This is a genomic window from Bacillus cereus group sp. N24 (assembly GCF_016483345.1).
Lineage (GTDB): Bacteria > Bacillota > Bacilli > Bacillales > Bacillaceae_G > Bacillus_A > Bacillus_A toyonensis.
In genome coordinates this window covers 56628-114298 of record NZ_JAEHCA010000007.1, presented here as the reverse complement: position 1 = coordinate 114298, position 57671 = coordinate 56628, and the positions used below count along the sequence as shown (strand labels likewise).

Below are 57671 nucleotides of genomic sequence, written 5' to 3'. Positions count from 1 at the left end.
TTACAGAGTATCAAAAAGTCGTATCAAATAGAAATTATAAAAAAGGGGAATTTAACTATGATTTATGGCTACGGACGTGTTAGCACAAATAAACAAGAACTGGATATTCAAATTAAAGCACTAAAAGAAGCAGGTGCTACAAAAATATATAAAGAAAAGATCAGTGGGGCAAAAGCTGACAGAAAAGAACTTAATCAACTATTAGAAGTAATTAAAGCTGGTGACACGCTTGTAGTAACTAAGGCTGACCGTATAGCACGTTCTTTATCACAATTAGAGACAATCGTTACTGAATTAACTAATAGAGGTGTAGCGGTACACATCATCAATATGGGAATGTTTACAGCTGAGACAATGGAGAATCCTATGACAAAACTATTATTCAATGTATTAGGTGCATTTGCTGAATTTGAACGTTCTATGATACTTGAGAGAACTCAAGAAGGCATTAAGGACGCAAGAGAGAAAGGCGTGAAGTTTGGTAGAAAGTCCAAAACTCATAAAATTGAAGGTGCTTTATTACATGCTATTAAAGAAGTTGAAGCTGGTAACATATCACAGCCTGAGGGTGCTGAATTTGCTGGGTGTAGCGTGGCAACATTTAAAAGAAGGCTGAAAGAATACCGAGAAGAACAAGGGGCTAACTAATAGCCTCTTTTATTTGTGCAGAAAAAATAATTTTGAGGCGACTGTATAAAGAGGGAGTGGAAGCGAAAAAAGTGACAATTGCATAGAAAAGCACAACTAATCCATTTTTATGAATGTAGTCGTACCAAGGGCTGAACACTACTTTTCAACATTTCACTGATTGTGCATCCCATAACTGAATTCACACATAAGATTCATGAAATTACGATATATAATACCCCCCCTCAGAAATAATCTGAGAGGGTTAATATACTATTAAGATTATGCTAGTCACTATTTAGCTAGTTTCATAAACTCGTCACTGTGGCTATCCTTGTATTTCATAAACAAGCCATAACAATCTTTTCGACTCTTACCATTTACAATACTTCTAATAGTTGCCTTAGTGACAGGGAACATTGTTTCTAACTGGTAAGGCTGATAACCTTTCACCTTGTTTAGATACAGTATTTTATATACGTCCTTATCTGTCAATTTTACGTTGTTAAATCCAATATCATTCATAAACACCTTTCCTTTCCAAATAATTTAGCCTTTTAATTCGCTTTTCTTATTCAATTATCATAATCTTCTTCATGTGGATTCTCATCAATTGGTTCTAGGTCTATAATTAAACGCTTAACAATTCCTTTTTCATCTGTTTCACCAAGTACAGAAAACCAACCTCCATTACTTTCTGTCTTTATTTGTAGTCCTAAAATATCACAGTCCCCTAATCGAATAGTTTCTGTATCTGTAGCAAACTCCCCTAAATAAATAGTGCCATTCTTAACGTTTGTTTTCATTGTTAGTACCTCCAAGTATTTTTTTGGGGCTTGAATCAGCCCTTACATATAGGTACTTGCAATTTCATTTCATAATAGGACATCAGATTGATAATTTTTTTATAAGATCAATATCATAAGGGGTTTTTGTGTGAAAAGATCATGTTGTGGATTAACCTAACTAATACAAGTTCTTTTATAATTGAAGTTCTTCTAAAACTAAACACTTCATCCTTTGCTGATACCCAGTACTATCTATCATAAAGAACTTCGAATGGTGATTATAAAATACAAAAGGATAGGCGATTATGCCCATCCTCGTCTTTTCTTATATTCTTGGTCAACTTCTTCTATACATTCCTTCGAACAGAACATTGAACCTGTCGGGCTATATTCGTCACAGTAAATCCAAATATAATATCCACCACCCTCAGGTTCTTTAGGAACATATATAACTTTGTCGCAATGTCTACAGCGATAGTGCCAATGCCCTTTGTATTTCTTCTTATATGGATTGTAAGAATATCGTTCTAGTTCCAAGCCATTTCCTCCTATACTTATATCATGTTATTGATTTTTTATTCTACCTCGGCTACGCCTCGTGTTCGGGCAAAGAATGCCCTCACCACTATTTCTAGAAATAATACTATTCTATATAGCTATTAAAGTATGCCCTGAATAATCACGAAGAGGGGTAGCTTAGGCTATCCCTTGTAGTGTTATTCGGGATTGTCTTTTAATACTTATAATATTTTTATATCTTTCTTATAAGGAAATATTCAAGAAACCCAGTGTTATCAAGGGTTACAGCGTTTCTTTACTAAGCAATAAAAGTAGAGAAAGTAATTAAATTTCATTATTGAGATACTGTTCCAACAACGTTCTCATTCGCTTAGATGGAATAAAAACATCTATTGACTTTCCTGTACGAATACGACTGCGGAAAAGCCATTGAAGTAGTTCTGATAATGCAAATAAATCACCATTAAGTTGTACCCCTCGCTTATTAAAAAAGTGTTTTATCAAAGGATTTGTATAAATGTTAGCTAAATAGATACATGTCCTTTTATGTTGGAATTGGTTTGTAGCACGTGCATTTACACTTACAAAGTGTTCTTTCAACCCCATAGGTGCTAGGCTATCTTTAAACTCTTTAAAAGTAGTCCACATGACCTCATTTGTAGGTACATTACATTTATTACGGTAGAAGTTATAAGCGTTATCTCTAATGACTTTCTTTGTATCCTTATTTTTAGTTTTCTTTTTTAAATCAGACACACTAAAATAATTATGCTTATTTCCCATCTTGTTCATATCCTTTTTATCTTTAAGTGAAAGATAATAAATGTTAATCAGTTCCTTCAAATGTGAACGGTCTTCATTTTTAAAAGACACATATGGTGCTAACTTATAGTTACTACCTTCCTTTACAACTGATTTATAGACATACTCTTGACCGAATAAATCAAAATAAGCACGTTGAATCTGTCCATCAAACATATAGGTCAGAATAAAAACTTCCTCAAAACGCTTAAATATTTCCACAGGGAAGATCCAATATACTGCACTCGGTTCATTTGCTTTGTCTTCATACATCATTAAGTTCCCTGAATAAGCTAGGTTCCTCAATTTTTCAAAGTACCCTTTTCTATAATCAAGTTGCTTCCAGTGAACAACACCGTTTTGATCTACTCCAATTACCTCGTTTTCTGTTAGCATTTTTAAGTCATCTTTTGAAACATCTACTTGTTCAATAACATCCATAACTTCATCTAGGATTAGCGTGTAATTCTCCATGTCTAACAAATCAATGACTTCACTATTTATATTTCTAAAAAGTGAATGTGTAGAAACAATGTTTTTACCTTCTGAGATGAGACGTTTTATATCTTCTAGCTTTGTTTCTCCTTTACAATCAGCTTGTGGTTGGTGAAAGTTACGATTAACAGAAGTAATTATTCGTTCTACCTCATTTATAAAGGGGGTAATGTAAATAAATTTTTGATACGCTGGTGCGTTCTTCATGAACTGTATTGCCCAACTAGTTTTACCACTACCCATAATTGAATCAATAATGTTAATTTTTGTTTGTACTGGACGTTTTAATAACATACCTAAACTCCTTTTCCTCTATAGTTCTGTAAGATTCGTCTTACATATACTTACTTGCAGGAAAAGAATAAAATAGGACAAATAAATTTGATTAGTGGTTACTTCCTTCTACAAATATCCATATTTAGTGGTAATTAAAATGATTTGAATCTCTTGACTTTAGGTTTTCCTTTTCGCTGAATTAACTAGATTTGTCTAGGAAATATTGGACAGAAGAATGACTACCTTTATAACACTTCAGAAAACAAAGTGCTATAAAAGTAGACGTTCTTTAATACTGAATTGAACTGAGTTTGCTGAGGTTTCCATCGTATCACCTTGTTTGAACGCTAGATTTTCATCTGCAACGAACTTTTAACATGTCATGCTTGTCCAACATGCTGAAAAAACTTAGGGAAGGAATTTTACTACTGACATAACCTTAATTACTCGTAACCTAATATAATCTTTCTTATTCGTTGCTACCTGTACCGTAGTACACCAAGCAACCAGCCGAACCGTTAATGGTCGTTCTCACCTAGACTTCTAACAACGTAAACAAGGAAACGTTATCTGTTAGGACGCTTAATTTTATGACATTGGCTTAGCTAACCTGTTCAAGTGTTTATCGTGGTGTTAGGTCATTCCCACGTTCGGAAATTGCTGTACACTAGCTAAAAAAGACAATAGGGAACTAGACCTCTTGCATTATATTTTTGAAAAATTTATAATGGAGGTGCTGAATGTACGGAATTTCCGTTATTTAGTTTTGAATTTGAATTTTGGTCACCTATTGCCGTAGGTGGCTTTTTTCCTATTTATATATCTATCGTATTTAAAGGATTAAACTTGTCGTTTTGTTCTTTTAAGTCATTTCCCCACATAGCTGCGTATCTTTCAGTTACTACTATGGACGAATGTCTCATTAACCTTTGAACCGCAAATGTACTCATTCCCGATTGGATACAGCGTTGACAGAATGTATGTCTAAATGTATGACTGGAAAGACGTACATCTTTAAAATTCATAATCTTAGCTAGACGTTTAAAGACGTTTTGTACTGCATTAGGAGTTAGTTGTTTATTAGTACGGTTTGAAAAAACGTATTCTGAAAGTCCTTTTTCTACAAAAATCTGTTCGCAAAATGTTTTGTATGTCGCTAACTCCATAATTACCTTATCGGCAACAGGAATAGATTCTCTTTTACGACTTTTCCCAAATACAGATAAAGTTTGATATTTGAAGTCAATATCAGTCCACTTTAGGGAACATAATTCAGATTGTCTCAACCCTGTACCAAGTAAAACAACGATAATGGAATAGTCACGATATGCGTAAAAGGTTTTTTCACGCTGTTTAATCCTTCTATAGTAGTTAAGCATTTGTTTAATGTGATAATCAGTAAATACATCAATACGTACATCTTCTCGTGCTTTCTGTATTTTCTTAGCAGGATTATTCTTAATGACTTCACATTCAATCATATAATTAAGAAAAGCACGAATACGTTGCAACTTAGAGTTTGTAGTGGTTGCGTTGTTTCCTTTCTTTTGATAATGCAAGATATATCGCTTCATAATACTTGTAGTAATATCCTCGACATTGATAACATCATGTTCTAAACAGAAATTTTCAAACTGTTTCAGAATATCCCGATAGCTTTGTAGCGTTTTCGGTGTAACATTCTTAAACTCTCTATCGTCCAAAAAATCAAGGACAGCAAATTTTAACAACAAAAAACCACCCCGCATTTTTTTGCGAAGTGGTTTTCGTTTAGTCGTACCGGTTTGGTAATGACCATAACATTTTTAATTGTTAAGAAACGTACTCAAACCCTTGATATAACTAACTGTATGACCCCGGAGAGGTTCGAACTCACGACCTCCACCCTGTCAAGGTGGCGCTCTCCCTGCTGAGCTACGGGATCTTCAAAAATGCATATGTAATAGCATCTTTAATAATAATGCTAAAGCAATTATATATAATTAACTGAAATTTTACAATATTTATACAGGAAGTTTTTAAAGATGGATCTTGTACAATCATGCCAGAAGTGAATAAAGGAATAATTAATAAGAAGGAAACTGAATAGAAAGTAGGTTTTAAATGTAGAGGTTATATTATTTACGATATTTATCCAAAGGGTTTTCATCGCTTAAATCAACAAGTAAAGGACATAGGAATAGCAAAGGTAAAGCAGCATTAGCATGATGAAAGGTATCGTTAGAAAGATATTGCCTTCCAAAACAATACGGACAATCTTTTTCAAATGTCATGAGTAACGACCATACATCTTTTATTTTCCACTTCGTCTTACAATATGTACAACGTGCCATAGAGTTCCTCCTCATGTTTAGTTTTTTTAATATATTCCATTTAATTGTACGAAAGCAAAGTGTATTTGATGTGATAAAATGTAAGTTGTGTTGTTTTTATACGGATGTATTTAGTAATGTGTGACAAATTGTATAAGGTGTGATGGCTATGTAGAATAAGAGATTTTCACTTTCAATATTCCAATTGGCCAATATATCCTTTTTACAATTTACTTAAAATCATGTATAACAGAGATACAAGATTATTTTACCCCGCATTAACGGGCAGTAAGATCCCCGCTCAAAATTCAGCGAAAGCAAAGAAGTTAGGTGGGAGATCAACTGCCCGTAAAAGTCCGATTGGTGAAGGCTAATAATCCGTGGGGGATGAAGAAAACCCCCACGGATTAAAGTTTCACTTTATAAATATTCAAGAGTAGAGGGAGAATTATTGTAATGGTAAGAAAAACGTTCAAGATGCGTGTTTCTAGAAATAGAACGATTTCGATTAATGGCTCGATTCTTGATGTAGATGTTACGCATGATGAGTTTTTGCAAGAGCTTGTTGAGTGGGTCGATTCTAAAGGTTGGTCATTTATGGGGATGACGGATGAGATTACGCCTGAGGAAGCAAGTCAGAAGTTAATAGATTCGTTGATTGATGAGAAGGATAAGAAAGAGTAATTCCTTCTTATTTTTATTGTATAATTATGTCCTTTATCGTAAAAGTATGATATAGTAAAAAATAGTGATTTTTCTTCCAATTTAATACAAATTACATATAGATTGGTAGATTCATTTTTTATCTGTAGGAGTAAAGTGAAAAGGGAGAGTCATATGGTAAATTTCAAGAAAATTTTGGTTTTTATTACAGTTATTAGTTTGTTTTTATTGACACCTATGACGTTGTGTGCTGAGACGAATATTGGAGTGAATCCGGGGCAAGTGGCACCACCACCTAAGGAAGGGCCGAATGTTTTTAGTCAGTTTGCAGCTACGATTGATGCGAAAACAGGTGATTTGTTGTATGACAAAAATGCACATCATCGTGCGTATCCAGCTAGTGTGACGAAAGTGTTAACAGCGATTTTGTTAATGGAGCATACGAAGCCAGAGGATCAGTTTACATTTTCGCAATTAGCATTAGATCAAGAGAAGAGTAATTATCAAATTGAGTTTCAACCCGGCGAGACGGTGAATAGAAATACCGCGCTTATGATTTTAATGGTGTTAAGTGCGAATGATGTGTCGTATGCGATTGCGGAGCATATTGGTGGAAGTGTTGAGAATTTTGCTAATATGATGAATGAAAAGGCAAAACAGTTAGGCGCTACAGATAGTCACTTTGTAACACCAAATGGACTGCATGATCCGAACCATTATACGACGCCGTATGATATCGCTATGATTACGAGAGGTGTGCAAAAGTATCCTGAAATTTTGCAAGCGATGAATACGAAAAGAACGACAGTTACTACATCTAGGCAGACGGTGTCTATTTTTAATAAATCTATTTATTTTGAGAACCCATATAGTATCGGCGGTAAGACGGGGTTTACGAATGAGGCACGTAATACGCTCGTTTTATTAAATGAGAAAGATGGAAATCGTATTATAAATGTAGTAATGGCTTCTCAAAGACCTGAAATCTATGAGGATTTAAAGCAGATGGCGGAATATTCTTTTGGGCAATTTACGAAACAAACGGTGCTAGATAAACATAGTTGGCATCAAAAGACAACGTATTTAAATAAAGATATTGATAGCGAACTTGAAAAAAGTGCAGAGCTTATGCTTAAGAAAGATGAAGGGAAAAATGTGAAAACTATTTTTCGGGCCGCTTCATTAGATAAAGACTCTTTGTATCATAAAGGAATCCATCGTGGTGAGGTAGTTGGTGCAGTTGATATCACGAAAAATAATCAAACAATTGCGACGATAAATGTTCTTTCAAAAGAAGATGTTACTTTTGCGATGCCTAAAAAAGATACAATTGAGCCTGAAATAAAAGAGTCAAATGTGAAAGTGATAAGTATTGGTATAGGTGCGATTGTATTAGTTGGAGTCATTTTATATGCTGTGGTGCGCCATAATAGACAAGGAATAAAATCAGAAGAAAAGTAAAAAAAGCATGAGGACTGTGAAGAGATTTTGTCACAGTCTTTTTTATATACGGAAAAGAAGTTTAACTAATAATTGTAAATTTTCTTATTGCAATAACTCAAAGTTCGTTATATCATTTACTTGTGTTCTTGTTAAAGAACGAAAGAAGCATTGCATACTTCAAATAATATAAAACAACGGAGAGGGAGAGAGACGATGAAATTAATTTGGAAGATAATTAGCAACGCGATCTCATTTGTTTTATTTGCATTGATGGTTTTCTTAGCTTTTGTAGTCATTTCTTCAAAAGCGAGCGGTGGGGATCCGACAGTGATGGGATATCAGTTTAAGAGCGTTCTTTCAGGATCGATGGAACCGACGTTTTTAACAGGATCAATCATTGCAATAGAACCAAAGAAAGATGGTTCTAAATATGAAAAAGGTGATGTTATTACCTTTAAAGAGAAAGATCAAAAAATTATCACTCACCGTATTATCGGTGTGAAAGATACAAATGGAAAAGTAATGTATGAAACAAAAGGAGATAACAACAACGGACCAGATTTAGAACCAGTACTTGCAGAAAATGTAGTTGGGAAATATGCAGATATTACAGTTCCGTACGTTGGTTATTTACTGAATTATGCGAATTCAAAAGCGGGAGCAGCATTACTTCTTATTATTCCAGGCGTCTTTTTACTTGGTTATTCCGCGATTTCTATTTTTGGCGCTATTCGTAGCATTGACGGAGAAAAGAAAGATAAAAAAGTAGAACAATCCGTCTAGTTCGTTTGGTTATACTTTCCGTTTAGGAAGTTAACAAATATATATATATATTAAGGGGATATGGACATGACTTTAAAGAAAAAGTTAGGAATGGGTATCACATCAGCAGTACTAGGAGCAGCATTAGTTGGTGGAGGAACATTTGCGTTTTTCAGTGATAAAGAAGTGTCAAACAATACATTTGCGGCTGGTACACTTGATTTAGTATTAAATCCATCAACAGTTGTTAATGTATCGAATTTAAAACCTGGCGATACAATTGAAAAAGAATTTAAACTAGAAAATAAAGGCTCTTTAAATATTAAAAAGGTTCTACTGAAAACAGATTATAATGTAGAAGATGCAAAGAAAGATAATAAAGATGATTTTGGTAAACATATTAAAGTAACATTCTTAAAAAATGTAGATAAGCATGAGACAATTGTGAAACAAACTACATTAGATAAATTGAAAGGTGACACACTTACAGCCGTAGATAATGATTTAGCTGCTTGGTTCTGGGATGAAAAAGGTATTTCTGCAGGTAAATCTGATAAATTCAAAGTGAAATTTGAGTTCGTTGATAATGGAAAAGATCAAAATCAATTCCAAGGCGATAAGTTACAATTAAATTGGACGTTTGATGCACAACAAACAGCAGGTGAAGAAAGATAATAATAAAAAAGGGCTATCATATGGATAGCCCTTTTTCTATTTTTCTAGTATATAGCTATCATTTTATATAGTTCTTTATTATAATAAAGATAATGTTCTGTATAAAGAACGGAATGTTCGATGGGAGAGATTAAGATGCTGAAAAGACCACGTAATTTAAAAAAGATGCTTATATTGCCGTGTATGTGCTCTATTACGTTTTATTTAGGATCTCAAGTTATGACGCATACAGAAGCGGCATTCATTCATGAAACGAAAGTAGAAGCGAGTATTTCTACAGCAATTATATTTCCGAAAACAGTTACTACATTAAAAGAACAGGCTGAGCAACATAAAAAGTTTATTGAGCATGAGTATGGAACAATGAAGGGGAAACTGAAAGTAACTTCTATTGAAGAAATAAAACAGGCAATTTCTGTATGGCAACAAGGTCGTGAGAAAATTGTTTCTGAGAAGGAAGCCTTGCAAAATGTATATACTGAAATAGAAGCTCCTTACAACCAAATACAGGAAGAATTAAAAGTAACTAAAGATGAGTCGATTCAAAAAGTAGCCTTATATGTGAATGAAGGCTTTCAGATTATAAAAGAGAAGCGAGATTATATTGAGAAAGAAGTTAGTTTGAAAGCTATTGATGAGCAAATTCAGGCTCTACAGCAACAATTAAACGTTGCACTTGAAGCGGAAGGACAAAAGAAAGTAGAAGAACAGAAGAAAGTAGAAGAACAAAAGAAAGTAGAAGAACAGAAGAAAGTAGAAGAACAAAAGAAAGTAGAAGAACAGAAGAAAGCAGAAGAACAAAAGAAGGAAGAAGAACAAAAGAAAGTAGAAGAACAGCAAAAGCTAGAAGAGCAGAAGAAAGCAGAGGAACAGAAAAAATAGAAACAGATAAAAGCGGGGTAACTGCTTTAGTGAAACAGCTGGGAAACAAGAATGTGGTGCAAGAGATAACGAGCGAATAAGCAAAACGATTAATGTTTATATGAGTGTGAGGGGACGTTAGCCCTCACCTCTTTGTCTTTCTTTTTTCTTATAATATGAAATGTATTTGCGTGTGAAAAAAGTTATAAATTAGTATAAAGTAGCATATATTATTTTCTGAAAAATCAAAACAATGTTGAGAAATAAAAATAATTGAAAATACTAAAAAATGTTGTTGTATTTACATAAGCTTGTTCGTTATAATGAACTTAAGGTTTTTGAAAAAGAACAAATATTAGCTTCGCTAATATAGTTTTAGTTACACCTCTTATTTTGAAATAAGAGATAAAAATACAAAAAACAGCTAGGGGGAATTGATTGTGAGTCTGAAAAAGAAATTAGGTATGGGAGTTGCATCAGCAGCATTGGGGTTATCTTTAATTGGTGGAGGAACATTTGCATTCTTTAGCGATAAAGAAGTGTCAAATAATACATTTGCAGCTGGGACGTTAGATCTTACATTAAACCCTAAAACGCTTGTAGATATTAAAGATTTAAAACCAGGGGATTCTGTTAAGAAAGAGTTCTTATTAAAGAACGACGGTACGTTAGCAATTAAAGATGTTAAATTAGCGACAAAGTACACTGTTACAGATGCAAAAAAAGATAATGCTGGCGAAGACTTCGGTAAGCATATTAAAGTGAAATTCCTTTGGAACTGGGATAAACAAAGTGAGCCTGTATATGAAACAACTTTAGCAGATTTACAAAATGTGGATCCAGACGTTTTAGCTAAAGACATCTTTGCTCCAGAGTGGGCAGAGAATGGTGGTCTAGCACCGAATTCAGAAGACTATCTATGGGTACAGTTTGAATTCGTAGATGACGGTAAAGATCAAAACAAATTCCAAGGCGATACATTGAACTTAGAATGGACATTCAATGCAAGCCAAACAGAGGGCGAAGAGAAATAATAAATAAAAAAAGCGGGAGATACCCGCTTTTTTTTATAAAGAAAAAAGGAGCGCTAGTCTTATGCGCTCCTTCCTATATATGTTATTTTTGATTTCGCTTCCACTGTGTAAATTCAAGAAATTCACGAAACTGTTCTTTAGAGACACCAGAGTTCATTGCGTCTTTAACGAGCTGTGTCCATTCGGAGTCTAGGCGAGCTTCCTTTTCTGTTTCGTCATGAAGTAAAGTATCAACTGGAATTTGTAGAACTGCTGCGATTTTTTCAAGAAACTGAATGGAAGGGTTTTTTTGTAAATTTCGTTCTATAGAACTAATGTAAGATTTAGCAACACCAGCTTTTTCGGCAAGTTCAGTTAATGAAATACCTTTTTGTAAACGAAGGCGTTTTATACGTTCTCCAATCATGTTTGCGCACCTTTCTATCAATATGTCGTCGTCTTATGATGTCATTATTATAACATAAACTTCGTTAAAAAGAACAAGGCTATTGAGCTTGACTTGATGGCTTCATACGTTGGAAAAAGTGTTCGATATCTTGTAGGGCGATACCAGCATCTAGAGCTTCAAGTATTAAATCAATCCATTCTTGATCCAGTGTGTCCGTCTTATCTTTGTACAATTGTAATTCCTCCCTAATTATCGGTCATAACTGCTGCTACAGAATAAATGATAATAAAACCGAATTTTTTATTTTATGTATCGAATTATCAAATATTGTGTAGGTAAAACAAAGATAAAATCCCCATTAAACTCCCTCGATGGAAATAATTATAAATTGTTCGATAAAAACTTTCAATATTTTCAGAAAACATTGTTGAATTGTGATATATCCGTATACTAACTATGAAATTTTTACAAATATATTAAAAAAATTACATAATATAACTAAATATTGAAAAAATATTGAATTTTTAATAAAATTCAAATTGTAATACATATTATTTATTAGGGGAGGAAATAAGGGATGAACAAGAAACCATTCAAAGTGTTATCATCAATTGCTTTGACAGCTGTATTAGGTCTTTCATTTAGCGCGGGCACTCAGTCTGTGTACGCTGAAACGCCTGGGAATAAAGCAGCTACGAGCCCAGTTGATGACCATTTAATTCCAGAAGAGCGTTTAGCAGATGCATTGAAAAAGCGTGGGGTAATTGATTCGTCAGCTTCAGAGAAAGAAACAAAGAAAGCTGTCGAAAAGTATGTAGAGAACAAAAAGGGTGAAAATCCTGGGAAAGAAGCAACGAATGGGGATCAACTTACGAAAGAAGCATCTGACTTTTTAAAGAAAGTGAAAGATGCGAAAGCAGACACGAAAGAAAAACTAAATCAGCCAGCAACAGGGACACCTGCAGCGACAGGCCCAGTTAAAGGCGGATTAAATGGTAAAGTACCAACTTCTCCAGCAAAACAAAAAGCATATAACGGCGATGTTCGTAAAGATAAGGTACTTGTTTTACTTGTAGAGTACGCTGACTTTAAACATAACAACATTGATAAAGAACCTGGTTATATGTATTCGGAAGACTTTAACAAAGAACACTATGAAAAAATGTTATTCGGTGATGAGCCATTCGCATTAGAGGATGGAAGCAAAATCGAAACGTTTAAACAATATTACGAAGAGCAATCCGGTGGTAGTTACACAGTGGACGGAACAGTTACAAAATGGTTAACAGTTCCTGGTAAAGCTGCTGATTACGGTGCAGATGCTGCTACAGGTCATGATAATAAAGGACCAAAAGGACCACGTGATCTAGTAAAAGATGCATTAAAAGCAGCTGTAGATAGCGGTCTTGATTTATCACAGTTTGATCAGTTCGATCAATACGATGTAAATGGTGATGGAAATCAAAATCAACCGGATGGTTTAATCGATCACTTAATGATTATTCATGCGGGTGTTGGACAAGAAGCTGGCGGTGGTAAATTAGGTGATGATGCAATTTGGTCACATCGCTGGACAGTTGGACCAAAGCCGTTCGCAATTGAAGGTACGCAAGCGAAAGTTCCATATTGGGGCGGAAAGATGGCAGCATTCGACTACACAATTGAACCAGAAGATGGTGCGGTTGGTGTATTCGCGCATGAATATGGTCATGATTTAGGTCTTCCAGATGAGTATGATACAGACTATACGGGTCATGGTGAGCCAATTCAAGCTTGGTCTGTTATGAGTGGCGGTAGCTGGGCTGGTAAAATCGCTGGAACAACGCCAACAAGTTTCTCACCACAAAATAAAGAGTTTTTCCAAAAAACAATCGGTGGTAACTGGGCAAATATCGTAGAAGTAGATTACGAGAAATTAAATAAAGGTATTGGTCTAGCAACATATTTAGACCAAAGTGTTACGAAATCTAACCGACCAGGTATGATTCGTGTTAACTTACCAGATAAAGATGTAAAAACAATTGAGCCAGCATTTGGTAAACAGTATTACTACAGCACAAAAGGTGACAATCTTCACACGAAAATGGAAACACCACTGTTTGATTTAACAAATGCAACGAATGCGAAATTCGATTTCAAATCATTATATGAGATTGAAGCTGAGTATGATTTCCTTGAAGTACACGCTGTAACAGAAGATGGACAACAAACGTTAATTGAAAGACTTGGCGAGAAAGCAAATAGCGGAAATGCAGATTCGACAAATGGAAAATGGATTGATAAATCATATGATTTAAGTCAATTCAAAGGTAAGAAAGTAAAATTAACATTTGAGTACATTACAGATGGTGGTTTAGCATTAAATGGTTTCCTACTTGATAATGCATCATTAACAGTAGATGGTAAAGTTGCATTCTCAGATGATGCAGAAGGTACATCACAATTTAAATTAGATGGTTTCGTTGTTTCTAGCGGAACAGAGAAGAAAAAACATAACTACTATGTAGAGTGGAGAAACCATACTGGATCAGATAGCGCATTGAAATTTGCTCGCGGTCCAGAATATAACTCAGGTATGGTTGTATGGTATGCAGACTCAGCTTACTCAGATAACTGGGTTGGTTTACATCCAGGACACGGTTTCCTTGGTGTAGTTGATTCTCATCCAGAAGCAATTGTAGGAACTTTAAATGGTAAGCCAACAATTGACAGTAGTACACGATTCCAAATCGCTGATGCGGCGTTCTCATTCGACAAAACGCCAGCTTGGCAAGTTGTATCTCCGACGCGTGGAACGTATACGTACAATGGCTTAGCTGGTGTACCGAAGTTTGATGATTCGAAAACGTATATTAATCAACAGATTCCAGATGCAGGACGTATTTTACCGAAGCTTGGTCTTAAGTTTGAAGTAGTAGGACAAGCTGATGATAATTCTGCAGGTGCTGTTCGTTTATACCGTTAATACCGTAAAACTACCGAGAGATTTTCTTTCGGTAGTTTTTTGTGAGCAATGAATTTTATATAAAAGAAAAAATTATATATAATGTAATTTTACGAGTAAAACAGTTCTATATAAATAATGAAAGAATTGGATAAAAATAGTGGGAGAAGGTGAATAGATGAGCATTTCTTCTATTGTAAATAAACAAAAGCAATATTTTTATAATGGATATACGAGAAGTATAGAAACAAGAAAAAATAATTTAAAAAAGCTTTATGATGGGATTCAGCGTTTTGAAGAAGAGATATTTCAAGCATTGAAATTAGATTTAAATAAGTCAGTTCATGAGTCGTTTACAACGGAAGTGGGATATGTATTAAAAGAAATTTCTTTTCAATTGAAACATATGTCATCGTGGAGTAAACCGAAGCGAGTTCGAACAGCATTAACTCATTTCGGATCGAAGGGGAAGGTAGTACCAGAACCGTATGGTGTGACGCTTATTATTGCGCCATGGAACTATCCGTTTCAGTTAGCAATTGCACCTCTAGTAGGGGCGCTGGCAGCTGGGAATACAGTTGTTTTAAAGCCGTCAGAGTTAACGCCTAACGTTTCAAAAGTGCTTACGAGAATGTTAGAGGAATTATTCCAAGAAGAGCTTGTAGCGGTAATAGAAGGCGGTATAGAAGAGAGTACGGCATTGTTAAAGGAAAGGTTTGATTATATTTTCTTTACAGGTAGTGTTGGCGTTGGAAAAGTTGTGATGGAAGCAGCAGCCAAAGAGTTAACGCCGCTTACGTTAGAACTTGGCGGAAAAAGCCCATGTATTGTACATAAAGATGCAAAAATAGATGTGACAGCAAGGCGGATTGTTTGGGGTAAGTTTTTAAATGCAGGGCAGACATGTGTAGCACCGGATTATATGTACGTTCATTCTTCCGTGAAAGAACAGTTAATCGAGGCGTTAAGACATGAAATTACGGAGCAGTATGGAAAAGAGCCACTGAACAATGACAATTACGTAAAAATTGTGAGCGAGCGTCATTTTGAACGATTATGTCGATTCTTACAAGATGGTCAAGTCGTAATTGGCGGGAACTATAAAAAAGATACATTACATATTGAGCCGACAATAGTAACAGATATCACGTGGCAAGATGCTGTTATGGAAGATGAAATTTTTGGTCCGATTTTACCGATTATAGAGTATGACAAAATAGAAGATGTTATTGGCACAATTCAGCAACATCCGAAGCCGTTAGCGCTATATGTATTTTCTGAAAATAAAGAAGTGCAAAAGAAAGTGACGAGTAATATTTCATATGGCGGAGGGTGTATTAATGATGTTGTCTATCATCTTGCAACGCCATATTTACCTTTTGGGGGCGTTGGAAGTAGTGGATTAGGTAGTTATCATGGGGAAGAAAGTTTTCGGACTTTTTCACATTATAAAAGCATTTTAGCCCAATCTACGGCATTCGATATGAAAATTCGTTACTCTTCTACAAAAAGTGCTTTAAAATTCATACGAAAGTTGTTAAAATGATGATGGTGTTTATCAGTAGGCGTAGCCGTATGATAATAGCCCCTTCGCAATGGAAGGGGTTTTTCTGTTCGACATTATGTATCATGAAAAAATGAATCAAACATACTACATAAAGAATAGAAGTGAACGCTTGCTAAATAACCATTTTGTTTGGATCGAAAAAAAAATAGTCTATAAAACATAAATATTTATTCATGAATATAAAAATTAAAATTTAAGGTAGATAGGACGGGAAAATGAAAAAAATTATTAAAGTTGAAGCAGTAGAAAAACATTTTGGAAATCAAGTGATTATCCCACCGCTTTCTTTAGATATTAAAGAAGGAGAGTTTTTAACAATTTTAGGGCCGAGTGGTTGCGGGAAAACGACGTTACTTCGTATGATCGCAGGATTTGAAACTCCAACTAAAGGGAATCTTTTATTAGATGATGAAAAGATTAACGATTTGCCGCCATATAAGCGTCATATGAACTTAGTGTTCCAACATTATGCACTATTCCCGCATATGAATGTGGAGAAAAATATTTGTTTCGGTATGAAAATGCAAAAAGTACCAGCGGCAGAACAGAAAGAACGTGCTGAAGAGGCAATGCGTTTAACGCAGTTACTTGAGTTCCGTAATCGTAAACCTACGAAGCTGTCTGGTGGGCAGCAACAGCGTGTAGCAATTGCGAGAGCGATTGTAAATAACCCACGTGTATTGCTATTGGATGAGCCACTTGGAGCGCTTGACTTTAAGCTAAGAAAAGATTTGCAACGTGAATTGAAAAACTTACAACGCAATTTAGGAATTACGTTCATATACGTAACGCATGATCAAGAAGAAGCGATGAGCATGAGTGACCGTATTGTCGTTATGAATAAAGGACATATTGAACAAATCGGAACACCGAAAGAAATTTATAATAAGCCGAAAACGTTGTTCGTTGCGACATTTATCGGAGAAAATAATATTGTGAAAAACGGGGAAGACTATGTAGCAATTCGCCCTGAAAATGTAAAGGTCCGTTCGGTTGAAGAACCAATTTTAGAAGATTACCATCTTGGACATATTGAAGACATTGAGTTTGTTGGAAATATGGAAAAGCTTTATGTACGTGATGAGAAAACAGCAGAATTATTGATGGCATATCAAACAGCTGAAGAAGCAGCACAGTGGAGCATTGGAGATAATGTATATGTAGGATGGGAGCAAGAGGACGAGGTGACCTTAAATTGAAAAAAGGGAAATTACTCGCACTACCTACAGTCGCGTGGCTGTTAATCTTCTTCTTAGTTCCACTTGTATTCGTATTGGGTTTTGCCTTCATGCAGCGCGGAGCATACGGAACAGTGGAAATGCAATTTACGCTAGATAATATAGTACGTGTGTTTGACCCATTGTATATGGGAACATTATGGGAAACAGTAAAGATTGCTGTTATTACAACAGTACTTTGTTTATTAATTGGTTATCCATTTGCGTATACAATTACAATTGTTGATCGTAAATATCGTTCTATTCTTTTATTATTGGCAACGATACCGTTTTGGATTAACTTCCTTGTTCGTTCATATGCGTGGATTGTTATTTTACGTTCACAAGGTCTTGTGAACACACTGTTATTAAAATTAGGTATTATTAGTGAACCGTTAAATTTATTATATAATACGCCTTCTGTAATACTTGGAATGGTATATTCTTTATTACCATTTATGATTTTACCAGTGTATGCAGCAATTGAGCAGCTGGATAAGCGTAAGCTAGAAGCAGCTTATGATTTAGGTGCAACACCAGTAAAAGCATTTTGGAATGTAACAGTACCAATGACGATGTCAGGAATTGCTACTGGTTCTATTTTAGTATTCGTTTCTTCTATCGGAATGTTTGTTGTATCAGACGTGATGGGTGGATCGAAAGTAGCATTAATCGGAAACGTAATTCAAAACCAATTCTTAGGTGCGCGTGACTGGCCGTTTGGATCTGCGTTATCTATGATTGTTGTTCTATTCTCTGTTCTGTTAATTTACTTATATTATCGTGCAACGAAAGTATATAAATATGATGGGAACGGAGGGGAATAGGCAAAAATGAAAAAGTTTTTAGTTTCTTATTCTTGGTTAATTTTATTGTTCTTGTATTTTCCAATGATGGTTTTAATGGTATATTCCTTCAATGATTCTCGAATTAATGCGGAATGGGAAGGCTTTACATTCCATTGGTATACAGATTTATTTCAAAAACAAGATGTTATTGATGCGTTTGTAAATAGTATGACGATTGCAGTTATAACAACAGTTGTAACAACGATACTTGGTATGTTTTTTGCGATAGCATTACATCGTTACAAATATCGTTTTGAAGGGGCCATTAATGGTCTTGTATATTTACCTATTTTAATTCCTGATATATTAATGGGATTATCTTTACTTATCCTATTTAGTCAATTAGGTATGGAACTTGGACAAACAACAATTATTATCGCACATATTACATTTAGTATTTCATTTGTTGTTGTTATTTTAGCGGCCCGTCTTTCTAGCATGGGACGTGATTTAGAAGAGGCTGCAAATGATTTAGGAGCAACGCCATGGCAAACGTTTCGCCATGTGACGTTTCCGGCAATTGCACCGGGAGTTGTTTCAGCAGCGTTATTAACATTCACATTATCAATTGATGATTTTGTAATTAGTTTCTTCGTATCAGGACCAGGATCAACAACATTGCCATTATACATTTACAGTATGGTTAAGCGCGGAGTATCACCTGAAATTAATGCTCTTTCTACAATTTTAATTGTTGTTATTGTAGGATTAATGGTGCTATCGGAAATCTTCCGTAACAAAGGTGCAGATGGTGAAGAAAACTCTGGAGGACACCTTCCTTTATAATACGAACGATATAAAAAGTACGAGGGGGTAAAAACGATGAAATTAATGAAAAGAATAGCTGGCGCAGCAATTAGCTTTAGCCTTGTTGCTGGTGTACTTGCCGGTTGTGGTGAAAAGAAAGAAGAGTTAAACATTTATAGCTGGGCTGACAATTTTGATGAGCAAGTGCTAAGAGATTTTGAAAAGAAATATAACGTAAAAATTAACTATGATAAGTATGCAAGTAACGAAGAAATGCTTGCGAAATTACAAGCTGGTGGCGCAAAGTATGACTTAATTCAGCCGTCTGATTACATGGTTAAGACAATGGCGAAAATGGATTTATTAGCGCCGTTAGATAAGAAGAATATCCCGAACATCGAAAATATGATTTCTAATTTCAAAACGCCAGCATTTGACCCAGAGAATAAATATTCTTTAGTATACACTTGGGGCGTAACAGGGATTGCATACAATAAAAAGTATGTGAAAGAAGCACCTACAAGCTGGGCTGACTTATGGAACGAGAAATATAAAGGACATGTAACGTTACTAAATGATTCTCGTGAAGTATTAGGAATGGGTCTTAAGAAGCATGGATTCTCAAACAGTACGAAAGACGATGCAGAGTTAAAGACAGCAGCTACTGATTTACAGAAGCTACTTCCAAATTTATTAGCATTTGATACAGATAACATTAAACAAAAGTTCATTACAGAAGATGCTTGGATCGGAACAGTTTGGTCTGGAGATGCAGCATTTATCGCAAAAGATAATAAAGATGTAGAGTACGTTGTACCAAAAGAAGGCGGCACAATTTGGGCCGACACGCTAGCAATTCCAAAAGGTGCAAAAAACAAAGAGCTTGCAGAGAAGTTTATGAACTATTTATTAGATGAGAAAGTAAGTGTGAAAAACTACGAGTCAATTGGGTACAGTAATCCAAATGAAAAAGCTCACCCTCTTCATAGTAAAGAATATCGTGAGAACCATATGATCTTCTTAACGAAAGAAGAATTAGATCGCACAGAATGGCTTGTTGATGTAGACGATAAGTTAAAAGACTATGATCGTTACTGGACAGAGTTAAAAACAAAAGGTAAATAAGTAAGGAAATGCGGTTTCTAAAGTAGAAATCGCATTTTTTCATAGTAGGAGGAAATCGTTTGAAGAAGAAGTTACATCAGTATGAGGTAATGTGTGTTATTTTATTACTTACGGTATTTAGTATTATTGCTTGGCGCGTACATGCAGGTGGCGTTACAGTGATGGATACATATGTCCGCGGATTAGTAAAGGGGTTACAAACGGAGAGCTCACTTACTTTTTTCTCATACTTTACAAAGTTAGGATCAGCAATTGGAATTGTAACTATACTTATTATAAGTTTGCTTGTTTTTTGGCAAAAACGTTATTATGCTGCAATGATCGTGTATCCAATGGGGATTTTGATCACACATCTCGTTAATAAAGGAATAAAAGAAATTGTGAAAAGGGAGCGTCCGTCGTTAAATGAAGCATTAGATGCACTTGGGTATAGCTTCCCTAGTGGGCATGCGATGTTATCTATTATGACATTCGGTTTTCTTACTTATATCATTGCGGCAAATTTGAAGAGTGTAACTGGGAAATATGTTATAACCATTTTGATGGGTATATTAATTGTATCGATTGGATTAAGTAGAGTTATTTTAAATGTACATTATCCAACTGATATTTTAGCAGGTTATTGCGTAGGTGGTATTTTGTTAATTATCGCGATTTATTATCATCGTTTACTTACTAAGAGGCTTCAGCTCAATAAAGAGAGATAAAAAACGTCTGGAAAAACTATCATTATAGTGTTTCCAGACGTTTTTTGTTTGTATGAAGATGTGATACAGTATAAGTGATAATTGAATTATTTAAAGTAGGTGAAAATGTGTGAAGACAAATGTACATAAAGTGGATAAGTGGGGGAAGTTAGGAACTTTTTTGTATCAGTTTCGTTATACAGTAATTGTAGCGCTACTATTGCTTGCGATAGCACTCGGTATTTTTGCTCCAAAGCTACCGGGAGTATTAGGTGGTGATGGTTTTCAAACGGAAGGGGACTATCAAAAGACGAAAGAAATTTTAGATAAAGATTTTAAGAGGTCTCAAGATACGCTCCTACTCGTTTTTGAAAGGAATAAGGATGCTTCACATGAGGATTTTAAAAAGCAAATAGAGAACATTGTAAAGAAGGTTGAAGAGAACGAGAAATATGAATCTTTCCATCATCCAGTGCAAAATAAAGAAATGTTACAAGATAATATCGGTTATGCGACAATATTATTTTCCGGGAAAACAAATAAAGAACGTATGGAAAAGACATTACAGTTCGCTGATACTATTGAGAAGGAAAGTAATACAGCATTAAAAGTAACACCTACAGGATTTCCAAAAATTAATCAAGAGATTAATGAAAGAACGCAAAATGATTTAAAAGTAGCAGAGATGATTGGTTTACCAATTGCATTTTTCGTATTACTATTTTCATTTGGTAGCCTTTTGGCATCTATTTTACCGATTGTAAATGGCGCGCTTAGTGTCATTAGTACGATGGGGATTTTATATTTTATAGGTAGCGACAAAGAGTTATCTATTTTCGTATTAAATGTTGCACCGATGATTGGACTTGCACTATCCATTGATTTTGCACTGTTATTTGTGAATCGTTTTCGAGAGGAAGTTGCGAAGAGAACGGTGAAAGAAGCGATAACGATTACGTATCAAACGGCAGGACGTGCGATCGTATTTTCAGGATTATGCGTATTCGTTGGTTTATCAGGCTTATTTTTCTTTAAAATTGATTATATTCAGTCTGTTGCCATAAGCGGGATGATTGTTGTGATTATGAGTATTTTATTCTCACTTACACTTCTTCCAGCACTATTATCTTTAATTGGAAAACGAATATTAAAAAAGAATCAAGTAGCACATACACCGGCAAAGGCATGGCGTAAATTTGCACAATTTGTAATGAAACATCCAATCATAATGATTATTGCTGTTACAACATTTATTGTTATTTGTTTATTACCGCTACGTACAGCTAATTTGCAGTTTCCTGGTGTTGAAGCGTTACCTGAAAAGAGTGACACTAGAGTTGCTTATGAGAAATATGAAGAAGCATTTAATAAAACGGTCCAAACACATGCTGATGTTACATTAGTAGTAGAGACGAAAAAAAATATAAAAGAAAAAGAGAGTTTACAAAAGATAGAAGAAGTTGTTCAAAAGTTAAAAGATGATGAGAAAGTATATGAGGTAAGAAGTTTATACGATGGGTTAACCGGAATGAAAGCAGATCAAGTTGCTGGTATATTGCAGTCGCCAGAAGCGGCAAAAATAGTTCCTGTATTTGAAGCGTACTCAAAAGGAAATAAGACAATAATAGAAGTCTTTTTGGATACGAAGCCTCGTACAGAAACTGCGAAACAGTGGGTTCGTGATTTCAAAAGTAATTATAAAGAAAATGATGTTACGTACTACCTAGGCGGAATGACGACGTTCCAAAAAGAGTTAGAAGATGAAATTAAAGATAAAGTTGCAATTGGTATGTCAGTTATATTCGGATCAACCTTTGTCATTTTATTATTTGCATTCCGTTCTATACTCATTCCGATTAAGGCAATTATTATGAACGTACTTAGTTTAAGTGCAACAATTGGAATTGTCGTTTGGTTATTTGAGGGTGGTCATTTTGGTTTAGAAGCGAGTCCTGTTTTATTTGTATTACCAATCTTCATTTTCGGCCTTGTATTTGGGCTTAGCATGGATTATGAAGTATTTCTTATTTCACGTATTCATGAGCTTTATGAAGAAACAGGAGATAATGATCAAGCAACGTTAGAAGGGCTCGTTTCAACGAGTAGAATTATAACGTCAGCTGCTTTAATTATGATCGTTGTAACGGGTGCGTTCGCATTTACTGATATTTTACCAGTAAAGCAAATGGGTCTAGGCGTGGCATTAGCGATATTCCTTGATGCAACCGTTATTCGTCTTATGCTTGTACCAAGCTTAATGAAGTTGTTTGGAGACTGGAATTGGTGGCTGCCATTTCGGAAAAAAAGAGAAAAATCATCATAAAAAATACTCATCTTATAGATGAGTATTTTTTTATGAATAGCAAGGCCTACATTTTGCAAATAGTATGTGATAAGAACATTACATATAAGTAGGTGAAGGCAATGTTTCGTTATTTCAAATTTAAGCTAAATGATACAGTACAGTTTTCAGAAAACGATGGGCATATGTATCGCATTGTCGGTTATCGATTAGAAAAAGGATTTTATCCAAAAGATGAATGGACTCATATCATTTATGAACTGCTTAGAGAGTTTGATGGATATACGATGGACGCGGAAGAGGAGGAACTTGTAAAGGTTATTCAAGTAGAGGATGAGTATTACAAAATACAAGAGCTATCGGGCTATCGGTATCCAGTAAAAATGAAGCAAAAGCAGCAAGTTATGAAAGGAGAGAAAATAGACGACTTATTAGATACATACAACGACTATAAACGATTGGCGGATTTCTTCAAAGATTTATCGTATGAGCAAAAAGCTGAAGAAGTATTGCAGGAAATGAAAAGGCTTAGAGCGTGAGGGGCAGTCGATTATAAGGCTGTCCTCTATTTTTGACGATGCATCAAAGTGTGTTTTCCGTTACAATGAGAGAATCAATAGAAATAAGGTGATATAGTATGGAAACAAAGAAGAAGGGCGAATGGTGCGAAATTACTGTACCGGCTAAATGGAATGGTATAAGTATCGAATCGTTATTAAAAGTAGAATGGGAACTACCGAAAAAGTTATTACATCAGCTTCGTATGGAAAAAGGTGTTACTGTTAACGGTGAACAGAGAAGATGGAATGAGCTTTTAAAAGAGGGCGATAAATTCCAAGTTCACATGTTTATGGAGGAAGAGTACGGTGTAGAGCCAGAATATGGTGAGTTACATGTAGTATATGAAGATGATCACGTACTTATCGTAAATAAACCAGAGAAAATGGACACGCACCCTGCCGAAAAAGGTGGAACGGGAACACTTGCAAACCTTGTTGCTTTTCATTTTCAAATGCAAGGTTTAGAGACGAAGGTTCGCCATATTCATCGTTTAGATAAAGATACGACAGGTGGTGTCGTGTTTGCTAAACATAGAATTGCTGGCGCGATTATGGATCGTTTATTAATGGAACGAAAAATAAAAAGAACGTATGCTGCGCTTGTTGAAGGGAAAGTGAAAAAGAAGAAGGGCACAATTGAAGCTGCTATTGGAAGGGATCGACATCATGCTACGAGACGTCGTGTTTCTCCAAAGGGTGATGAAGCTATTACATACTATAAAGTAGAAAAGTATTTTAAAAAGCACAATACAACCTTTGTAACCTTACAATTAGAAACAGGTAGAACGCATCAAATTCGTGTGCATATGAGCCATAATGGTAATCCTCTAGTTGGGGATGTGTTATATGGTGGACAAACAACATATATGTCAGGGCAAGCGTTACATGCAATGAAAATTAATTTCTTGCATCCAATTACGAAAGAAGAGATCAAAATTGATGTACCGTTTCCTGCAAAATTAAACAATACAATGAAAGAATTTCAAAGGGACAATGTGTAAAGTGTAAGTTTTAATTTGAGAAAAGTAAATTTTTGCAGGAATTTCTCTAAAAGAAGCGAAGCCGTAAAGAGAAAAGAGAGGTGAGAATTACTTGGTCAAATATAAATATATACTAGGAATATTTTTCGCTTGTCTTTTATTTACCCTATGCATCTATCCATATTTACCAGAACGTTTGGCAGTACATTGGAACGAAAATGGTGGGCCGAACGAATTTATGAGTAAACAAGTTGTTGTTGCATTTATTCCGGTTCTTATTATTTTTTTACATGGATTTGTGTATATTATTTCACATAATATATATAAGTTTAATGGAGGAGAGCATTTCATTATAGGCGGATTTATAAAGACGATTACTTTATTTATGTTGTTTATTCATATGCTTATTCTCGTTATTAATTTTGGAAGTTTTATATCCTTTCAGACAGGATTAACGATCGGGATTAGTATGTTTCTTTTTATGCTTAGCAAAGATTTTAAAAAGATAAAGGGTAAAGAAAAAGATCCAATTAAATTACAAAAAATTCGTTTAGTGAGTAGACGAATTTTTCAAGTGATGGCATGTGGTATACTGTTTTCCTTGTTTTTGAACTTGAAGTGGGGATTTTATGTATTGCTTAGCGTAATAAGTTGCGGATCTATTTTGTTTATGTCCTACATTTTATATTCATACATAATAGAAAGTTACGAAACTTAAAAAGAGTCTTCTCATTATGAGAAGACTCTTTTTATCTATTTACTTCGTAATAAATTGTTGTGTCCAGTAGTTACCGCTTTCTACATAACCAACACCGATGTGAGTGAAGCCGTTATTTAAGATGTTTGCACGGTGTCCAGCACTGTTCATCCAAGCTTGTACTACCTCTTCAGGTGTACGTTGGCCTTGAGCGATGTTTTCACCTGCAGATGTATAAGAAATACCAAATTTCTTCATCATGTCAAACGGAGACCCGTATGTAGGGCTGTTATGATCAAAGTAGTTATTTTTTTGCATATCTTCAGATTTAACACGCGCTACTTTGCTTAATTCAGTATCGATTTTTAGTGCTGGTAAGCCTTGTTTTGTACGCTCAGCGTTTGTTAATTCAACAACACGTTGTTCGAACTCGCTTAAAGATTTTGCTTCTTCAGCAGGCTTTTGCTCAGCTGGTTTTTGTTCTGTAGGTTTTTGCGTATTGTTGTTTTCAGCAGGCTTTTGAGCTTCTGGCTTTTGTTCAGCAGGCTTTTGCTCAGCTGGTTTTTGTTCAACAGGCTTTTGAGTTTCTGGCTTAGCTGTTGGTTGCTCAGTTACAACATTTTCAGTAGGTTGTTGACCAGGAACGAAGCAATTTGGTTGGAAGTTTCCTTGTTGCCATTGTGCTAATGATTCAACTCCCATAGATTGTAAGAATGCTTGTAACTCTTGTTGGTTCATTTGCTTCATCATCACTTTTGAATGCTGAATATTTTGAACCTTTGTGTTAGATGGTTGTACTGTTGCAGCTTGTGCATCTAAAGAAGATACTCCTAAAGTAAGAGCTGTTGCAGCAGCTACAGATAATAAAACACGCTTTTTCATGATGTGTGTCCCCCTATATAAAGTTTTAATTTGTTTTCACACGATTTGTTTTTGACAGCCTGTCTGACTGACAAATCCATCGTAGCATACAATTTACGAGAAAAAAGATGGAAAAAAATTCATAGACTTAAAATTTACCTAATTTATCCTAAGGAGAGAAAAGGAGAGAAATAAGAGAAACGTAGAGTGTAAAAGGAATTTTTAGCATTTTTATACTTCGTTTTAATAGGAGTTTTTTGGATAAATGTACCTATATTGAAAATGAAGAATCCTATTGTATCAATGGTTTGAACGTTTTTTTAAGGAATATACTGGATTGTTTTTTACAAAACTGTAATGTTTCTGTTGTTCTTTTTTATAATAAAGTAACATATTTTTAATGTTGTAGCAGACAAAAAAGCGGCTATCTCTTTACATAGACGAAGGAGATAGCCGTTTTCCTATTATTACGTATGTTACGAGTTATTACGAGTTAGTTTCAATTGCTTCTAATAATAAATCTACAATGTGAATTCCTCTCATTTTATGAGAAAGACCTTCACGTTCAATACCTAGTTTCATTTGTAATAGGCACCCTGGATTTGCAGTGACAATTGTTGCTGCATCTGTTTCATGTACACGGTCCATTTTATAATCTAGAAATTCCATTGATAATTCTGAGTGTACAATGTTGTATATACCAGCCGAACCACAGCAGCGATCCGCATCTTTCATTTCACGGTATGTTGCGCCTTGAATGGCTTCTAGTAGCATACGAGGTTCAGAAGATGTTCGCATAACGTTACGTAAATGGCAAGAGTCTTGATACGTAATAATTTGCGGCGTGAGTCGTAAGTCAGTTCGTTTATGGAAATCTAGTTCTACTAGAATAGCGGTAATATCTTTAATTTTAGAAACAAACTGCTTTGCACGTTCAGCCCATTCTGGATCATCTTTTAGAAGATAATCATAGTCTACGAGGTAAGCCCCGCAACCACCTGCATTCGTAATAATATAGTCGATGTTTAAGTCTTCGAATGATTTTATATTTCGTTTCGCTAATTCTTTTGCTCCACTCTTTTCACCAGCATGTCCATGTAATGCACCGCAGCAACTTTGTGTTTGCGGGATAACGATATCACAACCGGCTAATTGAAGAAGTTTCATCGTTGCGTTATTTGTTTCTAAAAACATTGTATCCATTAAACAGCCTGTGAAGAATGCAACTTGTTTTTTCTTTGTACTTTCAGCAGATAAAAATGTAGGACGATCTTTCATTGCTTTCATTTTAGGGACTTTTGGTAAAACGAGATCCATCGTTGCAAGTGTTTCAGGGAATAACTTCATAATACCTGTTTTATGAGTTAACGTTTGTAAGCCGGAACGTTGGTAAAATCCGATAAGTCCAGTTAAAGTTCTCATTCGATTTTGATGTGGGAATAATCCTTCAAAAACGATTTTACGAACGGCTTTCACCGGCATAGAGAATTTTTTATTTTGATTAATAATATCACGAGCTTCTTCTAATAAATGTCCATAATTCACACCAGATGGACAAACAGGTTCACAAGCACGACAGCCAAGGCAAACGTTTAAAGTATTTTCAACATCTTCATCTGGCTCGATTAAACCATCAACGACAGCTTTCATTAATGCGATACGTCCGCGCGGCGAATGTGATTCTTTATACCCAGATTGAATGTAAGTAGGGCAAGTAGGTAAGCAGAACCCGCAGCGCATACAGTTTAGTAGCTCATCTTCACTTAATCGTTCTTTAAATTCCTTTTGAATGTTTTCTTTATTTAATGTTGTCATCGCTCAACCACCACTCTTTTACGAGTGTCTTTCGCGAACATCTTTCCAGGATTCATAATGTTATTTGGATCGAAGGCTTGTTTAATCCCTTGCATAGCGGCAATACCTTCTTTACCTAATTTCATTTCTAAATAGGGAGCTTTCATCGCACCAACACCATGTTCACCAGTAATCGTACCACCAAGCTCAATTGCTTTCGCAAATATTTCAGCAAAAGCTTGTTCAGCACGGTGCATTTCTTCTTCATTACGGGCATCTGTCATACAAGTTGGATGTAGGTTTCCATCACCAGCGTGTCCAAACGTACAAATAGGAATATTAAATTTTTTTGCGATGGCATTAATAGCTTCAACCATCGGAGCAATTTGTGAACGAGGTACTGTTGCATCTTCTAATATTGTCGTCGGTTTTAATCTTGCAAGTGCTGATAGTGCGCTACGGCGTGCTGTACGAAGTGCATCTGCTTCCGCTTTATCTTTTGCAACGCGAACATCAACTGCATTCATAGAGTGGCAAACGTTAGCCATTTTTTCAATATCTCGATCGACCACTTCGGGTGGACCATCTTGTTCAATTAATAAAATTGCTTTTACGTCAGTTGGTAAACCGATTTGTGCAAACTCTTCTACAACTTCAATTGTCGGTTGGTCTAAAAACTCAAGTGTCGCTGGAATAATTTTATTTGCAATAATAGAAGAAACAGCACGTGCAGCTTCATTAATATCTTCGTAGAGTGCCAGCATTGTTTTCTTCGTTTCAGGCATAGGAACAAGTTTTAATATCGCTTCTGTTACTACTCCAAGTGTTCCTTCAGAACCGATAAATAGACGAGTTAAATCGTAACCAGCAACATCTTTTGCTAATTTACCGCCAGTACGAATGATATCACCATTTGGTAAGACAAGTTCAAGACCCATTACATAATCACGTGTTACACCATATTTTAACCCACGTAATCCGCCTGAGTTTTCATTAATATTACCGCCGATTGTAGAAATTTTCATCGAGCTTGGATCTGGCGGATAAAATAATCCCTTTTCTTCTACTGCTTTAATAATATCAAGTGTAATGACACCAGCTTGTACGGTAATTGTTAAATTTTCTTCATCAATCTCTAAAATATTGTTCATATGGCGGAAAATAAGGACGATACCGCCTTCTAGTGGACAAGTTCCTGCACAAAGGTTTGTTCCAGAACCACGAACATACACAGGGATTTTGTGAGAGTTACATACTTTTAACACTTCAGCTACTTCATTTGTATTACGAGGAGCAATGACTGCATCAGGCATTGCTTGGAAGTTTGGAGTGGCATCATAACTATAAGTTAAGCGCCCCATATTGGATGTATCTACATTATCTTTGCCAACAATGGATACGAATAAATGAATAATTTGCTTTTCTAACATTGGAAATCCTCCTCAAACTGTTAACGTGTTTAGTCATAATAAAAACGTTGTAACAGTGCTTTCATTATAATGATAAAAAAGTTGGAGGATTCTTTCTATGTATAATCATCTGAAGATTAATCTGTTTTATCGTTCTTTTTTGTATGATTATCTAATAAAAGGAGTGCGAAGTATAAAACATTTAAATCTTTGAATTGTTTCGGATCAAGTCCGGTATGTTCTTCAATTTTTTTTAGTCGGTAATGCAATGTATTAATGTGTATATGTAATTGCTCAGCTGTCTGTTTATAAGATTGGTTATAATCGATAAATAAACGTAAAGTGTGCATGAGCTCAGGAGATTGTACTAAGTTTTCAATGGTACGCTCTAGAAACTGTTCTCGCGTTTCGATAGAAATATCTTGTAAGCACATTTCTAAACGTAAATCTTCATTAAATACAATTTTTTTCGTTTCAAGTGACACAGAAAGCGCTCGTAGTGCTTGTTCGTATGATATGTGCATCGTGCTTGGCGTAACGGTTTGCCCAATCCCGATATATAAAGGGATAGAAAATAAAGTTTCACAGTCATGTTTTAACCGTTTTAAAAATAGGTAAGTTTGTTCTTTAGAGCTCATCGCTGAAAATAAAATAAATCGATCATTTCCCCAGCGAACAAATAGATGTTCTTTTGCTAATAGATTGCGAATATGTTGCCAAACTTTACGCTGGAGCATCGTATCATTTTGATCAATCGAAAACAAAATAAGTTGTTTCTTCTTATATAAATCAACGCCAAGTGTTTTTGCACGATCGAGAAAACTTGAAGACCAGTCTGTATTTTGAAGCCAATCAAAGACAAATGCTTCATAAGAACGGTGTTCAAGTTCTAATTGCTCTAAAAAGTAGTTTTCATGAATTAATAATTCGGTCATCTTCCGTAATATTTCTCCGTATTGTGAAATATTGTCGGGTTCTCCTGTAATTCCAATAACACCAATTACTTCGTCATGAAATAGTAAAGGAAGATTCATCCCGGCTTTTACACCTTGCAACCGTCGTTCATCTTCTTTTGTAATGATGACGGTTTTCTTTTGTTTCGCGCAGCGGAGTGCTCCCTCATGAAATTGACCGATTCTTTTTGCATCTGTACTGGCGATAATAACACCTTGTATATTAATGATAATAATATTTTCTGTAATTAGTCTGCGTACTTCCCGTACAATTTTATTCGCTAAATCAGGAAAAAGCATAATTTGCACACCTCAAATTCTATTTGTTGTACATTATATATGTAAGTTGAATAAGAAAGGAAGATTTCACACTTTCCACACATTTATTTGTTATTTTACAATTATAACGAAATCATTCGAAAATGGAGGGAATCTTTTGAGAAAGTATGTTTTTCTTCTCTGTTTTTTATTTCTATTAGTAGGGTGTCAAGGAAGTTCATATACACCAATTACTGAAGATAAAAGTATTATTATAACAACGAATATAAAAGAAGGCAGTATTAGTTTTATTGATAAAAAAACTAATAAATTAATTACGACATGGGAATTAAATGAACCGATGGCAGGAATTGCACTACTTCCAAACGGCGAGGACATACTTGTATATGGTAAGCAGTTAGAATACATGTATGTATATTCACTAGCAGAAGGAAGGCAAGTGGAAAAATATAAAACTGGAAAAGGCATTGTAAATGTGGTTGTATCAGAAGATAAAAAACAATTGTTTGCCGCCGATCAAAATGCACAAAAGGTAAGGTTCTTTACGATAGAAGGGAAAGAGACAGAAAGTGTTTCAACAGGAAAAGGACCGATAACCCTGGTAGAGTATCATAACCAGTTATCTGTACTAAACTTTTATGATACGAAGCTAACGACAATTGATACAAAGAAAAAAGAGGTTATACAATCCTTTATGATTCCACCAGCATCAACAGGAGCAACGATTAGTCCGGATGGAAAAGAGATATGGATTGGCGGACATGGTGATGGAAATCAAGTGAATGAGAAAGTATTAGTGTATTCTTTACAGAGCGGCGAAATGGTACGTTCTTTACACGCCCCGTTTATGCCTGTGAACATAACGAAAGATAATAAGTACGTATATGCATTAAGCCATGGTTCGAATACGCTTAGAAAATTTGATATTAGTACGTATAAAGAGGTAGCTTCCGTTGAAGTAGGCTCAAATCCATTTGCATTTTTGAAAAGCGGGGCAGAAGGATATGTAGCAAGTTATGATAGTGATGAAGTGTGCGTCATGGATATGAAGAGTATGAAAATAAAACAAACAATTAAAGTCGGAAAAGGACCATTTCAACTCATAGAGAGGGAAGGGAAGGACAATGGGTAAATATAGAGTGCTAGTTGTAGATGATGAAAGTGACATGAGGCAACTTGTCGGAATGTACTTAGATAACTTCGGATACGAGTGGGGAGAAGCTGAAAATGGAAAAGAGGCTCTTAAAAAATTAGAGTCAGATCATTATGATTTCGTTGTATTAGATATTATGATGCCAGAGATGGATGGACTTTCAGTTTGCAAAGAGATTCGAAAAACGTCAGATGTGCCAATTATATTTTTAACGGCAAAAGGTGAAGAGTGGAATAGGGTGAACGGTTTACGCATGGGAGCAGATGATTATATTGTAAAGCCGTTTAGTCCAGGTGAATTAATTGCTCGTATGGAAGCTGTACTAAGACGTTATACAAAGCAAGAACAGCAAGAGGAGATTCAATTTGGTCCCATTCTTATTAATGAAAAAAGTAGGAGGATTGAGGCAGATGGCGATCCGATTTCTCTTACAGTAAAGGAGTTTGATTTACTATATTTCCTTTGCCAACATACAGGACAAGTATTTAGCCGGGAACAATTGCTTGAAAAGGTGTGGGGGTATGATTATGCGGGAAGTACAAGAACAGTAGACACACATGTGAAAACGATGCGTTTGAAACTTGGAGAAAGTGGAAACTACATTCAAACTGTTTGGGGTGTAGGCTATAAATTTGAGGTGTAACGTATGTTTACGATGGTACAAAAGCTTTGGCTTACAGTAGTATGTGCAGTATGTGTAACAGTTTCCTTTCTTTATTTTGTATCTTTATACTCGTATGAAAAGTTATACGTTGATAATTTAAAAGACTCATTAGTAATGGAAGGAAAGCGTCTTGCAACGCAATATGATAAGAATGAAGGAATGTCAACTTTTGAAGAGAAAGTAAGAGCATTTGATCAAATATCTAGTTCAGACGTTCTTTTCGTTTCCAATCCTCGTGATCTAAGCGCATGTTTGCCTTTTGATGTGCATCATCATTCTCTTATAAGTGAAGGGGATAGACAAACACTACTAGATGGTAAAACGGTGACAAAGGTAGGATATGAAGAACATTTTGATCGGAATATTATGGGGGTTGTTATCCCTGTTTTAGATAATAAAAAGTTAGTTGGAATTGTATATTCTTATATTCCTTTAAAAAGTATAAAAGACTTAATATATGATATGGGTCTTATTTTAGCCCCGCTAGCAATTGCTATGATTTTAATTACGATATGGATTGGGAGAAAAATTATTATAGCGATTACGAAGCCGCTTTCGCAAATGGAGCGGGTTGCCAATCATTTCGCTACTGGAGATTTCTCGGAGCGGATTACCATTTCTTCAGAAGATGAAATTGGACGATTAGGAAAAGCATTTAATAAAATGGCGCATTCTTTAGAAACAGAAGATGTAAAGCGTAAGGAATTTTTGGCTAACGTTTCGCATGAACTTAGAACACCGCTTAGTTATATAAAAGGGTATAGTGAGGCTATCTTAGATGGTGTAGCAAAGGGACCGCAGCAAGAAAAAGTGACGCAGCTTATTCATAAAGAAGCGGATCGTATGCAGCGTCTCGTTCATGATTTATTAGATTTAGCGCAACTAGAAGGTGAACATTTTCCTCTAAAGAAGCAACCTATTGTGTTCTCGCAGCTTATTGAAGATGTGTTAGATACGTATGAACTAAAGTTTATAGAAAAAAAACTTCGTATTTCAACGAATTTAAATCCTGAAATTATCGTAATGATTGATGAAGATCGTATGCAACAAGTTCTTCATAACGTGTTAGATAATGCGATACGGTATACAAATCAAAACGGGAATATCATAATAACGCTAGAGCAAATAGACGATTACTGTGAGTTGAAAATAAAGGATACAGGAATAGGTATTGATGCAGAGCATTTAGAGAATCTTGGTGAGCGTTTTTACCGAGTTGATAAAGCGAGAAGTCGCCAACATGGTGGAACAGGTTTAGGGCTTGCGATTGTAAGGCAAATTGTTCATATACATGATGGTGAGTGGAAAATAGAAAGTGAAAAAGGTAAGGGAACAACAGTATTTATTAAGTTAAAAATACAAGATGAAGGAAGCATGTTCTAATGTAAAGGACATGCTTTTTCAATTGAATATAAATGAATATAGGAATAGATATAAATTAATAGCAAATAAATATTAAAAATTTGACTATTTTATGAACAAAACATTTGTACTTCTTACCAATTCGTTCTAAAATAGGTATGGATGCTAAGTTCTTATAAATCGTTTCAATTGTTGTTTGGAAGATACTGAGGTGATTTAACTGGAGTACAAATCTATTAAACCGAAAAAAATTTACGAAGAAGTATCTGAAGCTATTTTAACAATGATTAAAAATGGTACGTTAAAACCTGGTGACAAGCTACTTCCTGTGCATCAATTAGCTGAGCAGTTTCAAGTTGGCAGATCTGCTGTTCGTGAAGCGTTAAGTGCGCTAAGAGCGATGGGCTTAATTGAAATGAAGCAAGGAGAAGGCACATATGTGAAGAACTTTGATTCTTCTTCATTAACAAAATCATTAAACAATAGATTATTAATGAAGAAAGAAGATATTTTGAATTTATTAGAAGTGCGAAAGGTGCTTGAAGTGGGGGCAGTTCGAGCAGCAGCGGCAAAACGTACGGAAGATAATTTGCAAAATATGAAACATTGGTTAGATGAAATGGCAAAGAGCATTGGAGATGAAAAGGCTGGCGAAAAAGCAGATTTTCAGTTCCATATGGGAATTGCAGAGTCTTCGCATAATAGCATTTTGCTTGAACTCATGAATCATGTTTCAGAGATGATTGCTGAAACGATTGGTGAATCAAGACGCATTATTTTATATGGTGAACAAACGACATCAGAACGACTTATAGAAGAGCATCAAGTTATATATGATGCGGTTTTAAAACAAGATGTAGAATTAGCGCAGCAAGCAATGCTAGATCATTTAACAAATGTAGAACATATTGTCACAGGTAGAAACGATATAAATTCGTAATTTAATCTTTAAAAAATCTAATTTTCTGATAAAATAGAGAAAGATTAAGTAAGCGTTTTCTTTAGAAAAGGGAGAGGATAGGCCATGGTTGAGCCTATTTCTTCTCTCTTAAGTCATCTGATGACCATATGTTTGTTGGCGAAGTTGTAAAGAGGGGGAGTAATAATTATGAAAGTTACTTTATTTGTTACTTGTTTAGTCGATATGTTTGAAACAAATGTCGGTAAAGCAACAGTTGAAGTATTGGAGCGTTTAGGTTGTGAAATTGAATTTCCGGAAGCACAAGTTTGTTGTGGTCAGCCTGCTTATAATAGCGGCCATGTAGAAGCAGCAAGAGAAGCGATGAAACATATGATTGAAACTTTCGAAGATGCAGAATATATCGTTACGCCATCTGGCTCTTGTGCGACAATGTTTCATGAGTATCCGCATGTTTTTAAAGATGACCCGAAATGGGCTAAACGTGCACAAAAGGTTGCTGATAAAACATATGAATTTACACAATTTATTGTAGATGTTTTAAAAGTGACAGATGTTGGTGCAAGTTTACCAGGAATAGCTACTATTCATAAGTCTTGTCATATGACACGCCTGCTTGGAGTAAAAGAGGCACCAGGAATTTTATTGTCTAATGTAAAAGGATTAACTGTGAGAGAACTGCCAAACGTGCAAAATTGTTGTGGGTTTGGGGGAACGTTTTCAGTTAAGATGACTCCGATTTCTGAGCAAATGGTAGATGAAAAAGTAGATAGTGTAATGGAAACAGGTGCTGATTATTTAATCGGTGCAGATTGTGGGTGTTTGTTAAACATTGGCGGACGAATTGAGCGTTTAGGAAAAGAAGTAAAAGTAATGCATATTGCTGAGGTACTGAATAGTCGCTCATGAAGGGGGAACATAAGCTATGTCTATGAAAATCAGTGAGAAAAAATTTAATGATCGCGTAGGCGATGGAATTCAAGATTCGTTTATGCGTGGAGCAGTATCTTCTGCACAAACGCGTTTATATACGAATCGATTAAAAGCAGCGGACGAATTGGGAAACTGGGAAGAGTGGCGTGAACTAGGTGAACAAATTCGTCAACATACGTTAGAAAATCTTGATTATTACTTAATGCAGTTAAGTGAAAATGTATCAAAAAGAGGCGGCCATGTGTACTTTGCGAAAACGAAAGAGGAAGCAGCAAAGTATATTCAAGACGTCGCGAAAAAGAAACAAGCGAAAAAAGTAGTGAAATCAAAGTCGATGGTAACAGAAGAAATTAGTATGAACCATGCGCTTGAAGAAATTGGCTGTGAAGTGTTAGAAAGTGACTTAGGAGAGTATATCTTGCAAGTAGATAACGATCCACCTTCACATATTATTGCGCCTGCACTTCATAAAAATAGAACGCAAATTCGCGATGTATTTAAAGAAAAACTTGGCTATGAAAATTCTGATGATCCATATGAGATGACAAAGTTTGTTCGTAAACAACTTCGTGAGAAATTTATGGATGCGGAAATTGGTGTGACGGGTTGTAACTTCGCTGTTGCAAATACGGGATCTCTTTGTTTAGTAACGAACGAAGGTAATGCGGATCTTGTTATGTCAATTCCGAAAACACAAATAGCAGTAATGGGTATGGAACGTATGGTTCCGACAATGGAAGAGTTAGATGTTTTAGTTGGTTTACTATGCCGTAGTGCGGTAGGTCAAAAGTTAACAAGTTATGTAACAGTAGCAGGACCAATTCAAGAAGAGGAAGTTGATGGACCTGAAGAGTTCCATTTAGTTGTTGTTGATAATGGTCGTTCTCAAATTCTTGGATCTGAATTCCGTTCAGTATTGCAATGTATTCGTTGCGCAGCTTGTGTAAATGTATGTCCTGTATATCGTCACGTTGGTGGACATTCATATGGATCGATTTACTCAGGACCAATCGGTGCGGTATTAACACCACTTTTAGGTGGATATGATGATTACAAAGAGCTTCCTTATGCATCTAGTTTATGCGGAGCATGTACAGAGGCTTGTCCAGTAAAAATTCCATTACATGATTTATTATTAAAGCATCGCCAAGTAATCGTTGAACAAGAAGGACGTGCGCCACTTGCAGAAAAATTAGCGATGAAAATGTTTAGTATGGGTGCTTCTTCAGCTGCATTATACAAAATGGGCTCAAAAATGGCACCAGCAGCAATGAGTCCATTCACATCTGGTAACCGTGTATCAAAAGGTGTTGGACCACTTAAAAACTGGACGGATATTCGTGAATTCCCAGCGCCAAGTAAAGAAAGATTCCGTGATTGGTATAAAGATCATAAGAAAGGCGGGAATAAATAATGGCAGGATTAATTCAAAACCGTGATTCCTTTCTAGATAACATTGCAAAAGAACTTGGGCGTGCGCGTAAAAGAGAAGGTGTCGAGCGTCCAGTATGGAAAAGTAATGTGAATATAGAAACGTTAAAAGATTATTCACAAGAAGAATTACTAGAAGTATTTAAAAAGCAATGTACAAACATTCATACAACTGTAGTAGAAACGACAAATGACCGTTTGTATGAAGACCTTCAAAAAGTAATCATGGAAAACGGCGGGGGACCTATTTTATTATCAGCAGATGAACGCTTTGATGCATATGGTTTAACATCTTTATTTAAAGAAGAACTTCCAAAGCGAGACATTGAAGTAAACGTATGGGATCCAGAGAGAAAAGACGAAAATATGCGTATAGCTGAAAAAGCGAATATCGGTATTGCATTTAGTGATTATACATTAGCTGAATCTGGTACAATTGTTGTACAAAGTCATAAAGGGCAAGGACGTTCTTTACACTTTTTACCGACTGTATACTTTGCTATTATTCCACGTGAAACACTTGTGCCTCGTATTACGCAAGCAGTTCAGGATATGAACTCACGTGTAGAAAATGGCGAGACAGCGGCATCTTGTATTAACTTTATTACAGGACCTAGTAACTCTGCTGACATTGAAATGAATCTTGTTGTCGGAGTACACGGACCATTAAAAGCGGTATATTTCATCGTATAAAAGAGGGGAAAGCAGGCCAGAAAATGGCCTGCTTTTTTAGTAGAATAAAGGATAATATGAAGTAGAAGTTCTCTCCTTTTTTTGTTATGTTCTTTTGGAAAGGAGAGGAAGGGATGTTCACTTATATATATGCATTGTTAGTGGGTATGGTGTTTGGTTCTTTTTTTATGCTAATCGCAATAAGGGTTCCTTTAGGCGAGTCTATTATTACACCGCGTTCGCATTGTCATTATTGTAAGTATGTACTAAAGCCAAAAGAACTAATTCCAATCATTTCATTTTGTATACAAAGAGGGCGCTGTACGAATTGTAAGAGGGGAATTCCGATTCTGTACGTAGTATTTGAATTTGTAACCGGTACAATATTTTTTCTTACTGTATATATGATTGGAGTAGAACGAGAGCTTCTCATCATTTTATCGCTTTTTTCGTTACTTCTTATTATTTCCGTTACAGATTATATATATATGTTAATTCCTGATCGTATTTTAATTTCGTTTGCTTTTCTGCTTATTTTAGAATGTATTTTTGTACCGTTAGTTACGTGGATAGATAGTATAGTTGGTAGTGGGGTTATACTCTTTTTGTTATATTGTATGCAAAAGATATATCCAGAAGGGCTTGGTGGAGGTGATATAAAATTACTCTCGCTACTTGGATTTATAGTGGGATTGAAAGGGGTTTTTATTATTTTATTTTTAGCGTCTTATTTTAGTCTTTGTTTTTTCGGGATGGGTATTTTATTAAAGCGTATAGAAGCAAGTAAACCAATTCCATTTGGCCCTTTTATTAGTCTTGGAGCAATATGTTATGTATTAATTGTGTATTCAAAATAGAGGGGGATAGAGAATGAATATATATATGGATGATCAAAGAAGTTGTCCGTTCGGATATGTGCCCGCAACTACAGTAGAAACTGCCTTGCAATTTGTTAGGGAGAATGAGGTAAATATTATTTCTCTCGACTTTAATATGGGATGGCGGCAGAGTAATGGATTTGATTTCGTAAATATTTTTTGTAAAGAGGGATTATATGTTAAGGAAATCCACTTTCACACAAATGATGTCATTGGTATGGATAAGATGAAACAAAGAATAGAGGGTGGAAAAGAACAAGGAGAGATTGAAGCAAGTATTATTGTGAAATATGTGGGGAGCTAAAAACTCCAAAGTCTAACTTTGGAGTTTTTAATGTTTCATATGTGCTTGTAAAGGAATAATCTCTTCTTGTTGAGCTGCTGCGATTACAGTCTCTTCCTGTTTAACATCAGGTGTTTTCTTTGTTAAGTAGTGATATACCATACCGACAAATACGGACCCGCCAATAATGTTACCGATTGTAACTGGAATTAAGTTATGAATAGCGCCTGCAAAAGAAATTGTCTCAGGATGTGGTGATACTAAAGATAAAGCAAACAGTGATAAGTTTGCAATGCTATGCTCATAACCAGATAAAAAGAAAGTGAAAACGAGCATCATCATCATTAATATTTTGGCTGTGTCACCTTTCACTTGAGAAGGTAAGAAGCAGGCAAGACAGACAAGCCAGTTACATAAAATTGCTTTAAAGAATAATTGCATTGTAGGTGTATTCATCTTTCCTTCAACTACTTTATTCATTAAATGACCGTGATCAATCGCTTCGAAAATGCCAGTTGCGTAAAATAGTAAGGCAAAGAATAAAGCACCCGCTAAGTTACCTGCATAACATGCAATCCAGTTGCGAAGTGTATCAGAAATCGTTGTTTCTTTTCTTAAAGTTGCTACTGTGAAGTACATTGTATTTCCAGTAAATAATTCAGCACCACCATATATAATAAGTACGAGGGCAATCCCGAAAAACATGGAAGCAGCTAAATAAGTTGCTGGTGAATCTGCAATGTGAAAAAAGTTACCTAATTTAAAACATAGTACAATAATAAAACCGATATAAATGCCCGCAAGTGCAGCACGAATGAAATATTGCATCGGATTTATATCTAGCATTTTCTTTTTGCTCTTAGCCAGTTTGACAACATAATCTAATCCTTGTTCTAGCATGAGTCATACGCTCCTTTAGTAAATCTTCTATAAATACTCCTTATATGAATAAAGTACATGGATTCGTTCACAGTTTCAATAAGTTTGTGCAATGTTTCACAAAAAGGACATACATAAAATAAGAAAGCGATTACAAAAGGTAGTATAATGGAATTTTTTCTAAAAATAGAGAGGGAATTGAAATAAAAAAGAAAAAGCGCTGTAATTACAGCGCTTTTTCGTCTAAATTCTTTTCTACTTTTACTTCTACTTCTTTCGAGAAGAACCAACCGCCAACTGCGATTCCAACTAATACAATCCAGAATGTAAGTTTCCACGGAGTAGATTCTGGGAATGAATGCGGAATTACATTTAATGCAGGGTGTGCTAATGTATAGATTGCTAACTTCACACCAACCCAACCTACAATTAAGAATGCTGCAGTTTCAAGTCCTGGTTTACGTTTTAATATTTGTACGAAAGCAGTTGCTGCAAATCGCATAATGATTAATCCAATAAGTCCACCTACAAAGATAACAACGAATTGCCCAGTATCAAGACTACCAATTGTACCTAGTCCTGTTTTCGGTAAAGTCATTGCTAATGCAACAGCAGCTAAAATTGAATCAACTGCAAAGGCGATATCAGCAACCTCGACTTTAAATACAGTCCACCAAAAATTCTCTTGTTTTTTCTTTGCTTCTTTTTCTTCTGTGTCTTCATCCGTATTCTTTTTAACATACGTTTTAAATAAGTGATTACCAGCGATAAACATAAGGTAAATAGCACCGATTGCTTGCACTTGCCATACATCGACTAAGAACGAAATCATAAATAACGATCCGAATCGGAAAACAAATGCCCCCGCTAATCCGTAAAATAGTGCTTTTTTACGTTTTTCTTCTGGTAAATGTTTTACCATAATTGCAAGAACAAGCGCGTTATCAGCCGCTAAAATCCCCTCAAGTGCAATCAGGATGAGTAATACCCAACCATACTCCAATAATAATGATACATCCATGTACATTCTCCTCTCATTTCTATAAGTACTAAATAAGTGAAGAATTTCCCCACTATTTAGTTTCCCCATACTCCTGCCTATTAACTTTGGAAGAATTTGGTAATGAATACAAAAAAGACCTCTGCCGTTAATAGGCAAAGGTCTTGCTAGACATATGTAATAAAAATGCCAACAAAGCCGGAAGAACTAAGTTCTACGTAATGACGACTTTGTTTCCAAGAAATATTCTTGGACGCTACTCCCCTTTGGAGATATGCTATTGTACTCTCATTATATGGATAATTTATACGGTTGTCAACCTGTTAAAATATCTTCGTTCGGATATTTTATTTTCCGGTTCTTTTTGCGTGCAAATGAAAAAGCCAATGTTAATGGTCCCATTTTTCCAAAAAACATCATAAAGATAATAATAGCTTTTCCAATTATCGTTAAGTGTGGCGTTAAATTCATACTGAGACCGACTGTTCCAAATGCTGAAAATACTTCGAAAGCACTCATCAATAGAGGAACTCGCTCAGTAATACTTAAAATTAAAATAGCAGCAAAGATAAATGAAATGGAAATAATAGTAATGGTCAATGATTTGACAATGAGCGTATCTTTAATGGATTTTTTAAACACAACAATATCATCTTGTTCTTGTAAAAATTTAAATACGCCAAAAAACATAATTAAAAATGTTGTTAACTTAATTCCACCACCAGTTGAAGCACTACCAGCACCAATAAACATAAGAAGCATCATTAATAAAAGGGAAGGTTTTGTTAATGCAGAAATATCAACGGTATTAAATCCGGCAGTGCGCGTTGAAATTGCTTGGAAATAAGCAGCCATTCCTTCTTCAAATGGGGTAAAACCTCTCATAGAAAGAGAATTATGGAACTCGAATATGAAAATAAAAACGGTAGCAATAATATTGACGATTAGAGTAGAAGAGAGCATGAGTTTTGAATGTAATGTAAGGTTTTTAAAGTTCTTTTTTCTTTTTATATCTATAATCACTGTAAAACCGATTCCACCTAAAATTATGAGAGAAGAAATAACGAGATTGACGAGAATACTATGAGAATGGGACATTAAATTATCGCTCCACACAGAAAAACCAGCGTTGTTAAAGGCAGAGATCGAATGAAAAAAACTATAATAGAACCCTTTAGCAATTCCGTATTTTGGTACCCATTCAAAAGAGAGGAGCAAAGTAGCAATACATTCTACTGTAAAAGAGAATAGAAATAATGCTTTGGCAAGACGAATGACACCGCCGATATTCGTTTGATTTAGTGCTTGTTGTAACAAAATGCGATTCTGAAGACCGATTTTTCTGCCAAGCATAATTGCAATTAAAACAGCGAAGCTCATAATGCCAAGACCGCCAACTTGTATAAGTGTTAAAATTACACATTGACCAAATAAGGTAAATACTTTTCCAGTGTCCACAACACCAAGCCCTGTAACTGTACAAGCAGAAACCGTTGTAAATAAGGCATCGAGCCATGAAATAGATGTTGTTGTAGCAATTGGTAGTTTTAATAAGCATGTGCCGACAATTGATAATACAATAAAAGATAAAGTAAGAACACGAGGAGGGCTCATGCTAATATTAATCCGTTTCATCTCACATATCGTTCCTTTCAGTTTGTTCTTACTAGTATGTGAAAAAGTGCTATTATGTATGTTGCAAATAGAAAGAGGCAGAGAATATCTGCCTCTAAGCCATATGTTATAGTATTATCCGCGTAATTGTTGTTGAGCTAAAGCAACAAGACGTTTTGTTACTTCACCGCCAACGGAACCGTTAGAACGAGATGCTGTATCTGAGCCTAAGCTAACACCGAATTCTTGTGCAATTTCATATTTAAATTGTTCAAGTGCTTGTTCTGCACCTGGAACTAGTAATTTGTTTGTTTTTACCATGTTGACACACATCCTTTTGAGTAGTCCAGTTCAGCCAAGTTAAGTACTATCTAAACTGGTAACGTTATTTTATGTGGAAACGATGTACTCATACCCGGAAGTAATCGGTGTGATTAGAAGTTCTTGGATAGAAAAAAGAGTAGCAAATTTGCTACTCTTTTTTCAGTATTGTCGCTGTACCTTCCACGACAATATCATCGGATTGATTGTAGATGTTTGTTTGTAATGTAATGATTTTCTTATCATCCCGTTTTTTAATGACTTCTGCCACTACACGAAGTGTATCGCCGATTTTGACAGGAGCACGGAATGAAACGTTTTGGGATAAATAAATCGTATTTTTTCCTGGGAGTTTCGTTCCAAGAACGGTAGAAATAAAACTTGAAACGAGCATACCGTGAGCAATACGTTCTTTAAACATTGTCGTTTTTGCAAAAGAGTCTAAAATATGAATAGGATTTACATCTCCAGTCAATTTTGCAAAATTGATAACGTCCTCATCCGTAATTGTTTTTGTTAGAGATGCTTGATCACCGACTTGAATCTCATCATAACGAAGCTCCGGAACAGTTTGTGCTTCTTGAAATGGATTCATTTTGTCCTCCTTCTTTTCCATATCGAAAAATGTAAGCCATCTTGATGTAGTAGGAGGAAGAAAGAGTTTTGTTTGTGCTGCAGTTAGTTGCCACATTTTTCTTACTTGATGGAAGTAAATAGATTTTTTGAGTTTTCCTCGAACTGCTTTGCGAGTTCTAGTTGTTTGGACTTGAACTCTCCCAAAAAAACTTCTAACTGTTTTTGAACCTCTTCGCGTTGCGATTGTTGTTGTTCAATAAAGTGTTTTGTTGTTTCTTCAAATTGACCGCTAGTTTGAGTAAGAATAGACAAAGATGTTTTTGTAGGAGAAACAGTAAGTTGATGCATTTGAGTAGAAAGCTCATTCCATTTCCCTTGCCACTCGTTAATTTGATCATTTAAGGAGTTTCCAGTTAATTGCTTCACGTAATCTGTATATTGGTTATTGAATTGAGCTGTGAATTGTTGTAGTTCTTTTTCTAGTTCATTTACTCCTGATGTTAATTTATGCAAAGCGTCTTGTTGTTGTTTTAACGTTTCTAAAGTAAGTTGCTCTAATTGTTTCCCAGCTGAAGAGAAGAGGGAAAGAGATTGAGACCAGTTTTTCCAAAATGCATCGACTAATTCGTATGGTTTAGTTTCCATTGTTTGACCTCCAAATGTTTTTTTGCATATTGTGAACGCAGATTACTCTGCTGTACCACCAGGTGAAGATGAAGAATCCTTTTCATCCTTTTCTGGAGAAGTAGAAAATGGAAAGAATGCATTGGTGTATAACGTGAAAAACGTCCGCAACATATTTTGATAATGTTCAAAAGAAGTCGCACATGTTGATAAATATTGCTCTCCATATTCAGTTAAAGAATAAATTCTTTTTGCTGGCCCTCCATCGCTTGTATCCCAAGTAGAAGAAATAAGGTTTTCTTTTTCTAACTTGCGTAGTGTTCTATAAACATTACCTTGGTCAACAGAAGAAAAGCCGATGTCCATTAGCATTTGAATGAGTTTGTAACCATGAAGACTCCAGTCTTTTAGACAGAGAAGTAAGAAAGGAACTAAGAAGTTTTTTGGCATGGAGTTTGGTTGTTTCGCTTGGTTTTTTTCCAAACTTTCTGGGTGTTCTGGTTCATTATGTAGCATGATTGTACATCACCTCATGAATCAGTTAGATGGAATTTTTTGCTTATAAGTGCAATTTACACCTATCTGTTTTTAATGTCAATACATTTGTTGGAAAATAAAGAAAAATAAAATATAGACTTGAAGTTTTATTCAGAATATTAGAAAATAGTGAATAGGTTGAATTGTTTCAAAAACAAAAAAGGGAGTGTAGGCGAAGTGATTGATCAAAAATTCGATCCATTGCAAGCATGGAAAAATGCTTATGAACAAACCGAAACATTTTGGGGAAAAGCGCTCAATGAAACAATTAAAACAGAAGAATATTCTGCTTGGATGGGCAGCGTTCTAGACTTGAATTTGTTTTATCAAAAAGCATTAAATGATACGACAAAAAGTTATTTAGAACAAGTGAACGTGCCAACGAAAGAGGATATCGCTAGAGTAGCTACGCTTGTTATTAACTTAGAAAATAAAGTTGATAATATTGAGGAAGTTCTAGAAGAGAAAGTGGATTCGTTAGGACAAGCTCCTACATTAAAGCGTGATGTTACGAAAGTAAAACAAGATATTCGCACGTTAGAAACGAAAGTTGATCAAATTTTAGAATTGCTAGAAAAGCAAAATGCAGTACTAGCTAAACTACAAGTACCTGTAAAAGAAGAAGTAAAGCCGGCGAATAAGCCAGAAAATAAAAAATGATAATAGCGTTTGTTTACAACGTGTAAAAGAGAGAGGGAGAATCTCGTTTTCACGTATAAACAACGAAACATAATTAATATATGGACTCTATTAGTATGGGTACCAAAATGATTCATAATAATTGTTCACAAATTCATTTAAGGGGGAAAAGAAATGGTTCAATTAAATGGCAAAGTAGCAATCGTAACAGGTGGGGCAAAAGGAATTGGAAAAGCAATTACAGTAGCATTAGCACAAGAGGGAGCAAAAGTAGTTATTAACTATAACAGCAGTAAAGAAGCAGCTGAAAACTTAGTAAATGAACTAGGAAAAGAAGGGCATGACGTTTATGCAGTTCAAGCGGATGTTTCTAAAGTAGAAGATGCAAACCGACTTGTAGAAGAAGCTGTGAATCATTTTGGTAAAGTTGATATTCTTGTTAATAATGCTGGTATTACAAGAGATCGTACATTCAAAAAATTAAATCGTGAAGATTGGGAGCGCGTAATTGACGTGAACTTAAGTAGTGTATTTAATACGACAAGTGCGGTACTTCCATACATATCGGAAGCAGAAGAAGGAAGAATCATTAGTATTTCTTCTATTATTGGTCAAGCTGGTGGATTTGGACAAACAAACTACTCAGCAGCAAAAGCAGGTATGCTAGGATTTACAAAATCATTAGCGTTAGAACTTGCAAAAACAAATGTAACTGTAAACGCAATTTGCCCAGGATTTATCGATACTGAAATGGTAGCAGAGGTACCAGAAGAAGTGCGTCAAAAAATCGTTGCGAAAATCCCGAAAAAACGTTTTGGACAAGCTGATGAAATTGCAAAAGGTGTAGTATACCTATGCCGTGACGGTGCGTATATCACTGGTCAGCAATTAAACATTAACGGTGGATTATACATGTAATGAAGTAAGAAAAAAGTGCATATCCATATCAGGAATGCACTTCTTTTTTTAGAAAGAAATCGACCGAAAAGGAGATAGAAAAATGACTACATTCGTAACAGAATGGGAAAAGCAATTGGAGTTGTACCCAGAAGAATATCGCAAAGCATATCGCCGTGTGAAAAGAGCGAGCGAAATTTTATTACGCGAACCAGAACCACAAGTTGGTTTAACACCGAAAGAGGTTATTTGGACGAAGAATAAAACGAAGCTTTATCGTTACATTCCAAAACAAGAAAAAACACAGAGAGTACCAATCTTATTAATATATGCTCTTATTAATAAGCCATATATTATGGATTTAACTTCTGGAAATAGTTTAGTGGAATATTTAGTAGATCGTGGTTTTGATGTGTATATGCTTGATTGGGGTACATTTGGTTTAGAAGATAGTCATTTGAAATTTGATGATTTCGTGTTCGATTATATTGCAAAAGCAGTGAAAAAAGTAATGCGAACTGCAAAATCGGATGAGATTTCTTTACTTGGTTATTGCATGGGTGGAACGCTAACGTCTATTTATGCGGCACTTCATCCGCATATGCCAATTCGTAACTTAATTTTTATGACAAGTCCTTTCGATTTCTCTGAAACAGGATTATATGGTCCTTTATTAGATGAGAAATATTTCAATTTAGATAAGGCGGTTGATACATTCGGAAATATTCCGCCGGAAATGATTGATTTCGGAAATAAGATGTTAAAACCAATTACGAATTTTGTTGGTCCATACGTTGCTTTAGTTGATCGTTCAGAAAATGAGCGCTTCGTCGAAAGCTGGAAATTAGTTCAAAAGTGGGTTGGCGATGGCATTCCGTTCCCGGGTGAATCATACAGACAGTGGATTCGTGATTTTTATCAAAATAATAAATTGGTTAAAGGTGAACTCGTTATTCGTGGACAAAAGGTAGACCTTGCAAATATTAAGGCGAATGTCTTAAATATTTCCGGGAAACGTGATCATATCGCTCTGCCATGTCAAGTAGAAGCTTTACTAGATCATATTTCTAGCACAGATAAACAATATGTATGTTTACCAACAGGGCATATGTCTATCGTTTACGGTGGAACAGCTGTAAAACAAACATATCCGACGATTGGAAATTGGCTTGAAGAGCGTTCCAATTAAAAATAAAAAATCCAACTAGCGTTGTGTTAGTTGGATTTTTTTATGGAAAATAACAAAACATAGAAAGGAGAAATTTACATTTTAGGAGTATAATTATGAAGCTTATGACTGGTAAGTTGTTTTGGAATAGAGGAGTTTCTGTACCTTGTTATCCAACGTTAGAAAATGATATGATATGTGATGTGCTCGTAGTCGGAAGTGGCGAAGCGGGTGCTCATATAGCGTATTCATTAGCGAAGATAGGAATGCGTGTTACGCTTATTGAAAAAAGAGCAATTGCATGTGGTAGCACAGCTGCCAATACAGGTTTATTACAATTTCTTCATGATAAATCGTTAACCTCTCTTATTCATACATTTGGGAAAGTAAAAGGGGTACGGGCATATAGGCTTTGTTATGAAGCCCTTAGAACAATGGAGAAGGTTGTACCGACTCTCGATATTGATCCCCATTTTATTCCGCGAAATAGTTTGTATTATGCGAGTAGAGATGAGGATATTTCATTTTTACAAGAAGAATATAATACGTTACGCTATTATGAATTTCCGGTTGAATATTTTACAGAGTCTGATATTAAGAAACGTTATTCATTTGCAAAACAAGCAGCATTATATACAAGCGGTGACGCAGAAGTGAATCCATATTTGTTAGCACATAGTCTTTTGCATAAAGCAAAGCAAATGGGTGCTACTATATATGAACATACAGAGGCAATACATATTAAACAAATTCAAAATGATTTAATTTGTTACACAAAAACAGGAAATAAAATAGTAGCAAAGAATATTATTATGGCGACAGGTTATGAAGCGCTTTTTGGAAAGAAAGAAAAAAATACAACAGTAGAAACGTCTTATGCAGTTGTTACAAATAAGATAGATCAGTTCGAAGGTTGGCATGAGAAATCATTAATTTGGGAAACGGCACGGCCTTACCTATATTTTCGAACGTATCAAAACCGCATTATTGTAGGCGGATTAGATGAGGCGTTGAAAATTCAAAATATCGGCGATACGAAATTATTGCATAAGCGTGATATCCTTATTAATATTGTAAAAGAAATGTTCCCGCAGTTTAATAATATACAGGCAGAGTATTATTGGGCAGCAGCATTTGGTGGTAGTCATGATGGTCTCCCTATTTTAAAAGAAGATAAAAAGATACATAATTTATATTACGCACTGCCATATGGGGGAAATGGAACTGTATACGGAATGGTATTTGCAAAACTATTTCAGCAGTTATTTACAAATAAAGAAAGTGATGATTTTTCTTTATTTAATCGATAGAAAAAAGGTAGCGAAGTGATGGAATGAGAGATATAAAAAAGTTTTTACAAAAATTACGTCCCGTACAACTTATTGTTTTGTTTTATTTATTAGCAGTAGTCGTATCGGTAATATTACTTAGTTTACCATTTGTTACGAAGGATGGTGTGAAATGGACATTTATCGATGCCCTATTTACATCTGTTAGTGCGGTAAGTGTTACAGGACTTTCAGTTGTTACGATTTCAGATACGTTTACAACAGCAGGAATTATTGTATTAGCTCTAATTTTACAATTAGGCGGATTAGGCATCATGGCACTTGGCACATTCGTTTGGATTATAACGGGTAAAAAGATTGGTTTGCAGCGAAGAAGATTAATTATGGCAGACCATAATCAAGGAAATTTATCGGGTCTTGTAGAATTAATGCGTTCTATTTTAATTGTAATTATTTCGATAGAAATCATTGGAGCAATCCTGTTAGGTACAAGATTTTTACTGTACTTTCCGACTTGGCAAGAAGCTTATTTTCACGGTTTCTTTGCCGCTGTTAGTGCAACGACGAACGGTGGATTCGATTTAACAGGACAATCGCTAATCCCGTACAAAAAAGATTATATCGTTCAAATGATTCATATGTTACTCATTATTTTAGGAGCGATTGGCTTCCCTGTGTTAATGGAAGTGAAGCAATTTCTTAGTAAGAAGAGAGAACAACTTTTTCGTTTTTCGTTATTTACAAAATTGACGACAACAACATTTTTTGCACTTGTTGTTGTTGGAACCATCATGATTTTTTTACTAGAACGAAATCATTTTTTAGTAGGAAAGTCATGGCATGAAACGGTTTTCTATACGTTATTCCAATCTGTGACGACGCGAAGCGGTGGACTCGCTACAATGGATATACGTGAATTGTCACAACCAACGCTTTTATTTATGAGTATATTAATGTTTATTGGAGCATCTCCAAGTTCGGTTGGGGGCGGGATACGTACGACAACATTTGCGGTTAGTATATTATCGTTATATACATTTGCAAGGGGCGGTAGAACGGTTCGAGTCTTTAAACGACAGCTACATGAAGAGGATGTATTAAAAGCATCTGTCGTTATGACGATGGGGATATTATTATGTGCCACAGCACTATTTATTTTATCCATTACGGAAAATGTACCGCTTATGAGCTTGATCGTTGAAGTTTGTTCTGCTTTCGGGACGACAGGTTTATCGACAGGTATTACGCCAGATTTAACAACTGTGGGTAAACTTGTACTTATTGTACTTATGTTTATCGGACGCGTCGGTATTTTAACATTTATATTAGCTAGTGGTGGAAGAGAACAACCACCTCGCTATAAATATCCGAAAGAAAGAATTATTATTGGATAGTATGAAACCATTCTACCTGCGTTAGGTAGAATGGTTTTTTTAATCGTTAATTCCGAATTGGGGATGCATAAAAGCGTCGTTTTTATTATCAACTTCTTTTTTAAGTAATTCTTGATTTTCTTCTGCAATCCACCCGATATCATTTGTAGGATGGATCCATTCATCCCCAGCCATAATGGCAGGGTCTACCTCATCACTCCAATTGTTTAAGGGGCTGTTCTCGGAATTGTATTTACTGTCTCCAATTACAACATCATATTGATTTACAAAAGGTTGTTGCATCTTTTTTCCTGTTCCTTTAAAAGAAGGGAAGTTCATTTGATGAGGGAGCGTCTCGTCTAAAATTGGCGATTGGATTGTTTCTTTCTCTTTCAAAGTAATCGCTCCTTTTTGTAAAGGTTTGTTCGTATGTAGTATTTCCATCTATAAGCTCTTATGTACTTGTTAACACTTGCCAGTAATAGTTATTTCAGATTGCTCCAAACTAGAGTAGAAAGTAATTTCTTGAGAGCAGGTGAACGTATTGGTAAAAAGAAAAGTGAAACAAAATGCAGCAATTAACAATAATAAAACTCCGAAAGAAAGCTTACCAGATGCAGAATTTGCATTAGAGTATGAAGGAGAAAACAGTGCAAAGTATGCAAATCGAAATTCAAAAAAAGGTAAACAAAAATGAGGCGTTTTTTACAAACGCCTCGTTTTTTTGTGGGATTATAAAGGTTTTTTTAATTATTTGTAAATTTAATATTTTCTATTAGCAGAAAAATGTGAAAAAACATAGAAGTAGCAACGTATTACACAAAAACAAACAACAAACAAAAGATTAATGTTGGTTTAATACTGCTTTTACACTAATTGTTTATATTTGAGTTGTACATAAGATTTGTAAAAGGAGAGAGAGACAGTGAAAAAAACAATCTTTAAAGCTGTAGCAACTGGAATGGTATTTTCGTTATTAATGGGGTGTGGTGCAAAGAAAGAAGAAAGTGCTGGAGCAAAAGTGAAAGATGATAAATTATCTGGATCGTTAACTGTTTACACAGCGATTGAAGAAGAGCTTGTACCGATTTATCTTGATTCTTTCAAAAAGAAATACCCGGATGTGAAGTTGAACATTGTTCGTGATTCAACAGGAGTTATTACAGCGAAATTGCTAGCTGAAGGAAAAAATACACAAGCAGATGTTGTGTGGGGAACTGCGGCGTCTAGTCTATTAGCTTTAGAGAAAAAAGATATGTTAAAAGAATACTCTCCAAAAGGAGCGGATCGTGTCCTTCCGCAATTTAAAGATGATAAGAAACCTGAAAAATGGGTAGGTAATACTGCGTTTATGACGGGGATTGCTGTAAATAAAGAAGAATTAAAGAAGAAAAATTTACCGATGCCAGAATCATATGAAGATTTAACGAAACCAGAATATAAAGGAACACTTGTTATGCCACATCCAGCTTCTTCTGGAACAGGATTTTTAACAGTTTCTGCATGGTTGCAAATTATGGGTGAAGATAAGGGCTGGGATTACATGAAAAAACTTCATGATAATATGGCATCTTATACGCATTCCGGTTCAAAACCAGCGAAATTAGCAGGTGCAGGTGAATATCCAGTTGGTGTGTCAATGGTTTATAGCGCTTTAAAAGAGAAACAAAAAGGTGCACCAGTTGAAGTTGTACTGCCGAAAGAAGGACTAGGCTGGGAAGTAGAAGCGAATGCACTTATTAAGAAAGATAATGCGAAAAATGATAAATTAGCACAAGCGTTTTTAGACTGGGCAATTACAGATGATGTAATGAAGTTATACTTCGAGAAAAATGGATTTGCGACAATTAAAAATGACTATAAACTTCCAGATGGATTCCCGAAAGATGTGACAGAAAAGTTATACAAAAAGAATGACTTTAAATGGGCAGCAGAAAATCGCGACAAAATTTTAGAGCGTTGGGAAAAAGAGTTTGGTCAAAAAGCAGAACCGAAAAAGTAAGTGAGTGGGAGAGAGAAAAATGAGCGAATATTTATCAATTCAACACATTCAAAAACAGTTTGATACATTTACAGCGTTAAAAGATATTTCTTTTACAGTGAAAAAAAATGAGTTTGTTTGTTTATTAGGACCGAGTGGTTGTGGGAAAACGACGTTGCTTCGCATTTTAGCAGGGTTAGAAGAAGCGACAACAGGTAGTATAGCTGTGAATGGAAAAGATATTACAGCATTGCCGCCTGGTAAGCGGAACTTCGGAATGGTTTTTCAATCGTATGCATTATTTCCGAATTTAACGGCGCTTGAAAACATTGAATACGGCTTAAAGACAAAAAAATATGAAAAAGCAGAAGTAAAAGAGAAAGCGCTATTGGCGTTAGAACTTGTTGACTTACTGAATGTAAAAGATAAATATCCTGCTCAAATATCTGGTGGACAACAGCAGCGAGTAGCACTTGCACGTGCGCTCGCTCTGTCTCCCGATATTTTGTTACTAGATGAGCCGTTATCTGCTTTAGATGCAAAAGTGCGTGAAAAGTTGCGTAGAGAAATGCGTGATTTGCAAGAAAAAGTCGGAGTAACAACTATTATGGTAACGCATGATCAAGAAGAGGCATTAACGATGGCTGATAAAATTGTTGTAATGAATCATGCGGAAATTATGCAGATTGGAACACCAGAGGAGATTTACCAAAGACCAGCCAATCCGTTTGTGGCAGATTTTATTGGTTCTATTAATTTCTTTTCGAAAAATAATGAAGAACACGCAATTCGTCCTGAACATGTAACAGTTGTGCACAATAATGGTATGAAAACTGTTGTAGAAAGCATGGAATTCCGGGGGGCTGTATACCGGACGGAAGTGCGGGTCATAGAAGAGAAAACACACCTTTATAACGAGAAAATCGTAGTGGATATATTGGCATCAGAAGTAGAAGCAACTTCTATTAGGAAAGGAAAGCAAATTCAAATCTCTTTCTCAGAAAATCATATGTTGTCATATGGAAAGAAGGTCATTGTATAGATGGAGATGTTAGAAAATTATCAGGTAGAAAATACGAAAAAAAAGATTAAGAGACGTATCGGTAAAGAAGAGTGGATACAGAGACTAGTAATTATCGGTATGCTTCTTTCATTTCTTATCATACTTGTATTGCCTTTATTACAATTGTTTACACAAGCCTTTTACGATAAAGATGGAGCTTTCGTTGGTGTTGCGAATTTCAGTAAATATTTCACAACATCAACTTTAGTTCAATCATTACAAAATACGATATGGATTTCGGGCGCGACAACAATTATTTCCGTTACACTCGCTTTCATTTACGCATATGCGATCGCTCGTACGAATGTTTTTGGAAAGCGCATATTTCAGTACGTAGCGTTATTACCATTATTCGCGCCAACGATGATGCACGGTATAGCACTTACATATTTATTTGGTAATCAAGGGCTAGTAACGAAAGGAATGTTTGGTTTATTTGAAGGTATACAAATCCCTTTATATGGACCGGTAGGAATTGTAATGGCTGAAGTTATGTATACATTTCCGCAAGCATTCCTTATTTTATTAATTGCTTTTCAAGGATCTGACTATCGTTTATATGAAGCTTCTAATATGTTAGGAGCGAGTAAAACAAAGCAGTTTCTTACTGTTACTTTACCTAGTGTAAAGTACGGATTAATTAGTGCAATGTTCGTTGTATTTACACTTAGTTTCACTGATTTTGGGGCGCCAAAAATTGTAGGAGGACAATATAATGTGCTTGCTACTGACGTATATAAACAAGTAATTGGACAGCAAAATATGCCAATGGGGGCAACTGTCGGAATGATTTTATTAATCCCAGCTATCTTTGCTTTTGCAGTTGATCGTATTACGCAAAGAAAACAGGCGAATTTTTTATCTTCAAAAGCAGTACCTTACAGAATAATAAATAATAAGAAAAGAGATGTTATTTCGTTCGTATATTGTAGCGTAATAACGCTTATGATTATTCTTTTATTCGTTGCAGTTGGTATTGCTGCAAGTGTAAAAGTATGGCCGTATAATATGAGTTTTACATTTGAGCATTTTAATTTTTCAAGTTTAACGGGAGATGGACTTGAAGCGTTTAAAAATAGTGTAATTGTTTCAGCGGTTACAGCGGTTATTGGGGCAATTTTAACATTTGTGTTCGCGTATGCAATTGAGAAAATAGACCAACTACAATTTTTCCGAAAAACAGGTTACTTTTTCTCTATCGTACCTTTAGCAATACCAGGTTTAGTACTTGGGTTAGGCTACGTTTTCTTCTTTAGTCAACCAACAATACAAATATTTGGACTTTCCGTAACGAACCCGTTTCATTCTCTATACGGAACAATTGCTGTGTTAGTACTAGTTAATATCATTCACTTTTATTCTGTAACATTTGTTACGGCAACGACAGCTTTAAAGAAATTAGATCGAGAGTTTGAACTAGTTTCACAGTCGATGGGGATCCCGTTTTATAAAACATTCTTTCGAGTTACGGTACCGATGTGTCTACCAGCCATTTTAGAAATGGTAATGTACTATTTCGTAAATTCCATGGTGACTGTCTCGGCAGTTGTATTCCTATACGCAGCTGATTTTAAACTAGCTGCTGTGTCAATTGTAAATATGGATGATGCAGGAAATGTGGCACCAGCAGCTGCGATGAGTGTACTTGTTGTTGTTACTAATATTGTAGTAAGAGTTGTATATGAATGGGGAACGAAAGCACTTCGTAACCGAACGTCAAAATGGCAACAAAGATAAAGTGAAACTTTAATCAGTGGGGGCATCCCCCGCTGATTAATAGTTGAACCAATCGGACTTTTAAGGCAGCATGATTCCCGCCTAACTTCTTTGCGAGGGGGAGTCTTACTGCCTGGCGAACAGCGAGATAAATAAGAAGGGTGATGGATAGAATGAAAATAGAAGCAGTTATTTTTGATTGGGCAGGTACGACAGTTGATTACGGATGTTTTGCACCACTGGAAGTATTCATGAAAATTTTTCATAAACGTGGTGTTGAAGTTACAGCAGAAGAAGCACGTAAGCCAATGGGATTATTAAAAATAGATCATGTAAGAGCACTAACAGAAATGCCTCGTATTGCGAATGAGTGGAAGCGTGTTTTCGGACAATTACCAACAGAAGCAGACATTCATGAGATGTATAAAGAATTTGAAGAAATTCTCTTTGCTATTCTGCCAAACTATGCCACGCCAATTGATGGGATAAGAGAAGTGATGGCTTCATTACGTAAAAGAGGCATTAAAATTGGCTCAACAACTGGCTATACGAGAGAAATGATGGATATTGTTGCAAAAGAAGCAAAATTACAAGGGTATAAACCTGATTTTCTTGTGACGCCAGATGATGTTCCAGCAGGTCGTCCGTACCCGTGGATGTGCTATAAAAATGCGATGGAACTTGGTGTGTATCCGATGAATCATATGATAAAAGTGGGAGACACGGTGTCAGATATGAACGAGGGCAGAAATGCTGGGATGTGGACTGTTGGCGTAATTCTCGGTAGTAGCGAGCTCGGCTTAAGCGAGTGGGAAGTTGAAACTATGGATCCGGTAGAACTTCATGAAAAGATGGAAGTAGTTCGTAATCGTTTCGTTGAAAACGGAGCTCATTTTACGATTGAAACGATGCAAGAACTCGAGAACGTAATTGAACATATCGAGAAACAAGAACTTATTATTTCATAAAAGGGGCAAAGGATCATGAATGGAAATCACTACTTATTATTAACGCCAGGACCATTGACGACAACAAAAACGGTAAAAGAAGTTATGCTATACGATTGGTGTACATGGGATGTTGAATATAACACAATGGTGCAAGATGTAAGGGCTAAACTTGTATCGTTAGCAACGAAAGAAGAAGAGAAATATACAACGGTTTTAATGCAAGGAAGCGGTACGTTTTCAGTTGAAGCAGTGATTGGTTCTGTCGTTCCTAAAAACGGAAAGCTTCTTGTTTGTACAAATGGTGCATACGGTAAGAGGATTGTGCAAATGGCAGAGATGTTACATATAAATGTGGTCGTGAGTCAAACAGAGGAGTGGGAACCTACTAATATTGCAGAAGTAGAAAAGTTATTGCAAGAAGATAAAGAGATTACTCATATTGCAGTAGTTCATTGTGAAACAACTACAGGTATTATTAATCCAATTGTAGATGTATGTAAATTAGGAAAGCGATACGAGAAGGTTACAATTGTTGATGCAATGAGTAGTTTCGGCGGGATTGAAATAGACATTGCTGATTTGCAAATTGATTTTTTAATTAGTAGTGCGAATAAATGTATTCAAGGTGTTCCTGGATTTGGTTTTGTTATCGCAAATCGTGATGAATTATTAAAGTGTAAAGGGCAAGCACGCTCTTTATCTCTTGATTTATATGATCAATGGGAAACGATGGAAGAGCAAAATGGGAAATGGCGTTTTACTTCACCTACGCATGTTGTACACGCTTTTTATCAAGCCTTGCTTGAACTAGAAAAAGAGGGCGGAGTAAGAGCACGTTGCAATCGATATTATAGCAATCAAAAATTATTGGTGAACAGAATGGAAGGAATTGGATTTAAGTCATTAGTAGATGAAAAATATCAATCTCCTATTATTACATCGTTTATTTACCCAGAGGGATTTGAATTTCAGGAGTTATATAACGAGTTAAAGAGGTATGGATTTGTAATTTATCCAGGGAAAATTTCGAAAGTAGATACGTTCCGTATTGGAAATATCGGTGATGTACATGAGGAAGATATAAATCGTTTAGTTGATAGTATCGCCAAAGGAGTTGTTATAGGTTGAAAGTATTTTGCTTAGGTGGAGCAGGTAAAATTTGTCGTGAAGCGATTTTGGATTTAGTTCAATTTTCATCTTTTGAGACGATTACAGTAGCCGATTTTAACGAAGAAGAAGGCCGTAAAGTAGTAGAATGGCTCAACGATCCTCGTGTTGATTTTGTGAAAGTCGATGTGACAAATCATGAGGATACAGTTGCAAAAATGAAAGGCTATGACATTGTAATGGATGGTACGACGATAAAGTTAAATGGATTGTCTACTCGTTGTATTGCGGAAGCTGGGTGTCACGGTGTGAATTTGAATGGATTTGGTGAAGAAAATGAATCACATGCTATATTTGTTCAAAATGAAAAAACATGTTTACCCGGATTTGGTATGACACCAGGTGTAACGCAAATGATGGCCATGCATGCAGCAAATCAGCTAGATACTGTAGAGTATGTTCGTGTAAGTCACGGTTCGTATCGTCCAATTGCTTTTTCTGCATCAATTACAGAAACAACGACATATGAATATGATCCAAATTTACCATCGCGTACAGTATATGAAGATGGTAAGTTTAAGCAAGTACCGCCTTTTGCGCGACCAAGAGAAATTGAATTGCCAGCGCCTTATGGTAAAACAATGCAGTATATCATTCCGCATTCTGAAACGATTACGTTAGCAAAGGCACTAGAAAATAAAGGTGTCAAACTGATAGAGACGAGAGGAACTTGGCCAAAGAAAAATATGCAGCTCGTACGTGCTTTATATGATTACGGCATATTGCGTAATGATCAAATTGAAATAAACGGGAAAGAAATTGGCATTATGGATTGTATTTCGCAGTATTTATTACAATCGAAAGAAGGTCAAGAGACGGAAGTATACGGTTATGCACTTCATGTAGAAGTAGTAGGTATGAAAAATAATGAGAAACAGAGACATGTATTATATCATACACATCCGTTATCTGATGGATCTATTGTAGGATGGGAAAATTTAAGAGCTTATACGAGAAACGTCGGTATTC

The 57671-nt window shown here is 35.5% G+C and carries 59 protein-coding genes, 1 tRNA gene and 1 riboswitch (1 of these 61 only partly in view); of the genes, 39 read left to right on the top strand and 21 right to left on the bottom strand.

Features of this window, described 5'->3' with window-relative positions; all coding sequences use genetic code 11:
• The first annotated feature begins 57 nt into the window (after positions 1 to 57).
• Positions 58 to 648: a recombinase family protein gene (locus JDS95_RS13170; RefSeq protein ID WP_149889706.1), complete on the top strand. Its 591-nt coding sequence runs from the start codon at positions 58 to 60 to the stop codon at positions 646 to 648.
• A gap of 273 nt (positions 649 to 921) precedes the next feature.
• On the opposite strand, the gene JDS95_RS13165 is transcribed toward JDS95_RS13170, so the two are convergent.
• The 7 genes from JDS95_RS13165 to JDS95_RS13135 all read right to left on the bottom strand — a co-directional run bounded on the left by JDS95_RS13165 (position 922) and on the right by JDS95_RS13135 (position 5839).
• Positions 922 to 1152, bottom strand: a complete 231-nt coding sequence (locus tag JDS95_RS13165) for a hypothetical protein (protein WP_149889707.1) — start codon at positions 1150 to 1152, stop codon at positions 922 to 924.
• Positions 1153 to 1202: 50 nt separating this feature from the next.
• Entirely contained in the window at positions 1203 to 1433 is a 231-nt protein-coding gene (locus JDS95_RS13160; protein WP_113710457.1) for a hypothetical protein, read from the bottom strand.
• 285 nt (positions 1434 to 1718) lie between these two features.
• The gene (locus tag JDS95_RS13155; protein WP_098321579.1) at positions 1719 to 1952 is read right to left on the bottom strand and encodes a hypothetical protein; all 234 of its coding nucleotides are present in this window, start codon (positions 1950 to 1952) and stop codon (positions 1719 to 1721) included.
• 306 nt (positions 1953 to 2258) lie between these two features.
• Positions 2259 to 3524 carry a DEAD/DEAH box helicase family protein gene (locus tag JDS95_RS13150; protein WP_199690542.1) on the bottom strand — a complete coding sequence of 422 codons (1266 nt, stop codon included), beginning with the start codon at positions 3522 to 3524 and terminating at the stop codon, positions 2259 to 2261.
• Between the two features lie 797 nt (positions 3525 to 4321).
• Positions 4322 to 5239, bottom strand: a complete 918-nt coding sequence (locus tag JDS95_RS13145; RefSeq protein ID WP_225990160.1) for a tyrosine-type recombinase/integrase — start codon at positions 5237 to 5239, stop codon at positions 4322 to 4324.
• A gap of 118 nt (positions 5240 to 5357) precedes the next feature.
• Positions 5358 to 5430: transfer RNA gene (locus JDS95_RS13140), tRNA-Val, on the bottom strand.
• Between the two features lie 193 nt (positions 5431 to 5623).
• Positions 5624 to 5839: a hypothetical protein gene (locus JDS95_RS13135; RefSeq protein ID WP_199690541.1), complete on the bottom strand. Its 216-nt coding sequence runs from the start codon at positions 5837 to 5839 to the stop codon at positions 5624 to 5626.
• Between the two features lie 435 nt (positions 5840 to 6274).
• On the opposite strand from JDS95_RS13135, the gene JDS95_RS13130 reads away from it, so the two are divergent.
• The 6 genes from JDS95_RS13130 (at position 6275) to calY (ending at position 11256) form a co-directional block, all read left to right on the top strand.
• Positions 6275 to 6502, top strand: coding sequence for a hypothetical protein (locus JDS95_RS13130; RefSeq protein ID WP_000251867.1), 228 nt, complete (start codon positions 6275 to 6277; stop codon positions 6500 to 6502).
• A gap of 153 nt (positions 6503 to 6655) precedes the next feature.
• Positions 6656 to 7942, top strand: a complete 1287-nt coding sequence (locus JDS95_RS13125) for a D-alanyl-D-alanine carboxypeptidase family protein (protein WP_199690540.1) — start codon at positions 6656 to 6658, stop codon at positions 7940 to 7942.
• A gap of 195 nt (positions 7943 to 8137) precedes the next feature.
• Positions 8138 to 8707, top strand: a complete 570-nt coding sequence (gene sipW / locus JDS95_RS13120) for a signal peptidase I SipW (protein ID WP_000767788.1) — start codon at positions 8138 to 8140, stop codon at positions 8705 to 8707.
• A 66-nt stretch (positions 8708 to 8773) separates the two neighbouring features.
• Positions 8774 to 9361 carry a CalY family protein gene (locus tag JDS95_RS13115; RefSeq protein WP_199690539.1) on the top strand — a complete coding sequence of 196 codons (588 nt, stop codon included), beginning with the start codon at positions 8774 to 8776 and terminating at the stop codon, positions 9359 to 9361.
• Positions 9362 to 9481: 120 nt separating this feature from the next.
• On the top strand, positions 9482 to 10243 hold the full coding sequence (locus JDS95_RS13110; protein WP_199690538.1) for a DUF4047 domain-containing protein: 762 nt from the start codon (positions 9482 to 9484) through the stop codon (positions 10241 to 10243).
• 419 nt (positions 10244 to 10662) lie between these two features.
• Complete coding sequence (gene calY, locus JDS95_RS13105; protein WP_000053723.1) at positions 10663 to 11256, top strand: biofilm matrix protein CalY; 594 nt, start codon at positions 10663 to 10665, stop codon at positions 11254 to 11256.
• Positions 11257 to 11338: 82 nt separating this feature from the next.
• On the opposite strand, the gene JDS95_RS13100 is transcribed toward calY, so the two are convergent.
• On the bottom strand, positions 11339 to 11662 hold the full coding sequence (locus tag JDS95_RS13100; RefSeq protein WP_000578874.1) for a helix-turn-helix domain-containing protein: 324 nt from the start codon (positions 11660 to 11662) through the stop codon (positions 11339 to 11341).
• 79 nt (positions 11663 to 11741) lie between these two features.
• Positions 11742 to 11876, bottom strand: coding sequence for an anti-repressor SinI family protein (locus JDS95_RS13095; RefSeq protein WP_000276222.1), 135 nt, complete (start codon positions 11874 to 11876; stop codon positions 11742 to 11744).
• A gap of 345 nt (positions 11877 to 12221) precedes the next feature.
• Here JDS95_RS13095 and inhA1 point away from each other — a divergent pair, with 345 nt between their 5' ends.
• The 11 genes from inhA1 to JDS95_RS13040 all read left to right on the top strand — a co-directional run bounded on the left by inhA1 (position 12222) and on the right by JDS95_RS13040 (position 25338).
• Positions 12222 to 14609: a M6 family metalloprotease immune inhibitor InhA1 gene (gene inhA1 / locus JDS95_RS13090; protein ID WP_085450010.1), complete on the top strand. Its 2388-nt coding sequence runs from the start codon at positions 12222 to 12224 to the stop codon at positions 14607 to 14609.
• Positions 14610 to 14766: 157 nt separating this feature from the next.
• Positions 14767 to 16134, top strand: coding sequence for an aldehyde dehydrogenase (locus JDS95_RS13085; protein ID WP_000028367.1), 1368 nt, complete (start codon positions 14767 to 14769; stop codon positions 16132 to 16134).
• 236 nt (positions 16135 to 16370) lie between these two features.
• Positions 16371 to 17354: a spermidine/putrescine ABC transporter ATP-binding protein PotA gene (potA, locus tag JDS95_RS13080; RefSeq protein ID WP_000720328.1), complete on the top strand. Its 984-nt coding sequence runs from the start codon at positions 16371 to 16373 to the stop codon at positions 17352 to 17354.
• Positions 17351 to 18199 carry a spermidine/putrescine ABC transporter permease PotB gene (gene potB, locus JDS95_RS13075; RefSeq protein WP_000715502.1) on the top strand — a complete coding sequence of 283 codons (849 nt, stop codon included), beginning with the start codon at positions 17351 to 17353 and terminating at the stop codon, positions 18197 to 18199. Before potA ends, potB begins: the two co-directional genes overlap by 4 nt.
• A 6-nt stretch (positions 18200 to 18205) precedes the next feature.
• A complete protein-coding gene (gene potC / locus JDS95_RS13070) occupies positions 18206 to 19006 on the top strand; it encodes a spermidine/putrescine ABC transporter permease PotC (protein ID WP_000714202.1) in 801 nt (266 codons plus the stop codon).
• Positions 19007 to 19042: 36 nt separating this feature from the next.
• The gene (gene potD / locus JDS95_RS13065) at positions 19043 to 20092 is read left to right on the top strand and encodes a spermidine/putrescine ABC transporter substrate-binding protein PotD (RefSeq protein ID WP_000772488.1); all 1050 of its coding nucleotides are present in this window, start codon (positions 19043 to 19045) and stop codon (positions 20090 to 20092) included.
• A 59-nt stretch (positions 20093 to 20151) separates the two neighbouring features.
• Entirely contained in the window at positions 20152 to 20799 is a 648-nt protein-coding gene (locus JDS95_RS13060; protein WP_139823466.1) for a phosphatase PAP2 family protein, read from the top strand.
• Positions 20800 to 20908: 109 nt separating this feature from the next.
• Positions 20909 to 23101 carry an MMPL family transporter gene (locus tag JDS95_RS13055; protein WP_199690537.1) on the top strand — a complete coding sequence of 731 codons (2193 nt, stop codon included), beginning with the start codon at positions 20909 to 20911 and terminating at the stop codon, positions 23099 to 23101.
• Positions 23102 to 23202: 101 nt separating this feature from the next.
• Positions 23203 to 23619 carry a hypothetical protein gene (locus JDS95_RS13050; RefSeq protein WP_000490306.1) on the top strand — a complete coding sequence of 139 codons (417 nt, stop codon included), beginning with the start codon at positions 23203 to 23205 and terminating at the stop codon, positions 23617 to 23619.
• A gap of 98 nt (positions 23620 to 23717) precedes the next feature.
• Entirely contained in the window at positions 23718 to 24641 is a 924-nt protein-coding gene (locus tag JDS95_RS13045; protein WP_199690536.1) for an RluA family pseudouridine synthase, read from the top strand.
• A gap of 91 nt (positions 24642 to 24732) precedes the next feature.
• Positions 24733 to 25338, top strand: coding sequence for a DUF1648 domain-containing protein (locus JDS95_RS13040; RefSeq protein WP_000241828.1), 606 nt, complete (start codon positions 24733 to 24735; stop codon positions 25336 to 25338).
• Positions 25339 to 25377: 39 nt separating this feature from the next.
• On the opposite strand, the gene JDS95_RS13035 is transcribed toward JDS95_RS13040, so the two are convergent.
• From JDS95_RS13035 to JDS95_RS13020, 4 genes are all read right to left on the bottom strand, one after another.
• Positions 25378 to 26199, bottom strand: a complete 822-nt coding sequence (locus JDS95_RS13035; RefSeq protein ID WP_000747590.1) for a CAP domain-containing protein — start codon at positions 26197 to 26199, stop codon at positions 25378 to 25380.
• 465 nt (positions 26200 to 26664) lie between these two features.
• On the bottom strand, positions 26665 to 27993 hold the full coding sequence (locus tag JDS95_RS13030) for a (Fe-S)-binding protein (RefSeq protein WP_085450008.1): 1329 nt from the start codon (positions 27991 to 27993) through the stop codon (positions 26665 to 26667).
• Positions 27990 to 29402 (bottom strand): glycolate oxidase subunit GlcD, encoded by a 1413-nt coding sequence (gene glcD, locus JDS95_RS13025; protein WP_199690535.1) that lies wholly within the window; start codon positions 29400 to 29402, stop codon positions 27990 to 27992. The genes JDS95_RS13030 and glcD overlap by 4 nt, the downstream gene beginning before the upstream one ends.
• A gap of 116 nt (positions 29403 to 29518) precedes the next feature.
• A complete protein-coding gene (locus tag JDS95_RS13020) occupies positions 29519 to 30634 on the bottom strand; it encodes a CdaR family transcriptional regulator (RefSeq protein ID WP_000898657.1) in 1116 nt (371 codons plus the stop codon).
• A 136-nt stretch (positions 30635 to 30770) separates the two neighbouring features.
• Between JDS95_RS13020 and JDS95_RS13015 the strand changes: the two genes are divergently transcribed.
• The 9 genes from JDS95_RS13015 to JDS95_RS12975 all read left to right on the top strand — a co-directional run bounded on the left by JDS95_RS13015 (position 30771) and on the right by JDS95_RS12975 (position 38929).
• Positions 30771 to 31745 carry a YncE family protein gene (locus JDS95_RS13015; protein ID WP_001234167.1) on the top strand — a complete coding sequence of 325 codons (975 nt, stop codon included), beginning with the start codon at positions 30771 to 30773 and terminating at the stop codon, positions 31743 to 31745.
• Positions 31738 to 32409: a response regulator transcription factor gene (locus JDS95_RS13010; RefSeq protein ID WP_000521658.1), complete on the top strand. Its 672-nt coding sequence runs from the start codon at positions 31738 to 31740 to the stop codon at positions 32407 to 32409. The genes JDS95_RS13015 and JDS95_RS13010 overlap by 8 nt, the downstream gene beginning before the upstream one ends.
• Before the next feature lie 3 nt (positions 32410 to 32412).
• Positions 32413 to 33813: a sensor histidine kinase gene (locus tag JDS95_RS13005; RefSeq protein WP_000494805.1), complete on the top strand. Its 1401-nt coding sequence runs from the start codon at positions 32413 to 32415 to the stop codon at positions 33811 to 33813.
• 229 nt (positions 33814 to 34042) lie between these two features.
• The gene (locus JDS95_RS13000) at positions 34043 to 34732 is read left to right on the top strand and encodes a FadR/GntR family transcriptional regulator (protein WP_254903113.1); all 690 of its coding nucleotides are present in this window, start codon (positions 34043 to 34045) and stop codon (positions 34730 to 34732) included.
• 168 nt (positions 34733 to 34900) lie between these two features.
• Complete coding sequence (locus JDS95_RS12995) at positions 34901 to 35620, top strand: (Fe-S)-binding protein (protein ID WP_199690534.1); 720 nt, start codon at positions 34901 to 34903, stop codon at positions 35618 to 35620.
• Between the two features lie 16 nt (positions 35621 to 35636).
• Positions 35637 to 37058 carry a LutB/LldF family L-lactate oxidation iron-sulfur protein gene (locus JDS95_RS12990; protein ID WP_000061931.1) on the top strand — a complete coding sequence of 474 codons (1422 nt, stop codon included), beginning with the start codon at positions 35637 to 35639 and terminating at the stop codon, positions 37056 to 37058.
• A complete protein-coding gene (locus JDS95_RS12985) occupies positions 37058 to 37768 on the top strand; it encodes a LutC/YkgG family protein (RefSeq protein WP_000907756.1) in 711 nt (236 codons plus the stop codon). Before JDS95_RS12990 ends, JDS95_RS12985 begins: the two co-directional genes overlap by 1 nt.
• An 86-nt stretch (positions 37769 to 37854) precedes the next feature.
• Positions 37855 to 38604 carry a prepilin peptidase gene (locus JDS95_RS12980; protein WP_015000258.1) on the top strand — a complete coding sequence of 250 codons (750 nt, stop codon included), beginning with the start codon at positions 37855 to 37857 and terminating at the stop codon, positions 38602 to 38604.
• Positions 38605 to 38617: 13 nt separating this feature from the next.
• The gene (locus JDS95_RS12975; protein ID WP_001028944.1) at positions 38618 to 38929 is read left to right on the top strand and encodes a cyclic-phosphate processing receiver domain-containing protein; all 312 of its coding nucleotides are present in this window, start codon (positions 38618 to 38620) and stop codon (positions 38927 to 38929) included.
• Positions 38930 to 38956: 27 nt separating this feature from the next.
• Here JDS95_RS12975 and JDS95_RS12970 read toward each other — a convergent pair whose 3' ends face one another.
• The 7 genes from JDS95_RS12970 to phaQ all read right to left on the bottom strand — a co-directional run bounded on the left by JDS95_RS12970 (position 38957) and on the right by phaQ (position 44438).
• On the bottom strand, positions 38957 to 39808 hold the full coding sequence (locus JDS95_RS12970; RefSeq protein WP_000893032.1) for a formate/nitrite transporter family protein: 852 nt from the start codon (positions 39806 to 39808) through the stop codon (positions 38957 to 38959).
• Between the two features lie 205 nt (positions 39809 to 40013).
• Positions 40014 to 40808 (bottom strand): TerC family protein, encoded by a 795-nt coding sequence (locus tag JDS95_RS12965; RefSeq protein WP_000383309.1) that lies wholly within the window; start codon positions 40806 to 40808, stop codon positions 40014 to 40016.
• 90 nt (positions 40809 to 40898) lie between these two features.
• A riboswitch (yybP-ykoY riboswitch) is annotated at positions 40899 to 41064 on the bottom strand.
• A 38-nt stretch (positions 41065 to 41102) separates the two neighbouring features.
• A complete protein-coding gene (locus JDS95_RS12960; protein WP_000822351.1) occupies positions 41103 to 42422 on the bottom strand; it encodes a TrkH family potassium uptake protein in 1320 nt (439 codons plus the stop codon).
• Positions 42423 to 42536: 114 nt separating this feature from the next.
• Entirely contained in the window at positions 42537 to 42722 is a 186-nt protein-coding gene (locus JDS95_RS12955; RefSeq protein WP_000241211.1) for an alpha/beta-type small acid-soluble spore protein, read from the bottom strand.
• 151 nt (positions 42723 to 42873) lie between these two features.
• Entirely contained in the window at positions 42874 to 43317 is a 444-nt protein-coding gene (locus tag JDS95_RS12950) for a MaoC family dehydratase (RefSeq protein WP_001067920.1), read from the bottom strand.
• Positions 43318 to 43418: 101 nt separating this feature from the next.
• A complete protein-coding gene (gene phaP, locus JDS95_RS12945; protein ID WP_000448600.1) occupies positions 43419 to 43943 on the bottom strand; it encodes a polyhydroxyalkanoic acid inclusion protein PhaP in 525 nt (174 codons plus the stop codon).
• Between the two features lie 42 nt (positions 43944 to 43985).
• Positions 43986 to 44438, bottom strand: coding sequence for a poly-beta-hydroxybutyrate-responsive repressor (gene phaQ, locus JDS95_RS12940; protein WP_000903016.1), 453 nt, complete (start codon positions 44436 to 44438; stop codon positions 43986 to 43988).
• A 198-nt stretch (positions 44439 to 44636) separates the two neighbouring features.
• On the opposite strand from phaQ, the gene phaR reads away from it, so the two are divergent.
• From phaR to JDS95_RS12915, 5 genes are all read left to right on the top strand, one after another.
• The gene (gene phaR / locus JDS95_RS12935) at positions 44637 to 45119 is read left to right on the top strand and encodes a polyhydroxyalkanoic acid synthase subunit PhaR (RefSeq protein ID WP_000566960.1); all 483 of its coding nucleotides are present in this window, start codon (positions 44637 to 44639) and stop codon (positions 45117 to 45119) included.
• A gap of 153 nt (positions 45120 to 45272) precedes the next feature.
• Entirely contained in the window at positions 45273 to 46016 is a 744-nt protein-coding gene (locus JDS95_RS12930; RefSeq protein WP_000250411.1) for an acetoacetyl-CoA reductase, read from the top strand.
• Between the two features lie 82 nt (positions 46017 to 46098).
• Positions 46099 to 47184, top strand: a complete 1086-nt coding sequence (gene phaC, locus JDS95_RS12925; protein ID WP_199690533.1) for a class III poly(R)-hydroxyalkanoic acid synthase subunit PhaC — start codon at positions 46099 to 46101, stop codon at positions 47182 to 47184.
• Positions 47185 to 47279: 95 nt separating this feature from the next.
• A complete protein-coding gene (locus JDS95_RS12920) occupies positions 47280 to 48473 on the top strand; it encodes an NAD(P)/FAD-dependent oxidoreductase (RefSeq protein ID WP_000772554.1) in 1194 nt (397 codons plus the stop codon).
• 23 nt (positions 48474 to 48496) lie between these two features.
• Complete coding sequence (locus JDS95_RS12915) at positions 48497 to 49846, top strand: TrkH family potassium uptake protein (RefSeq protein WP_001204701.1); 1350 nt, start codon at positions 48497 to 48499, stop codon at positions 49844 to 49846.
• Positions 49847 to 49885: 39 nt separating this feature from the next.
• Here the strand turns inward: JDS95_RS12915 and JDS95_RS12910 are convergent, their stop codons facing one another.
• Positions 49886 to 50269 carry a DUF3905 domain-containing protein gene (locus tag JDS95_RS12910; protein ID WP_000404293.1) on the bottom strand — a complete coding sequence of 128 codons (384 nt, stop codon included), beginning with the start codon at positions 50267 to 50269 and terminating at the stop codon, positions 49886 to 49888.
• Between the two features lie 100 nt (positions 50270 to 50369).
• Between JDS95_RS12910 and JDS95_RS12905 the strand changes: the two genes are divergently transcribed.
• From JDS95_RS12905 to JDS95_RS12875, 7 genes are all read left to right on the top strand, one after another.
• Positions 50370 to 50522 carry a hypothetical protein gene (locus JDS95_RS12905; RefSeq protein WP_000240799.1) on the top strand — a complete coding sequence of 51 codons (153 nt, stop codon included), beginning with the start codon at positions 50370 to 50372 and terminating at the stop codon, positions 50520 to 50522.
• A gap of 228 nt (positions 50523 to 50750) precedes the next feature.
• Positions 50751 to 51827: a putative 2-aminoethylphosphonate ABC transporter substrate-binding protein gene (locus JDS95_RS12900; protein WP_000750902.1), complete on the top strand. Its 1077-nt coding sequence runs from the start codon at positions 50751 to 50753 to the stop codon at positions 51825 to 51827.
• Positions 51828 to 51846: 19 nt separating this feature from the next.
• A complete protein-coding gene (locus JDS95_RS12895) occupies positions 51847 to 52848 on the top strand; it encodes a putative 2-aminoethylphosphonate ABC transporter ATP-binding protein (RefSeq protein WP_000006203.1) in 1002 nt (333 codons plus the stop codon).
• A complete protein-coding gene (locus JDS95_RS12890) occupies positions 52849 to 54606 on the top strand; it encodes a putative 2-aminoethylphosphonate ABC transporter permease subunit (protein WP_000425539.1) in 1758 nt (585 codons plus the stop codon).
• A 152-nt stretch (positions 54607 to 54758) separates the two neighbouring features.
• On the top strand, positions 54759 to 55553 hold the full coding sequence (phnX, locus tag JDS95_RS12885) for a phosphonoacetaldehyde hydrolase (protein WP_000687390.1): 795 nt from the start codon (positions 54759 to 54761) through the stop codon (positions 55551 to 55553).
• Between the two features lie 15 nt (positions 55554 to 55568).
• Positions 55569 to 56663: a 2-aminoethylphosphonate--pyruvate transaminase gene (phnW, locus tag JDS95_RS12880; RefSeq protein ID WP_001014014.1), complete on the top strand. Its 1095-nt coding sequence runs from the start codon at positions 55569 to 55571 to the stop codon at positions 56661 to 56663.
• Positions 56660 to 57671, top strand: partial view of a saccharopine dehydrogenase family protein gene (locus tag JDS95_RS12875; RefSeq protein WP_085450003.1) — the 5' portion only. 173 nt of this gene lie beyond the right edge of the window; 1012 of the gene's 1185 nt are visible here — the first part of the coding sequence; the start codon lies at positions 56660 to 56662; its stop codon lies beyond the right edge, outside the window. The genes phnW and JDS95_RS12875 overlap by 4 nt, the downstream gene beginning before the upstream one ends.

What these genes read in the sequence shown, in the direction of transcription:
- JDS95_RS13170 (WP_149889706.1), top strand. Translation starts at nt 58, where the DNA reads ATGATTTATGGCTACGGACGTGTTAGCACAAATAAACAAGAACTGGAT.
- JDS95_RS13165 (WP_149889707.1), bottom strand. Translation starts at nt 1,152, where the DNA reads ATGAATGATATTGGATTTAACAACGTAAAATTGACAGATAAGGACGTA.
- JDS95_RS13160 (WP_113710457.1), bottom strand. Translation starts at nt 1,433, where the DNA reads ATGAAAACAAACGTTAAGAATGGCACTATTTATTTAGGGGAGTTTGCT.
- JDS95_RS13150 (WP_199690542.1), bottom strand. Translation starts at nt 3,524, where the DNA reads ATGTTATTAAAACGTCCAGTACAAACAAAAATTAACATTATTGATTCA.
- JDS95_RS13135 (WP_199690541.1), bottom strand. Translation starts at nt 5,839, where the DNA reads ATGGCACGTTGTACATATTGTAAGACGAAGTGGAAAATAAAAGATGTA.
- JDS95_RS13130 (WP_000251867.1), top strand. Translation starts at nt 6,275, where the DNA reads ATGGTAAGAAAAACGTTCAAGATGCGTGTTTCTAGAAATAGAACGATT.
- JDS95_RS13125 (WP_199690540.1), top strand. Translation starts at nt 6,656, where the DNA reads ATGGTAAATTTCAAGAAAATTTTGGTTTTTATTACAGTTATTAGTTTG.
- sipW (WP_000767788.1), top strand. Translation starts at nt 8,138, where the DNA reads ATGAAATTAATTTGGAAGATAATTAGCAACGCGATCTCATTTGTTTTA.
- JDS95_RS13115 (WP_199690539.1), top strand. Translation starts at nt 8,774, where the DNA reads ATGACTTTAAAGAAAAAGTTAGGAATGGGTATCACATCAGCAGTACTA.
- JDS95_RS13110 (WP_199690538.1), top strand. Translation starts at nt 9,482, where the DNA reads ATGGGAGAGATTAAGATGCTGAAAAGACCACGTAATTTAAAAAAGATG.
- JDS95_RS13100 (WP_000578874.1), bottom strand. Translation starts at nt 11,662, where the DNA reads ATGATTGGAGAACGTATAAAACGCCTTCGTTTACAAAAAGGTATTTCA.
- inhA1 (WP_085450010.1), top strand. Translation starts at nt 12,222, where the DNA reads ATGAACAAGAAACCATTCAAAGTGTTATCATCAATTGCTTTGACAGCT.
- JDS95_RS13085 (WP_000028367.1), top strand. Translation starts at nt 14,767, where the DNA reads ATGAGCATTTCTTCTATTGTAAATAAACAAAAGCAATATTTTTATAAT.
- potA (WP_000720328.1), top strand. Translation starts at nt 16,371, where the DNA reads ATGAAAAAAATTATTAAAGTTGAAGCAGTAGAAAAACATTTTGGAAAT.
- potC (WP_000714202.1), top strand. Translation starts at nt 18,206, where the DNA reads ATGAAAAAGTTTTTAGTTTCTTATTCTTGGTTAATTTTATTGTTCTTG.
- potD (WP_000772488.1), top strand. Translation starts at nt 19,043, where the DNA reads ATGAAATTAATGAAAAGAATAGCTGGCGCAGCAATTAGCTTTAGCCTT.
- JDS95_RS13050 (WP_000490306.1), top strand. Translation starts at nt 23,203, where the DNA reads ATGTTTCGTTATTTCAAATTTAAGCTAAATGATACAGTACAGTTTTCA.
- JDS95_RS13045 (WP_199690536.1), top strand. Translation starts at nt 23,718, where the DNA reads ATGGAAACAAAGAAGAAGGGCGAATGGTGCGAAATTACTGTACCGGCT.
- JDS95_RS13035 (WP_000747590.1), bottom strand. Translation starts at nt 26,199, where the DNA reads ATGAAAAAGCGTGTTTTATTATCTGTAGCTGCTGCAACAGCTCTTACT.
- JDS95_RS13030 (WP_085450008.1), bottom strand. Translation starts at nt 27,993, where the DNA reads ATGACAACATTAAATAAAGAAAACATTCAAAAGGAATTTAAAGAACGA.
- glcD (WP_199690535.1), bottom strand. Translation starts at nt 29,402, where the DNA reads ATGTTAGAAAAGCAAATTATTCATTTATTCGTATCCATTGTTGGCAAA.
- JDS95_RS13020 (WP_000898657.1), bottom strand. Translation starts at nt 30,634, where the DNA reads ATGCTTTTTCCTGATTTAGCGAATAAAATTGTACGGGAAGTACGCAGA.
- JDS95_RS13010 (WP_000521658.1), top strand. Translation starts at nt 31,738, where the DNA reads ATGGGTAAATATAGAGTGCTAGTTGTAGATGATGAAAGTGACATGAGG.
- JDS95_RS13005 (WP_000494805.1), top strand. Translation starts at nt 32,413, where the DNA reads ATGTTTACGATGGTACAAAAGCTTTGGCTTACAGTAGTATGTGCAGTA.
- JDS95_RS12995 (WP_199690534.1), top strand. Translation starts at nt 34,901, where the DNA reads ATGAAAGTTACTTTATTTGTTACTTGTTTAGTCGATATGTTTGAAACA.
- JDS95_RS12990 (WP_000061931.1), top strand. Translation starts at nt 35,637, where the DNA reads ATGTCTATGAAAATCAGTGAGAAAAAATTTAATGATCGCGTAGGCGAT.
- JDS95_RS12985 (WP_000907756.1), top strand. Translation starts at nt 37,058, where the DNA reads ATGGCAGGATTAATTCAAAACCGTGATTCCTTTCTAGATAACATTGCA.
- JDS95_RS12980 (WP_015000258.1), top strand. Translation starts at nt 37,855, where the DNA reads ATGTTCTTTTGGAAAGGAGAGGAAGGGATGTTCACTTATATATATGCA.
- JDS95_RS12975 (WP_001028944.1), top strand. Translation starts at nt 38,618, where the DNA reads ATGAATATATATATGGATGATCAAAGAAGTTGTCCGTTCGGATATGTG.
- JDS95_RS12970 (WP_000893032.1), bottom strand. Translation starts at nt 39,808, where the DNA reads ATGCTAGAACAAGGATTAGATTATGTTGTCAAACTGGCTAAGAGCAAA.
- JDS95_RS12965 (WP_000383309.1), bottom strand. Translation starts at nt 40,808, where the DNA reads ATGGATGTATCATTATTATTGGAGTATGGTTGGGTATTACTCATCCTG.
- JDS95_RS12960 (WP_000822351.1), bottom strand. Translation starts at nt 42,422, where the DNA reads ATGAAACGGATTAATATTAGCATGAGCCCTCCTCGTGTTCTTACTTTA.
- JDS95_RS12955 (WP_000241211.1), bottom strand. Translation starts at nt 42,722, where the DNA reads ATGGTAAAAACAAACAAATTACTAGTTCCAGGTGCAGAACAAGCACTT.
- JDS95_RS12950 (WP_001067920.1), bottom strand. Translation starts at nt 43,317, where the DNA reads ATGAATCCATTTCAAGAAGCACAAACTGTTCCGGAGCTTCGTTATGAT.
- phaP (WP_000448600.1), bottom strand. Translation starts at nt 43,943, where the DNA reads ATGGAAACTAAACCATACGAATTAGTCGATGCATTTTGGAAAAACTGG.
- phaQ (WP_000903016.1), bottom strand. Translation starts at nt 44,438, where the DNA reads ATGCTACATAATGAACCAGAACACCCAGAAAGTTTGGAAAAAAACCAA.
- JDS95_RS12930 (WP_000250411.1), top strand. Translation starts at nt 45,273, where the DNA reads ATGGTTCAATTAAATGGCAAAGTAGCAATCGTAACAGGTGGGGCAAAA.
- phaC (WP_199690533.1), top strand. Translation starts at nt 46,099, where the DNA reads ATGACTACATTCGTAACAGAATGGGAAAAGCAATTGGAGTTGTACCCA.
- JDS95_RS12920 (WP_000772554.1), top strand. Translation starts at nt 47,280, where the DNA reads ATGAAGCTTATGACTGGTAAGTTGTTTTGGAATAGAGGAGTTTCTGTA.
- JDS95_RS12915 (WP_001204701.1), top strand. Translation starts at nt 48,497, where the DNA reads ATGAGAGATATAAAAAAGTTTTTACAAAAATTACGTCCCGTACAACTT.
- JDS95_RS12910 (WP_000404293.1), bottom strand. Translation starts at nt 50,269, where the DNA reads ATGGAAATACTACATACGAACAAACCTTTACAAAAAGGAGCGATTACT.
- JDS95_RS12895 (WP_000006203.1), top strand. Translation starts at nt 51,847, where the DNA reads ATGAGCGAATATTTATCAATTCAACACATTCAAAAACAGTTTGATACA.
- JDS95_RS12890 (WP_000425539.1), top strand. Translation starts at nt 52,849, where the DNA reads ATGGAGATGTTAGAAAATTATCAGGTAGAAAATACGAAAAAAAAGATT.
- phnX (WP_000687390.1), top strand. Translation starts at nt 54,759, where the DNA reads ATGAAAATAGAAGCAGTTATTTTTGATTGGGCAGGTACGACAGTTGAT.
- phnW (WP_001014014.1), top strand. Translation starts at nt 55,569, where the DNA reads ATGAATGGAAATCACTACTTATTATTAACGCCAGGACCATTGACGACA.